Here is a 57671-nt window from a genome sequence, read left to right on the forward strand (position 1 = left end):
TGGTCGACAGTGAATATGTCGAGTACACAGATATACTTGGGTTTCCATCTAAAAAGAGTAAAGATGAAGTGATTTTGGCCATTGAGAAATCTATCGAAAATCTTGCTGAAGGTATTACACGTGAGATCTTCCAGCTAAACGCAAAAGCTCCCCAGGCTGTTATGCTAGTAGGAGGCGGCAGCTTAACCCCAACTTTACGCGAGAAAATGGCGGATAAACTCAATCTCCCGATAGAACGTGTAGCCGTTCGCGGGGTTAATGCGATTCAGTCTTTAATACCAACTCTCAAGGACGAGGGTCCTGAACTAGTAACTCCTGTAGGCATAGGAATTGCAGCTAAAGAGAATCCGGTAAGATATGTGACGGTCACGGTTAATGGAAAAATGATTCGTTTGTTTCAAGTAAAAATGCTGACGATTGGAGATGCACTAATTGCAGCAGGAGCCAACCTTTCAAAACTTTACGGAAAACCTGGAATGGGTTTAATGGTACGTATGAACCAAGAAGTGATGATGTTCAAAGGTGAAGTAGGATCATCTCCTGTAATCACTATGGATGGTACATCTGCTTCAATTACAGATGAAATTGTTGAAGGTGCTGTAATTCATTTTGAAGAAGGAAAAAATGGTGCTGATGCTGCTATCTCTGTTAAGGACGCTTTTCAAACTCACACGGTTAAAACCCTATATATAAATGGAGAACCTGAAGAATTTGAGACTCTTTATTATGTAAATCACCAACTCGTTAGTCCAGAGACTATATTAAAAGATAAAGATGACTGTAGAACCGTTTATCCTTCAAAGATTTCCGATATTCTTGATCTAAAAGGATGGATAAGAACATCGGATGAATCTATTTTTTCAATTTTAATTGATGGTAAGCCTGTTAACCTATCGTATTCTCCCAATCATTCATTTTGTTTGAATGGCAAAGCTATAACAGAGCATGATGATTGGAGTGACGAAGATCATCTAACATGTATAAGCTTAAGAGATCAGCAAATCACTTTAAAAAACGCGATTGAAGTTCTTGAAGTCAACTTAATTCAGTCATGTACGGTGACTTTTAATGGTGAAGAAATAACATTAACCCGTCCTCTTTTCACATTTTATCGAGATGGGGAAGAATTGCATGCCGATTCAATCCTAATGGCAAATGATGAGTTAATTATGAGAAAGAGGAATCATCAACCATTTATTTTTCAGGATGTATTTACACAGGTAGATTTAACGATTCAGCCACAACCTGGTGAAAGTCTTATTATCTTAAAAAATAATGAAAAAGCTGGCTTCCAAACAGAACTCCAAACGGGTGACCACTTGATTCTTAAATTTGAAGTGCTTGTTTAAAGGCTAGAGAAAAAGCGCAGCAGGATTCTGCTACGCTTTTGTTTTTTCGTTTGCTTGAGCAAGTTTTTTATTTGTAATGTTCCAGTGAGAATCATGCCATACCACTGTATCACCTTCAAAGATTAATACTTGTGGAGATTCATGCTTCACACCTGTTTGTTCAGCAATCAAATTGGAAAGCGGTCTTGAATCTTGTACGTTCAAGTAATATAACGTTTCGCTTCCGTGATCAGCAGCAAATTTTTGGTATTCCTTAAACGCTTCATGACTTACAGGACATGTTGTACTGTTTTTCATAATAATGATACGGTTTCTTTGCTCTTTAACTAAATTCCAGTCTTGTTCGTTGTGTAATTGAATAAGTGACATATCAACATCTACCTCCATATTAAAAAGAAAAGAAAAAGAAACAAGTTCTTTTTCTTATCTTTTCATATTTACAGTTTACTTATCAATATTTTTGCTCTACTAATTCTTGCTCGTTTGCAGGATCGTAATCTAATTGCGCTTCGTCCTGAATGTCGTCTGTAATTTCACCATACAATTCTGAAGCATTTTCTTCTTCTTTTAAACGCCACTTATCGATGTCTTTGCGAAGATTTGAAGTTAAATCCTTCACTTTTGTTGCAACTTGATTTGATTGCTCAGATACTGTACGAACAATATTTGAGGATTTTTCACGAGCCAAATGAGAGATCTCGTTACTTTTATCCTTTAGGTATACCGCCTGTTCGTTCAGGTCGCTACGCAATTCCTTACCCGCTTTAGGCGCTAATAAAAGCGCTGCTGCAGCTCCTAACATACCACCAACAAGAGCACCGATAATAAAATCTTTGCTGTCAATGTTTTGATTGTTGTTGTTGCTCATTTACACTCCTCCTCTAGAATATTGTCTTTGTGTTGTTTCAACATTGGATTTTTTGAGTTTGTATTTCTCCCATAAATTCAATGCTGCGTTACCCCATTGAACCGCTTGCGATATTTGTTTAGACTGTCGCTCTGTTTCAACCGTTATTTGGTCAGTTACTTTGCGGACAGATTGGTTCACCTTTTGAACAGATTGACCAAAATCTTGTACTGCAGAAAAAACATGGTTAAGAGAATCTGATTTCTTTTGAACATCCTCAGCTAACTGGTTTGTCTTATGTAACAAATCGGTTGTCTCGCGCGTTACGCCATCTAATTGTTTTTCTAGACTTTCTAGCGTTACCGCGACATGATCGAGGGTGGTTTGTAAAGATTTCAATGCCCTTGATAAAAAATAAACGAGTACGACAAATGCAACTGCGATTAGAGCTACACTGATAGAAATAATGATTTCCATTAAACGAGACACCTCCTGAAAGTATATTATTGCTTTTTCCCGAGTTTTTATCAAAGGAAACGTGTTTTTATTAAGTATTCTTTCTGATTCGTCAAAATCCTTTTCTAGAACATTACAAATTGTTTAAATTAAGTTAAAATAAAGAAGATATTAAATATATTTAGGGGGCTTTAACAACAATGAGAGATCCAAGAATCCAACAACTCGCAAAAAACTTGATTACATACTCAGTAAATCTGCAAAAGGGCGAAAAAGTTTTAATTGAAAACTTTGGGCTGCAAAAAGAATTAGTAAACGCACTTGTTCAAGAAGCATATGCAGCTGGTGGGTATCCATTCGTATTATTAAAAGATCATGCTGTTATGCGCGCACAATACACACAAGCTTCTGAAGAACAAATGGAGATGATCGCTAAGCATGAAGGTGATTTAATGAGCGAGATGGACGCTTACATCGGTCTTCGTTCAGGCGACAACATCAATGAAATGTCAGATGTACCATCTGAGAAAATGGCGCTTTATGAAAAAACAATTTTTGCGATGCACCGCAAGATTCGTATTAAAAAGACGAAATGGTGTGTACTTCGCTATCCAAACGCTTCTATGGCACAATCAGCTAGCATGAGTACAGAAGCATTTGAAGACTTCTATTTTGAAGTTTGCAACTTGGATTATGGAAAAATGGATGATGCGATGACTGCTTTAAAAGATTTGATGGATAAGACAGATAAAGTTCGCATTACTGGACCAGGTACTGATCTATCATTTTCAATCAAAGATATCCCATCTATCAAATGTTCTGGGCAAAACAATATTCCAGATGGTGAAGTATTTACGGCTCCAGTTAAAGATTCAGTTAACGGAACGATCTCTTATAACACACCATCTCCATACAACGGGTTTACTTTTGAAAATGTACAGCTTACCTTTGAAAACGGAAAGATTGTTAATGCTACCGCAAACGACTCAGAACGTATTAACAAGATTTTTGACACAGATGAAGGTTCTCGTTATGTTGGGGAATTTGCGATCGGAGTTAACCCATTCATCAAACATCCAATGAAGGATATTTTATTTGATGAGAAGATTGATGGCAGCTTCCACTTCACTCCTGGTCAAGCATACGAAGAAGCCTATAACGGAAATGAATCCAACATCCATTGGGATATGGTTATGATTCAGCGTCCTGATTACGGCGGCGGAGAAATCTACTTTGACGATGTATTGATTCGTAAAGATGGCGTCTTCGTTCTGCCTGAGCTGGAGCAATTAAACCCTGAGAACTTAAAGTAATCCTGAATTATTAACAACACCAGTTAAATACAAAGCTTATTAAAAGGCTTTCTTCTATAGGATTGTTGCTTATTAATGTTTTTTGATGTCTTCTTTGAACAGTTGATTGTAGTGGAAGGTGAGAGACTCCTGCAGGACAGGCGGGCAGGTGAGACACTTAAAAGTGAAACGATACGAATGTGGCTCACCGCCTGCCCTGCGGAAAGCGAAGCACCTGGAACGGAAAGCAACTACTTTCCAAAGCTGAAATGAAGCTATTAAAAAAAGACTTGCCGAAATCGGCAAGTCTCTTTTTTATGGAGTTGCAGTCAGCGTTTCTTCGTACGCTCTTTGGAATTTCTGGATGTCACCAGCTCCCATGAACAACAATACTCCATCATTATACTCTTTTAATACATCTACGTTTTCTTCTGAGATCAATTTAGCATTTGGAATCTTTTCTTTCAAGTTCTCAATTGAAAGGTTTCCTGCATTTTCTCTTGCAGAACCAAAGATATCGCATAGATAAACATGATCCGCTTCCCTTAAGCTTGCCGCAAATTCATCTAAGAATGTCTTTGTTCTAGTAAAGGTGTGCGGCTGGAAGATTGCAACTACTTCACGATTTTTATATTTATATTTTGTCGCTTCAATCGTTACTTTAATTTCTGTTGGATGATGCGCATAGTCATCGATCAAGATTTGATCGCCAACCGTTTTTTCAGAAAAACGTCTTTTAACGCCAGTAAAAGTCTTCAGCTGCTCTTTAATAATATCCATCGGAAGTGTTTCATAATGACATATCGCAATTACGGCTAATGCATTCAATACGTTATGTGTTCCAAACCCTGGAATCTGGAAAGTTCCGTAAAATGTGTTGCGTACAAATACGTCAAAAGTAGTACCTTCGTCACCACGATTAATATTTTTCGCTTGAAAATCATTATGGTCGCCAAAGCCGTAAAACACTACTGGAACCTGAGCATGTATTTCTTGAAGATTAGCATCATCACCACATGCAATAATAGCCTTCTTCACTTGCATGGCCATCGATTGAAAAGCACTGATCACATCTTTTAGATCAGTAAAATAATCAGGGTGGTCAAAATCAATGTTTGTAATGATTGCGTAATCTGGGTGATAAGAAAGGAAGTGTCTGCGATATTCACATGATTCAAACACAAAATATTCGCTACCCTTGCTTCCTTTTCCAGTCCCATCTCCTATTAAATACGAGGTAGGTTTTGCTGCGCCTACAACATGAGCTAGTAATCCTGTTGTAGAAGTTTTTCCGTGCGAACCTGTTACAGCAATAGAAGTGAAGTTAGATAGAAACTCACCTAAGAAATGGTGATATCTGTGAATAGGAATATTCTTTTCATTCGCAGCTTGAATCTCCTCATGCTGCTCACCAAATGCGTTGCCCGCAATAATGGTTTGACCTTCTTTAATGTTGTTTTTGTCAAACGGTAGAACCGGAATGTTTTTTTCTTCAAGTGCCGCCTGTGTAAAGATATATTGTTCAATATCTGATCCTTGTACATCATGACCAATGTCATGAAGAATTTGTGCCAGCGGGCTCATTCCTGTCCCTTTAATTCCAATAAAATGGTATTTTGTCATGTGTAGCCCTCCACAAAAAGAACACCTTCTAAAAGGCCTATTTGTATTATTATATGCCTGATGTATAGATTGGTTATTTATGCACATTCAGGCTTGATTCTTGAACACTTGAACCATTATAGCAAAGTTGTTGCCTCATCACCATGATAGAGAAATGATAAATCAATGCCTACCTATTTTTACCCAAATTCTCCTAAAAAATGATTTTCAGTAGACTATTCTACAAGCTCTAGCCTAGGGTTATGGCGATAGATTCTTCCTGCTTTGGCTTGATGCTGCTCATTCATCATTACATTGTCACCTGTAAATCCTATGTTGATCTTTAATAGATTGCTTCCGACTCCATAAATATCTACAGGAACTTTTTGCTCTTCAAACTGTTCAATTCGTTCTTTCTTAAATCCACCGCTTACTACTATTTTCACATGGTGGAACCCTTCTTCATCCAGTGCTTTGCGAAGTGCAAATATGAGTTCAGGATTAACACCCCTAGGGTCAAATGAACCTAGCACATCTGGATTTCTAAAGAAGTACTGATCTACCATTGTTCTCGAAGTATCAACCCTTACCCCTTTTAACGTTTCACCAAACTCTCTCGCAACTTTTAGAGCGTCTGTAATCACATCGTTGTTATAGTCAACGAGAGAGATAAGATCGTCTTCAGGGTATTTCGCGTGATACGCTTTTGTAGCTTCCACAATATCTCCGTTAAAAATTTGTATCAGTGCATGAGGCATCGTACCCATTCCTTTTTTGCCCCACCACTCGTTCATTGCATGTGTAGCTTGTGCTGTTGATCCTCCGATATAGGACGCATAACCATCTCCTGCTTGCTGTGCAAAATGATCATCTCGGTCTCCCATGAAGATGACCGGTTTCTGTACTCCAGATTTACTTGCTGCTTTAACGACATTATAAACATTCGTTGCAACTGACGTTCTTCTGGCTAGAATTCCATCGATCATTCCTTCTAAGAAACCAAAGTTTTGATATGGACCCTTAATCGTCAGAACTGTTTCAAATGGAGATATTTTATCACCGTCTTTTAGCGAGTAGATCTCTAAAGATTCCGGGTTTTTGGCAAACGTTTTGATAAGTGCAATCGCTTCGTCAGAACCGCATAAGACCGCATCGCTTTTTTGAAAAAACTGCATCGTAACAATATTTTCAGGTTTGAAAGATTCTACAATCTCACATGTTTTTAAAAAATAAACAGCAGAGAACCAGCCTTCTCTGATACGTTCATCAAATTTAAATGTTTTATTTGTAAGCCGCTTGATTTTACCTTGCAGCTTTAATTCTATTTCTTTCATCGATTTACTCCTCATGACTATTTACATCGTATAAAAAGAAGGGAACTATTCCCCACACTATAATAGCGAACAAGACGCAATAACTCAAGGAAATCATTTGTTTGGTTTGTTTCCGTGAGCTTTGTTGTCTTTGTAAGAGGTTGATTTCCGTTCCAGATGCTCGCTTTCCGCGGGGCAGGCGGTGAGCCACATTCTTAACGTTTCACTTTTAAGTGTCTCACCTGCCTAGTTGCAGTGGCTAGCCCCTCGAGGTCAAAAGCTAAATGGCTCAGAAGGCAAAGTGCGCCTTCCAAGTCCATTCACCTTTTGCTTTTCGAGGCTGAACGAGCCACTTCCACTTTTCGGACTGCCCGCCTGTCCCGCAGGAGTCTCCCACCTTCCACTCCAATCAACTTGTCAAAGAAGCGAATGAACAAAATGATTAGAAAACAATAATCTATTAGAAAAGAGCGTTTAGAAAAAGACAAGAACTACGGATACTAGACTGCTTAGCGCTATGTTCTCAATATGTAGAAAATGCCTCTCTCTTAAAAAATGAAAGAGCTGGTATCGGGCATTCCCAAGACCAGCTCTCCATATTATTCTACACCGCTATATAGTCGACTCTCTAGCTCTTCTTGTGTTAGAAGAACATGTCTTGGTTTACTTCCCATCGCTTCAGATACTAATCCAAAGCCTTCCATCATATCTACTAATCTCGCTGCTCGGTTGTAACCGATCCTAAATCTGCGCTGCAGACTGGAAGATGAAGCCGCCCCGACTTCAATTACGTAATAACAAGCTTCTTCAAAGAGCTCATCTTCTACTTCTGTTGTTTGCTGATGCTGAATCAGCTCTTCACGAGTAAAAAGATAATCCGTTTGATATTCTTCTTTTACGTAACGAGTCACTTCTTCGATCTCTTCGTCCGACACGAAAGTTCCTTGAATACGGACCGCTTTATTTGATCCGTTTTCCATAAATAGCATATCGCCTCGTCCTAGTAATCGCTCTGCACCACTCATATCGAGTATGGTACGTGAATCAATTGCAGATGATACGGCAAATGCTGTTCGTGTCGGTACGTTGGCTTTAATAAGACCAGTGATGACATCAACAGATGGACGCTGTGTAGCCAGCAATAAGTGAATGCCGCAGGCTCTAGCTTTTTGAGCTATTCGGCAGATTGCTTCTTCGACTTCTTGAGGCGAAACCATCATCAAATCTGCTAACTCATCGATCACCACTACAATGTATGGCATCTTGTTTTTATAGTGCTGTTCCTCTTCCATCTTCTGATTGTATCGTTTAATCTCACGGACACCGGTTTTTGCAAATTCTTCATAACGGCGTTCCATCTCTTCAACTGCCCATTTTAATGCAGCAGTGGCCTCTTTTGCATCCGTAATAACGGGTGTTACTAGATGCGGGATATGATTGTAAGGAGCAAGTTCAACCATTTTAGGATCAACAAGCAGCAACCTTACATCTTCGGGTTTTGATTTATACAATAAGCTTACAAGAATAGAATTAATACAAACACTCTTACCTGAACCCGTAGCTCCTGCAATTAATCCATGCGGCATTTTTTGCAGATCCGTTACAACAGGTGCCCCTGATATATCTAATCCTAGAGCAACTGTTAAAGAAGAAGCTGAGTCCTTAAATACATCATGTTCTATTATCTCACGCAGAAACACAGCTCTGCTATGCTGGTTTGGCACTTCTATACCGATTGCGTTCTTTCCTGGTATCGGCGCTTCAATTCTTATGTCTCGAGCAGCCAGACTAAGTTTTATATCATCTGTTAAATTCGTTATCTTATTTACTTTAACACCAGGAGCAGGCTGAACTTCAAATCTTGTAACTGCAGGACCTTTTGTCATGTGTACTACTTTTGCGTTCACATTAAAATTATCTAGTGTGGACTGCAGGGTTTGTTTTTGTTCGTTTAGCCATAGATCATCATCTTCCAGTGACACCTTTGCTTTATTTAAGAAAGAAAGTGGAACAAAAAGCTGATTTTCACGAATTCCATCTGTGACTGGCACACTTCTTTCCGTGGTTGCTATGTGTCTGTTTTGCTGTAGTGGATGAGCTTGACTTTTGTTCGCCTGACTTTTCCGATCCTTTTTAAGCATGAGCACATTGAACGGAACATATTGCCCGCCACTCTTTGGCGCCTCACGTTTCGGCTGAGACTCTACCTTCTGTTCTTCAATTTCTGGTATAGCTTTGTTTTCAGAAGGTATTACCTCTTCAGCAGATCTCGTTTCTTCCACTATAGAATGTTCCATGTAATTTTGATCATGCGAATTTTCAGGTTCATTCAGATTGTTGTATGGTTCCTTAAAATCAACTGATTCTGTAACTTCTGTAAGGCGTTCAGTTTCTGAAACATCATCATATTCTTCCTCAATTTCATACACAGCTTCGGGCTCTGTATGAATTTCTACTGAATCTAAGGTGTAGTGCTTATCTGCCTCATTTTCTAGTAAAAGCGGGGGTGTTTCTTTTTCAGCATGCCTATGATGTTCATTTTCCCCGGTAACATCATTCTCCACCTTAGCGTTCACATGTTGAACAATTTCTTGTGAATCAATCAAGCTTTCTTTTGTTGCTGCAGGAATTGTATTTAATAATTCTTCAGGAGCTAATTCTTTGGATGGTATGTCTCTTCCTATAAACAGAATGCCTTCTGGCTTTCTCTTCCCATATCCGTACACTGGAGAAGGAACATCAGTAGGTGTAAATCTTGATTTCACTTCAGGTTGTTTATCCTTCGTAACAGGAATATCTTGTGCAGCTTTTTTGTTTCGTCTTTCAAAACCGTATACAGGAGAAGGAACATGAGTTGCTTTAAACGGTTGTCGTTTTGGCTCTTGATTGATCCCGCTTGCCTGAACAGGAGACCTTCTTTGTTCATTTTTTTGCTGCCTCTGTTCACGAACTGGCCGTTCTTCTCGATACGATTTTTCTTCCCGAATCGATTCCTTGTAAACGTTCGTTTCTTTCGGCTGGTATGTATGTCGCTGGATGGATGGCTTTACTGTTTTTTCATCAGGAATGACAGGAAAACGGAACGGTGCATTCTCAGGATATTTATGCAACATTTTTGCAGGGTGCTGTGTATTCGATTGTGTCGGCCTTCTTGCATTATTTGCGAAAGGAGCAGGCTTTTTCTTAGGAGTGATATTCACTTCCTCAGTCCCCCGCTGTTTTTTTGCAGGCTGCTGCTGATCCTGCTCTTTCTCGTAAAAGGAGTCATCCTCATTTTCATCATCAAAAAACGTATTCATTAATTTTTTTATCCAACTCATTTTCTCACCTATTTCTGTTGGTTGTTTCTTTATTGTAGCGAAAATAGAAGAGAAACAATAGTATAAATATTTTCTATAGCACATACGTGTGAAAAAGATAAGAATAAAAACCACTAGAGGCTCTAGCGGCTTTTTATTGTCTATCAATCAGTTGTTTCATCTTCTACTGGTTTGTTCTTTGCTAGTATAAAGATTGGTTCCAACTCTTTGTTTTCATATAAAAAAGGTAATGCTGTAACCGGAACCCGCCCATTCATAAAGAATTGCATGGCCATCTGAGCTAAGATGTCATAACCTTGTTTGTTTCTGATATCCCCAATAATTAGTACATCCTGATGTGGTACAGCCACAGCCATTTCACCAATAATCTTTTTCTTCATATCTTCTAAGAAATTTGCATTTAAAATTCTGCTCGCATCATATCCATCATTATGATTTAAGAAGTAGAACGTATTGCCTGCAACCTGGTCCTCTTTATACTCTGTTGCCAAGCGTTTTACATTAAATCTAGCTGCATCAAGAACTTGAGACTCATCCACTTTTAACTCCGTCATCTTATCTTTCGTTAAAAGTTTATAGGTTTTGCCTAGGTCTAAAGCATAATATATTCTTGTTTCAGCTGTATGTTCTTGATAAAAAAGCAGTTCTCCTTCAGGTGTTTCTAAAGGAAAAGATGCCGAGCGTATTACAGGAAAAATAGTGGACAACGGGTTGTTGTCAGCCTGTTGATGTGCAGCTTTTAATCCTTCTTCAACGTAATAAACAAGCTTGTCAAGGAGCGCATCTTTTTCCTTTGACCAGCGTGCACTTAGTCCTCCAAGCGAAAGAGAAACCCCCTTCCCTGTTTTCTTGTCTGTTATTCGAAGTGTCTCATCTTCTCTATCGTACGCAAACTCACGATCAGTACCAGATAGTCTTTCTTCTAATGTCTTTTTCAGTTTGATTGAACTGCTCATTTTTTTCCTCCTTTCTGTATGCCTAAATCACTACTTAACGTGAAAAACCTCCGAACGGAGGTTTTTCAATTACTTGCTGCTATCTTCTTTATATTCTACTACTACTTCTGTTCCTAGTCCGCCACGAGCGTTCCAGTTTCCAGTAACCTTTAAATATTTTGGTTTTAAGAGTTTAGCAAGGTCTTCCATAATACGGTTCGTTGCATGCTCTTGGTAGATTCCAACATTACGGTAAGAAGTTAAATAATATTTTAAAGATTTCATTTCCACTAGATCTTCGTTTGGAATATAGCTGATGATAATATCAGCAAAATCCGGAAGGCCTGACCATGGGCATACAGATGTGAATTCTGTTGTCGGAATTGTTACTAGTGTATCTTTTCCTACGTATTCGTAAGGAATTGTTTCTAATATATCAACTAGGATTACATTTTCATCTTGAATATCAAAACGTATTCCTTCATATTTGCTGTGATTCACTTCAACTTTAGCCATTTTAAAAAACTTCCCTTCACACTAAAAAATCATTTTTTGTTATTATAACATACTCTTATAACCTATTTTGCAGGAATGTTAAGCTCTTCTAAAAAGGCAACGATCTGCTCTTTTGTCTTTCGCTCTTTATTCACATAGCGTCCAATTTCTTTGCCATCGTTAAAAGCAACGAAACTCGGAATGCCAAAGATATCTAGCTCTTGGCAAAGCTCGATCAACTCATCTCGATCTACATAAACAAATTGACAGCTTGAAAATTCTTCCTCGATCTCAGGAAGTATAGGCTTGATCACTACACAGTCAGGGCACCAGTCTGCAGAAAAGACAGCTACTGTTACACCACTTTTAATCGTATCTTGAAATTGCTCAATTGACTTTATGTTTTCCATCGTATATAACTCCCTATTGATTCAGCTTCATATCGCCGAATTTAATATAACCCTTTTTTCTTAACCACTCAGAAATCACAAGACTTATGATAATAGGTCCTGCAAAATGCAAAATAAATATAGCAAGAAACGTTTCAAAGGTAAAGCCCATTGTCCTGAGCGTCATAATTTGCCCCACAAGTCCGCTTGTACCCATTCCTGCTCCTGCCGGAATGTTCTCCATCTTAAAGTAAAGCGTCCCGATCGGCGCTAACACAATTCCAGCAATGGTCGGTGGAATTAATATGTATGGGTTTTTCACCACATTCGGAAATTGAAGTTTTGACGTACCAATTCCTTGTGTAAACCAGCCGCCAAATCCATTTTCTCTAAAAGAACTGGTAGCAAAACCGATCATTTGCGCTGCACACCCTATCGTTGCTGCTCCTGCAGCAAGACCTTCAAGACCCAGCATCATTGCTATAGCAGCTGAAGATATAGGGCCTGTTAATGCAAATCCTAGCAAAACAGCTACTAAAATCCCCATAACGAAAGGTCTTTGATCAGTAGACCACATGACAAGCTGACCAAATCCTTTCATAAACTGATCGATTCCTGGTCCGATGAAAGTAGCTACCGTATAACCTGTAAGTATGGTTACAGCGGGTGTTACGAGAATATCAAACTTAGTTTCTCCAGATACAAGCTTTCCAACCTCGACCGCAATCACAGCTGCAACGTAACATCCTGCAACACTTCCTAATTCAGCTCCAGCTGCCCCAGCAATACCGCTTGAGAACATGACAAGCGGAGGTGCTTTTAATCCAAATGCTACTGCAGTTCCAATGACAGGACCCATCAGCGTCATCGCTAGCTGCCCCATTTCAGTAAAGTAAGGAATGGAAAGCTCTTCGCCGATGGTTTTTAAAATCAAGCCTACAATAAGTGAGGACATCAGACCAAGTGCAAAATATTGAAACCCCGTGATGAAATATATTTTAGGAGATAGACTTACTCCCTTTTTTTGCAGAAAATCCCTCATGTTATTAACTCCTTCTACATTTCTGATAATGCATGTTCCTAAACCATTATATCTTGTTTCACCTATGTGTAAAGACACCTGTCAATACGAAGAGAATACTTCCTCTTTCTTTTACTTTTAAACGTAAACTTATTTGAAAAAAAGCCGATAAAATGGCAGGGAGGGATACATTTTGAACACGTCGATTCGTAAAAGAGTACAATTAATGCTTCTTATCAGTTTAGCCGGAATGATTCTATTACTTGCATTTATCGGATTATTTTTATGGCAGAACACCCAGATGGAGAAAGATAGAGAAAATCTACAGCTCTCATTACTGTCCAGCAATGATATCCGAAGTTCGTTTAATGAGGTACGCAAACAAGAACAAGAATACTTAAGGAAACCAAGCCAGGAATCCAAACAGAACGTATTGTCTTTACATAGCAACTTGCAAAAAGAAACAAGCAAAGTTGTTAAAGAGACCAACAATCCATCACTAAAAGGGATTGAAAAAGACCTATCCGCTTACAAGACATCGTTTGATTCTGCGACAGGTTTGACCATCCAGCTGAATTCATTAAAACAGATGATGACTGATACTTCTAACGAATTTTATGAAACAGTTAAAAGCATGAACGATCAAGCCTTACTAATTAATCTTTTGCAAATGCAAACGTATGAAAAAGAAGTTCACATCAAATATGACAGCACTTCTGTCAATAATTTTAAAGAAAGTGCCGTAGCCTTTGATCGAATGTTAGATGAAAAAAATCTCCCTGCGGAACAATTATCAGCTTTTAAATCAAAATTGTTAAAGTATACAACTTCTGCGGATTCGATTCAAACGATTACTAAAAGAATCGACGATGACGTGAAGACTTTTGAGCAGATTGCGGGTGTTGTGGATCAGTCAACCGCAGATGCAGAAAAAAGCTTGCAAAAAGAGAACGAACAACTAACCAAAAAACAAAAATCCGTTAAGTTTTGGCTTACGATCAGCTTAATCGGGTTAAGCATTTTGATCCTATCCATTTTAAGTGTTATTGGCGTATGGCTCATGCGTTCTATCCAGTCCTCTATCTCCTCTCTAAAAGAAGGGGCAGCTGTTATTGGTGATGGCGATCTATCTTATCGTGTGGAAACTCATGCTAAAGATGAGATGGGTGAATTAGCACAGACCTTTAATAAAATGGCAGAAAAAATGCAAAAATCAATGACTGAAGTAAAATATGCAGCTGAAAAATTAACAAGTTCTTCTCAAAACTTAGCAGCAGTATCCGAGGAAACAACTGCTCAAAGTGATGAAGTAACGGAAGCGATTTCTCAAGTTGCAACAGGTGCCCAAAGTCAGGCAGATCACTTGCAAGAATGTACATTATTATTATCAGGAGTCACGGAATCCATTAAAGAGACGGCAATCATCAGTGATGAGATCTCGGTCGATGCTCAAAAAGCTGAAAACGATGGAAAAGCCGGTACTAATATCGTTCAACAACTAAATACCCATTCTGAAAACTTTTTAGAATTAGCACAAAGCCTTATTTCAGAAATTCAAGATGCGAGCGAACAGTCCAAACAAATTAATTCTATTGTTGAAACGATCCAAGAAATAGCAGGAAGCACTGATCTTCTTGCCCTGAATGCAGCGATAGAATCTGCAAGAGCGGGTGAAGCAGGAAGAGGCTTTTCAGTAGTTGCAAGCGAAGTAAGAAAGCTTGCTGAGCGTTCTAAAAATGAAGCCCTTAGAATTCAGCGGCTCGTTAAATCGATGACAACTCAAATGGAATTGTTATCAAAAGAGACAGTCCGTTTTGAGCAGTATCGGATTGATCAAGTAGCTTCTGTTCAACAAACAGAAAAAGCGTTCAGCAGCATCATTCAAAATGTATCACAGATTAACGGAAGAATCTCTCAAGTTAAGAGTGCTATCAACAGAGTTGATTCAGCGAATGAAAACTTATCTGAAAAACTATTTGAAGTTAGTGCCATTTCTGAAGAATCAGTTGCAACAAGTGAGCAGGTAAGTGCGTCGAGTATTCATCAAAAAGAAGCGATACATCAAGTGAATTTGGCAGCAACTGAATTACAAGAAATTGCCCTTTCCCTTCAAGAAGAGGTTGATCAATTCTCACTAGGTGAAGTACCTGTTTCTGTTTCAGAAGAAAACATCGTGCATATGGATACCTATCAAGAAGTTGCATCTGCAACAGATGAAAGTGAAACAGGTTCATTTATCTCTTTTGGAGATGAGGGTGATGAGGATGAAGATCAGAATCATATTGTTGTAGAAGAGGAATCAAACAATTATGTTCAAGAAGCAGACACTCAAGAAGATGAACACAGCATAATGGATGAAGAATCAAAAAGATAATAAAATGCCAAAACCCGGTGTCATTTCACCGGGTTTTAATAATTCCCATTCAATTGCGTGTACTTTCTATGTTGATTATATGTTTTTGAAAAGTAATGACTCCAAGTACCATCTTGTTTAGCTACAAAGAAATAATAATCATGCTTTTCTGGATCTGCCGCTGCTTTTAGAGAATTAAGATCTGGACTTGCAATCGGACTTGGTGGAAGTCCCTCATTCAAATATGTGTTATAAGGACTTTTGATTTTTAAGTCTTTTCTTTTAAGTGCTGCTTTTGGTCGATCCAGTAAATATTGAACTGTGGAACAAGACTGCAGTTTTTTACCATCATTTATCCTATTGATAAAAACACCTGCAATGGTCCGCTTCTCTTTGTTCAGCAAGGCTTCTTTCTCAATAATAGACGCCAATGTGATCATTTCATAGGGTGTCTGATTCGTAGTGATGTTCAGTTGTGCTGTTTTTTCGATCATTCGGTCAGTCATCTGCCTGATCACAACATCTTCATCCATTTTCTTTTCAAAATAGTAGGTATCAGGATAAAGCAACCCTTCCATAGCATACTTCACCTTGGGATGTACTTTATCATTATTTAACTCTAGTTGTTCTCGCTGTTCTTTCGTAAGCGTGTTCCACGTTTTTGCTTTGTTAAGAAAAACTTCTCGATTCACAATACCTTTTTGACTAAGTCGATCTGCTAACTCCATAACTGTCAAACCTTCTGGGATAACCATTTCATCTGCCTCTGTTTCTTTACTTAACGTGGAGAGGTCTCTGAGAATCTCTTTATAATTATCCCCCTGCTTTAGGGTATGTTCTCCAGCTGCAATTTTTTCTTTTCTCCCAGTTATGGTGCTGTAGACGTGAAACAGAAATGGATTCTTAACAAACCCTTCATTCTTCAACCTTTCTGATAGGGAAGTAAAATCACTGCTTTCTTTCACTACAAACGGCTTTTCTGCTGATCCTTCAACAGGCCTAACTTCATAAACAATCCATCCAGCAAAAATAACAAAAAGAGTGATCAATACGATTAAAATGCTCTTCACAGATGTATTCAAAAGATAATCCGCCTTACTGCCTTTTTGTTTCTAATCTGCCCATATCCTTTATGTTCATTCAAAAAAGGCTGACAGAGAAGGTTTGGACCCTTTTCTGCCAGCTCTATCCATTTTCTTATTCAATATGCTGTTTAAAAAAGCAGGTGGCTCGCTCAGCCCCGACATGCAAAAGGTAGATGGGTTAGGAAGGCGTACTTTGCCTTTTGGGCCATTTAGCTTTTGACCTCGAGGGGCTAGCCACTGTAACTAGACTGGTGAGACACCCAACGGGCAAAGCACGGGGTGGCTCACCGCATCCCCCCTGGAAAGTGAGCACCTGAAAAGGTAGTTAACACACCCAAGAGCAACAATGCTTAAAAAATCTGCCTTTTAAAACAGACAGCTATTTATTAAGATTATAGACATATTGCCCTAATAGAATATTGGATATATGCAAAAACATCTCGCTTCGTGACAACATGCCATTCGTGAAAACACCAATCGCTCCATCCTTTTTTCTAATCTCAGGGTCGTTTGTTAGTTCCGCCATTAACATTCCAAGTTCTTTCCCTTGCTTCAAACCTTCAACAACCTTATTTGGAAGCAAGATTCTGGCTCCGGCTGCTGAGAAGACATTTCCTTCTAGATCTGCAACTGCTCCCCAGTTGCATAAATACATACCATCCTCCATTTCCATAACACCGCCTTCAAGTCCAAGGCCGATTTCAGCTCCTTGCTTCACACAATCTTTTGCGCGGTTAATGGCACCTTCCTTTGTTTCTTCATCTGAAAAAGGTTGAGCCGAAACTAAGGAATCTGAAGAATAAGAAACAAGTTCGGCATTTTTAAAATACGTTAAAAAAGGCCCGACTGCTTCAATTTTTGCAGGGTTTTCTGATCCGATTCCAATTTTCATATTACCTCTTCCTTAACTATTTTCTAGTATTGTTTTCAATGTGGATTCATCCGCCGATTTAACAAGCTTTACGAGCAGTTCTTTTGCTGCAGCATAATCGTCAATGTGTATGATAGAAGCATGCGTGTGAATGTAACGAGAACAGATACCAATCACAGCAGAAGGTACGCCATTACCAGAGACATGAACGCTACCAGCATCTGTTCCGCCTTGAGAAATGAAATATTGATACGGTATATTATGTGTTTCAGCCGTATCTAGGATGTACTCTCTCATTCCTCTATGTGTAACCATTGTTCTATCTAAAATTCGTAAAAGCGCTCCTTTACCTAACTGGCCAAACTCACTTTTATCCCCCATCATATCATTTGCAGGACTTGCATCCAGTGCGAAGAATAGATCTGGCTGAATCAGATTAGCTGCTGTTTTTGATCCTCTGAGCCCAACTTCTTCTTGAACTGTTGCTCCACTGTATAGTTCATTTGGTAAAGTCTCATCTTTCAGTTCTTTTAACAGTTCAATTGCTAGTCCTACCCCATAACGGTTGTCCCATGCTTTTGCCATGATTTTTTTCGGATTGGCCATCAGTGTAAACGGACAGATTGGTACGATTTGCTGGCCTGGTCTTACCCCCATGCTGTAGGCATCTTGATCATCATCTGCTCCAATATCTATGTACATGTTCTTGATGCCCATCGGTCTGTTGCGCTGATCTTCAGATAGCAGATGGGGAGGTGTAGATCCAATAATACCAGTTATCACATCTCCATTATCTGTGAAAATATTAACACGCTGTGCTAACAATACTTGGCTCCACCAACCGCCTAATTCCTGAAACTTTAGCATTCCATTTTTGGTAACCTTCGTTACCATGAAACCTACTTCGTCCATGTGTCCAGCGACCATGATCTTAGGGCCATTGCCTTTTTTAACTCCAAAAATACTTCCCAGTCCGTCTTGGATGATTTCATCTGATACTGGCTCTATCTCCTTACGTACAAATCTGCGAATGTCCCGTTCAAAACCAGGTGCGCCAGGCAGTTCTGTCAATGTTTTAAACAAATTCAGTGTTTCTTTATTCATATAAAAACAACCCCTTCTGATTGATACGCATACATGTTTATTGTACACCTAATCAGAAGGGGTTTTCTAGGTTCATGATCGTTCTAGACTTCGTAAGGAATTGGATCAGCTGAACCTGCTTCTTTAAAACCTTTTAATCGCAGAACACAACTGTCGCATTTTCCGCAGGCTGTCTCTTTACCATTATAGCAGGATGTTGTTAGCTCATATGGAACATCTAAAGACAAACCTTTTTCAATCGTTTCTTTTTTAGACAAGTGAATAAGTGGTGTTTCCACTGAAATGTTCTTACCTGTTACACCTGCTTTTGTTGCCAAGTTAATCGTTTCTTCCATACTCTTAATGAATTCAGGCCGACAATCTGGATACCCGCTGAAATCGACAGCAGAAACGCCAGTATAAACAGCAGTTGCTCCGATTACTTCGGCATATGCACTGGCAAGTGAAAGGAATATCATATTTCTCGCAGGAACATAAGTAACAGGAATACCCTCTTCTGCTTCAGTTGGAACCTCTACTTTTTCATCAGTAAGAGCACTTCCGCCAATATCTTTTAAAAACGTAAGATCAACTATTCTATGGTCTTCGACGTTATAAAACTTTCCAACTTCAATCGCTTGCTCAACTTCTCGATTATGACGCTGTCCATAATGAAAAGTGATCGGGTAGAGGTCGTACCCCTCTCCTTTTGCGATCCCCATACACGTTGTGCTATCAAGTCCCCCGCTTAAAACAATAACCGCTTTTTTACTCATCGCTAAACTCCTCTCTCCTCTGGATGCCAGATTACCTTATGAAGCTGCAGACTTAGCTTTGCATTAGGAAGTGGATTTTCTAATAATAGTTCAACAAGGCGTCTCGGAGGCATGCTTTCCCAAACAGGGCTTACACATATCTGTCCATTTCGGTAATGTTCTGAGACCACCTGTTTCGTGATTTCAAAATCTTCCTCTGATCCAACCACAAATTTGATTTCATCTTGGTTTTGGAGCTGTTTAAAATTTTCCACATTCATTTTATCCATCTCACCTGAAGCTGGGAGCTTAAAATCCATCACAAATCTCATCTTTTTTTGCAAATCAGGATGAGCGTTCCGCAGATTTTCAAACGGCTGTAAATCGATAGCACCGTTTGTTTCAATATGAATATCGACAATGTGATCCAAATCTGCCATCGCCATGAGCAACGCAGCCGATTTTTCACGGTGGATCAGTGGCTCACCGCCAGTAAAACAGATACGTTGTGAACGAAACGTCTTAATTGTACTCACAATTTCTTCTATAGACGCTTCAAACTCTGGTTTTGCAGGAGCATAGCTGTAAGTAGTATCACACCAAGTACAGCGTAAGTTACAATGAAACACACGAACAAAAACAGTAGGATATCCAGCCTGCAGGCCTTCTCCTTCAACAGTTTCAAAAATCTCAACCATTGGCACTTTCCAATGTTTCCATACGTCTTTTGAAGGAAGGTCAAATGTTTTCATTTTACACCATCCACTCTCTTTTCATAATGGCAAAGCTAGTAGGTGTTTCAAACAATTTCAGCTCTTCTAATCGGTGTCCTTGTTCAGATAATCCTCGTTTTTGGAGCTCAATATCAATTTGTTCCCATATCCAAACAACCATGTTTTCTGCAGTTGTATTCATTGGAGGAAGAACTTCATTTAAATATCTGTGATCGAGCTTGCTGTCAATCGCTGTTTTGAAAATTTCTTTAATCTCTCCAAAATCTACCGCGATTCCTATTTCATTTACAAAACCGCTCATTGTGATCACCAGTTTGTACGTATGTCCATGAAGGTTTTTACATTTGCCTTCATAACAATGCAGATGATGAGCTGCATCAAACGTAAATTCTTTGCACACAGCAACACGTTTATTATGGTACTTCAACTGCTCTCGTTTAATATCACGATTCAGTACTTGAACATCTGTTGGAATTTTATAGTTCATTCCTGTTCATCCTTTCGAGTGGAGCACGAAAACAAAAAAACTCTGCTGACGCAGAGAGTGTAAAAAATCATTCTTCACGCTCCCTAGTTTTGTTTTAAGAGGGGTGGGAATTTCGAACCCTCCATCTTTATCATGAGTATCTTATCAAAAAAGCCCAAGAAAAAGAAGGCTTTTCTTTGTTATACTAAAAGTGGAAAATGAAAATGATCTTACATAAGGTGGGAATCGTATGAATTGGAGAAACCTGATTCTAGCAGGACTGACAGGTGCTGCAATAGGATATGTAGTTACTAAAAAGCAAACTGAATCCATCACACCAGAAAAAGCTTTGAAGCTTTTGAAAGAAAAAGCAAGTGAGCACTACAGCATTACAGGTGCTTGGATCATCGTAAAGCCAGAAAATGCTAAAGTTCATGGTCTTTCGTACTCTGTATATAAAGGCGGCTTTTCTCACTCCATTGCTGGAAGTGAAGCCGCACATTATGAGTTTCAAATTGATGCTGGAACAGGTACTCTTTTAAATCTTGTTCAAAAGTAAAGTGATAAAAAGCCCTTAGGATTTATTCCTAAGGGCTTTTTCATTTTAACGATATAATTTTGTTTGGTCGTAAAGATTGTTATCAATCTTGAATTTTGTAGTAAGGTATTGGCGCTTTTCCCAAACTGTTAAGATAAACAATGGAACAATAATTAACACGAAAAGTAAAGCTGTAACAACAATCCAATCCATATGTGTTCCAAGATCTGATTCATGTGATTTTTTATAGTCTTTTATTTTTGGGTTTGCTTTGGCAACCGCTGCTTCTGCTAAAAGTTCGTTCTTGTCAGCGTCGTAAAAAACAACTTCTGTGTGATCAAAATAGAAAATGTTATCTCTAACTGTATCGTAATTAGCAAGTGCTACAGTTACTTCAGAAGCTTCTAATTCTGAGTCTTGGTTCGGATATGTCTGAATGTCAGTTAATGTTAAGGAACCTTTTTTGAGATCCTTATGCTTACTTTCAATGCCTTTTTCAATCGTCTTTTTCATTTCATCTGTGGCTTTTTCGGCAGACACGAATGTCCCCATTGATAAAAACAGTGCTAGAACGGTAAAAATAGCTACTAACTGTTTTTTCATATTTTTAATCCCCTCTCATTTTACCTCTTAAGATATAAATAAAAACTGATAAATTCATGCCTCTCATATTTTAACATATCCCGCTGCTTCCTACATTCACTTGAAAATGGAAAATATGTGACGGTTTTTTCACATTTTTGGAGAGCGAGGAATTCTCTCCGTGATCGCACCATTCTCATCCCACTTTACAGCACGATAAATACAATCATGGTAGAAAAAATACCACGTGTTGGGTTGTATCCATTTTTGCTTTTGAAAGATTGACGTCATCGGATAATCATCATAAGCAAGTACCCAAAGCGGGTTATGGTGCGCATGCGTCGGCATAATATCACCAATATGGTAAACTTTCTCACCGTCTTCTAAAGTGAGTTCAACTAGTGAATGACCATCACTATGCCCTCCAGTATGAACCATCCTTACACCATTTAAGATTTCGATTTCTTCTTTAAACGTTTTTACTTGGTGTTGAATTGGCTCCCAATTTTCGTTCCAATATGTATTTTGAGATCGGATGTTTGGATTTTTTAATTCGTTCCATTCTGTTTCTGATGTATATATAATAGCGTTTTCAAAAACCGGTATCAGCTTGCCATCTTCCCAACGAGAAAGTCCGCAGGCATGATCGAAATGCATGTGTGTCATAAGTACAATATTTATATCAGCGGTCGTTAATCCTTCTTTTGCAAGGCTTTTTTCAATTTGAGATTCTTCTGTAACTCCATAGTTCCTTCTTTGTTTATCTGTTAATTTCCCGGCACCTATTCCTGATTCAATCAAAATGTTTTTCCCATCAAATCCTTGAACGAGAATAGGTTCTGTTCTTAACTCAATTTGGTTTTTTTCGTTAACCGGATATTTCTTTTCCCACAATGGTTTAGGAACAACTCCAAACATAGCACCGCCATCCATATGTGTTACTCCACCATCTAACCATGTAAGCGTTTTAGTTCCGACCTTCCACTGATCCATTTTTCTCTCTCCTTTCTCTTTGTTACTCCTTACAAGTGTATCATAAGAACGATTGAACTGAAGAAAAGAAAAAACTCAAGCAGAGGCTTGAGTTTTTAAGAACGAAATTGCGCTTCCATTCTGTATATACGATATCCTTTTTCAGAGAACTTTTCTTCATACTCTGTCATAACGTTGTCTTCCATATTGCTTTTATGAAGATCCAGACTAACGTCATTAAAAAACATGCCGTACGTCGACATACTGTGAAGCGAGTACTCAAATAAACCTTGGTTATCCGTCTTGAAATGAATTTCTCCTGGTTTTTTTAGTATCGTTTCGTATCTTTTAAGAAAACTTTCATGAGTCAGTCTTCTTTTAGCATGCTTTTTCTTTGGCCAAGGATCTGAGAAGTTTAAGTAAACACGATCGATTTCTCCTGGCTCGAAGTAATCAAGTAAATGTGCAGCATCTGCTCGAATCAGTTTAACATTCGGCTTTTCGTCCTCCAGAATACGATCGAGAGCAGTGATAATGATGCTATCATAGAGTTCCATCCCTAAATAGTTGATCGATGGATTCTGATTCCCCATTCCGTTTATAAATTGCCCTTTACCTGTTCCTACTTCAATATGAATAGGGTTATCATTACCGAAGAAATAATGCCATTTCCCCTTCATTAGTTCAGGTTCAACGGAAACAAACTCTGGGTTGTCAACCAATTTATCTTTAGCCCAAGCCTTAAATCTTTGACGCATATTTTTTCCCCACTTTACTACTTTATAATCTTTATTATTATCCCATAAATCATCTTGTTTTTAAGGATATTTTTTTCTCAAATCCATAAGCTATGCAATGAAAGGATGTGCAGCAAATGCCATTAAATCACAATGATCAATTGCATATCATTAGAGACCTTCTTCAAGACCATTACACCGATTGTGCTGGTTCACCATCAGAATGTGCACAGCTAGAACGCCTTGCTGCACATTTAATGCAAAATGGTGAAGTTCATGAAGAAGTTAGGAACATATTGACCAATATCAACGAGTACAGCCATACTGGCTTTACTCATCAGCATTTGGATGAGCATATAACAAGCCATCTCCCACACTTAGAGACATGGATTAATACGATTCAGACGCATCACCCATATTAAGACACTATTCCCTAGGAAATAGTGTCAGATTAACTTCTATATTGTCAGCATTTAAATTGAACCTGCAAGTTTTTTTATATTTTCTGCAAATTGGGCAGTCTCTTTTGACTGTCCTTTTTCTTTATACCAGAAAAATGAGCTTATTGTTTGTGCCAAAACATACCAATGCATTCTTCTCTCTAAATGATCATCGAGTGTCTCGCCATAGATTCCAAGCCATTCTTCCCAGTTTTTATAAGGAATATAGCTGTAAAGCAGCATTCCTAAGTCCAGTGCAGGATCAGCTATCATCGCTCCATCCCAATCTATTAGGAACAGTTCGTTAGAATCACTTAAAAGCCAATTGTTATGGTTTACGTCGCAATGGCATACGACTAAATCGTCAACCTCAACTTCAGATGCAGTTTCCATCAGATAGGCAAACGAATCGTTGATGATTTCAAGATAGTCTTTTTCTTTACGCATTTGTAATTGAATATCATTTAAAAGATCAACAGGTGTTAATCTTTTCTTTTCAAGTCGATTCATCATACCGAGGAGCTCCTGCGAACGATGAATTTTAGATAAAAGTTCAGCTACATTTTCGCTTTTCATATCGGCTGCTTTCAATTCCCGACCGTTCAGCCATTGTTGAGCTGTGATTACATCTCCATTACCCAGTCTTTTCGTCCATAAGAGTTTAGGGACAATTCCCTCAGCTGAAAGAACAGCTAAAAACGGAGAGGAATTACGCTTTAAAAACAGTTTTTGGTTCCCATATTCAGCTATATATGCTTCTCCTGTTGCTCCACCAGCAGGGGAAACCTGCCAATCTTCTCCCAAAATCTGTTCCAAATTGTTCACCTTCTTGTCTAGTTAAAGATTCCGTTTTTTATTGATGTTCAATCAACAAAGTATATCATTTCCGTGTCAAAATAAATTACTGCGAAGTCATTATTTTAACACAAAAAAGCAAGAAAAGCACTTGATTCTTCATACTTTACAAACCTATAAACGATATAGCAGCGAAAAAGACAATGGGTGTAAGGTGTAACAATTAGAGCTTACTAATTTTTCACTGCATCTTTCATTTTCAACCATTACACTCCAGCTTTCTTGTTCAAGAGGGATATTTATAGGCTGTAAGGTTTGATTAAATAGTAATAAGGCTTTATTCCAATTCGACCTCTCCTCCATTTTATCGGTAAAAGGACGTTGTAATTTAAATCCGACCCCGCCATCTGGAATTCTCCATTCAACAAGCTCACTTCTATTATCACTAAAAATAGCCTGCTCTTTTCTTATTTTTATCAGTTGTCTAAAGTAAGAAACAGCATGATGATGCGACTCACATCTGTTCCAATTAATCGCATTGATCTTATCAGGAAGATTGTAGCTGTTTTCTGCTCCATGCTTCGTTCTAAAAAACTCTTGTCCTGCATGAATAAAAGGTACACCGCGTGCAAAGATCGTGAAAGCTAGAGCAAGCTGCTGGCGTTTTCTTCTCATGCTTTCACTTTCGTGCGGATGACGGATGGCCAGCAGGTCGTATAATGTATGATTATCATGACATTCTGTGTAATTAATGCTTTGATCAGCATTTAGGAATTTATCGTGATTTCCAGCGTACCCTCTCATCACATGAACCATTTGGTGTTTAATACGATCCTCTTGATTCCCATTTATAAAGCCACTATGGCCTTCTACAAAGATACTTCCTTTAACATGATCACGAAATGAATCATTAAAGAAAGAGTAGTCTGGCATCTTTTTCGCTGATGATAGGGAAGCTTTTTTCTCAGGTTCTAAATAAGTATTTAAATCCCAGCCTTCACCTAATAAAAACACTCCCGGATTCAATGATTTCAACTTTTCAGCAGCCAGATTCATTGTCTCTACATCATGTATACCCATTAGATCAAAGCGGAACCCCTCCACTTTATATTCGTTCATCCAATATGTGAGAGCATCAAGTATAAACTTTCTCATCATTTTTCTTTCTGAAGCTGTATCATTTCCAACACCTGTTCCGTTTACAGGTTTTCCACCATCATCATAACGAAAATAATAGCCAGGAACGAGCTTTTCAAACGATGACTCTTCCAATTTGTATACATGGTTAAAAACAACATCTAAAATTACAGAAAAACCGTTGTTCTGAAGACTTTGGATCAGCATCTTAAGTTCTTTAATTCTGCATACAGGGTCGTGTGGATTCGTGGCGTATGATCCTTCAGGTGCCAAAAAGTGGACAGGATCATACCCCCAGTTATATTCTTTATCCGCCTTCCTTTCATCAACACTTCCAAAGTCAGCGACAGGCATTAACTGTACATGACTTATTCCTAAACGCTTAAGGTAATTTAACCCTGTAGGATAGCCTTTTGAGGTTGTCGTTTGTAACTCTGTTAATCCTAAATACTTGCCTTTATTTTTGATACCGCTGTCAGAATGAATCGTAAAATCACGTACATGTACTTCGTAGATCATACTGTTCGTTTTCGAGCGCAGGTTTATCTTTCTTTCGGACCGATTCCAATCTGCTGGATCTGTTTCAGGAAGGTGAATCACTACCGATTTCTCACCATTTATCGTAACTGAACGGGAATACGGATCAGTCGTTTCCACCCATTCATGATTTACTCTTGCCAAATAAGTATACTCTGTTAAATGATGGTTGCCTTCTAATGTAATCTGCCACAATCCATTTTCAGTCCGATCCATCTTTCGCTCAGAATAAGAGTTTGAATGTGCAGGTTTGTACTTGAGTCTGATCTCATATGCAACGGGTGACCACACTTTGAATGTAGTGAACTCGGGTGTGAAGTTTGCACCAAGGACGCTATCATCATAAAAAAGGGTATCAAATTTCTCTGTTCTTACAATACTTCCTACCATTAAGGGGATTCTTTGCTCGTTATATACAATCCAATATTCCTTTTTCAGATCGAATGGTTTTGAGGTTTTGCACTTATAGATCATTTGTTCATGATAATGCTCTTGCTTATCAATAGTTAATGGCTGAACAGTCCCTTTGTCATCTATCAATGTAAGTGAAGGGATGATCGAAAAGGGCTTATTCGCTACAATGGTTATCATTGAAAAATCATCTATATAAGCCGCCAACGAAATGCTATCAATACTCATAAGTCACACCCCTTTGAATCGCTATTACATCATATTGAACTTAATTTGATTTTGTTATTCCTTTACATGAAAAAAGAGAGAGGGAAATTCCCCTCTCAATCAGCGGTTAAATATTTGTTTTTTAGTATTCTGACCGTGATGACAAGTGCAGCGTAAATAATCACCGGAACAATAATTCCGATCAGCAACTGGTCGTTCGTAATTTTTAATAGCCAATCTTCAACACTTGATTTCTTTTGAATCAAGGCAACCCAGAGTACTGCAAAAAGTGCGATATTAAAAAAATCTGTCCATTTCATCTTTATTCCCCACTCATTATTTTATATGTTTGAAATGTTTTTTGCTTTCCAGCCTTGTTTCTAATTTCTTTTGTGACAGTTGATTGGAGGGCAGGTGAGACACTTAAGAGTGAAACGTACGAATGTGGCTCACCGCCTGCCCCGCGGAAAGCGAGCACCAGGAACGGAAATCAACTCTTTTAAGGATTTAAAAGTCACTAAAAGAGACTTATATTTTCACAGCAACAGATGCGGGTTGTATAACCACTTCAACAGGTGTTGTTCCCTTGTATTCACCATCCGCATGAATCGCCACTGGCTGCTTCGTGAATACGGTGATTTCTTTTCCTCTCATTTGAGAAACACCTTGCACTTTCACATGCCCGCCCCAAAATACCGAAATAAAAAGCAGTAAAAGCTTTAAGAGTGATAGACTATGTACGACACAAACATCTAAAACACCGTCGTTGTATTTAGCTTCAGGGCAAATTTTCATGCCCCCTCCATAATAGGGCATGTTTCCAACAGCTACAAGCCAGACGTTGTGAAAAACATACTCTCTTCCGTCTATTTTCAACTCTATTGTACCGGGTTTATAAAACCTTAAAACTTTAAATAATGTGACTACGTATGCAAGCGTCCCTAATTTTAACTTATGTAAATACTTTTTGTATATTGCCTCATTTGTGTACTTTGCAACTTCTCCGTCTAGCCCAATACCAATAGCACTAATGAATGCATGACTTTTCTTGCTTCTTCCCGTTAATTGCATGGTCCCTGAATCGGTTTTAATCAGCCTGTTACGTTTTAGATAAGAGATTTGTGATTTAACACCTCTTATCTGTTTCGTAAGTACACGAACAATGTCATTCCCTGAGCCACCAGAAATGAAACCTAGTGGAATACTTTCATGATCTTTAATCCCATTGAACACTTCATGAATCGTACCATCACCGCCTACAGCAATAACAGCCTTGATTAAATCTTTGTTTATGTATGTGATCTTTTTTGCAATTTCAATTGCATGGCCACTATATTCTGTATAAAACGTTCTATAAGGAATACCTTCATGATCCATCGCTTTTTTTAACGAGTTAAACGTTCTTACAGCTTTTGCATTATTGGAGTTAATAATAAAAAAGTACTTTTTCATTCAGAGAGTCCTCGATTTATGGTTTTTAAAGAGTTTCGACAAAATTCTTTAAATACCTTCAAAATGAAACTCAGACTCATTGGACAACGGATCTTTTCTATAAAGAGAGTTTGTTACCCCTAAACTTAATAAGTCAGATACAAATTTTAATTGTTGACTTTTAATTGGCGCAGGATTTTGTTGAAGTTGCGCGTACCATTCTTTAAAGTTTCGCTTGTCTATATATGCAATCTTTCTCCAGTCATTTGAGAAGTCAATAAAAGCATGAGGAGCAACAATACAAGGTTTTAGGGATATCTGATTCTGATAAGGCTCCCAATATTCTCTGACCATTGAAATCATTCGTTCAAGACGAATGATTGGACTCAAAACCGTTTCTTTTTGATCAGAATCAACATTCTTCCAAAAGCGTTTGTTATTCTGTGCTTCCTGCCAAATGCCTTCCCCTGTCATCCATACAATCAGCCACACATCTGCTGGCCCCACTAAAATAACATCTAATTCAACACCAGCATTTTTTACTTGCAGCACTGGTTCATAAAACAAGAAGTAGTTATCAGGAACTTCTTGAATCATAAAACGCAGCGTTCGATTCTGAATATATTTCTTATCCCAATTTGATACTTCTTTTACCGTAGATGTAGCCCAGTTCATTTGATGAGTAAATAATCTATTTCGAAATTCTTTATGTATTGCATGTTGATTCAGATTTACTTTGTTCTGCTTAAAATCTTTCCAGCGATTTTCTTTAATTCTTGTAAATAATGACTGATAATGGTACAGGTTATTTTCGTAGCGTGAAACATAATCTTGTAATTTTACAAGCTGTGCCATTCCTTTTCCCCTCTCCTTTTATTATCTTAATGAAAAGGATTGTACAATTTTATATTTTGGCAGTTTCTCTATATGTGTTTCGTATATCAAGATTTGATCTGCCTTAAACTCTATATCATCAGCATATTGTTTCCACCATTCAGCCATATTCAGGGAACGGTCTATAGAGTCAATGTGTTTTCGTGCAAGTGTAATATGAGGAGCATATGGTCTTTTCTCTAAAGTAAAGCCTGCTTTCTCACATATATAAGCCACTTGTTTTTGCAGACGATATAAACTGTGTTGCTCTTCTACACCTGCCCAAAAAATTTTAGGGTTTTGTTTACTTCCGAAAAAACCAAAATGGTCGATGTTTAAAGAGAATTCATCATGTTTTGGGACCTCTTCTGTTAATAACTCATGTAGTTTATCCAGCTGCTGAGTTGATGCAGATCCTAAAAAGGCAAGGGTTATATGAAGATCCTCTAAATGTACCCATGTTTTAAAAGGATGATCCTTCTTGATAAGTTTACAGAATTCCGCAAGCCTTGCTTTCACTTCTGCAGGAAGCTTCACAGCTATAAAATGATGTCTTTGCATTACCAATCACACCGCCTTGTTTTATTTTAACAAATTTATTAATGTGTCTATCTGCTTTTTTACCACATCACTTATTTGTTATACTTGTAAAAGCAACGAAAAGGAGTGCAAATGATGAGAGTCGTTTCAAACATTGCTGATTTAATCGGAGATACCCCTATTGTGAAGTTAAACCGTCTTCCTCATAAAGATGGAGCGGATGTATATGTAAAATTAGAATATTACAACCCTAGCCGAAGCCTTAAAGACCGAGCTGCTTATAACATGATTATTGAAGCAGAAAAAAAGGGCTATCTTAAAGAAGGATCAACAATTATCGAACCTACTTCAGGCAACACTGGAATCGGCCTAGCCATGAATGCAGCAGCTAGAGGCTATAAATCCATCATCGTTATGCCTGATACGATGACAGAAGAAAGAATTAACCTGTTAAAAGCGTATGGTGCAGAAGTTGTTCTCACACCAGGTGAGGAAAAAATGCCAGGCGCAATAAAAAAAGCACGGAAACTTGCTGATGAGATTCCAAACAGCTACATGCCGATGCAATTTGAGAACCCTTCAAACCCAGATGCCCACCGAGGCAGTACTGCCGTAGAGATTAAAGAAGCAATTGAAGAGCTGAATCAGCACTTTACTGCTTTTATCGCACCAGCCGGAACTGGCGGTACGATTACAGGAACTGGTGAAACGCTAAAGTCATTCTTTCCCGAATTGACAGTTCATGTTGTAGAACCAAAAGGATCACCTGTTTTATCAGGTGGAAAGCCTGGAAAGCATAAACTTGTTGGTACTAGCCCTGGATTTATCCCGCCGATCTTAAATCAAAGTGTCTATGACGAAATTGTACAGGTCAATGACGAAGATGCTTATACCATCACGAGACGCCTTGCTTCAGAAGAAGGAATCTTAGTTGGGCCATCATCAGGAGCTGCCGTTTATGCAGCGTTAAAAATTGCCGAAAAGCGAAAAAAAAGCGATGTGGTCATTTGCATTACATGTGACTCAGGAGAACGTTATCTATCCAGCGATTTATTTCAATTTGAATAAAAAACAAGGCATCCCAAATCATGTGAGAGCAAGGGATGCCTTGTTTTTTTAAATGGACCTTTGGAGAAGAATACGTCCTTGAACCTCCATTCTGGAGAGAATAAGTACCATAAAAAGTCCTGCAAAAGACAGTGCTCCAAAGAATAAATACGTGTAGAAAATATTGTATTTATCAAAAATAACACCGCCTACAAATGTACAAAACCACGAGCCTAAGCCATTGCCAACAGCTGAGTAGATTGAAACGGCTGTAGCTCTCACTTCTTTAGGGGTATAGGACCGCAAATATTCCATTGCGGCAGGAATGAACAACCCTACTGAAAATCCTTGTAAAATCGTAGTGATCAGTATTACCTGATATGTTGGTTCAAAAAAATAGAACGTCCAGCGAAAAGCAGAAACAGCCGCTGCAAAGATCATGATGTGCATCATACCCCACTTGTTAATCGTCCGTCCAGCAAACTTCATAAACGGCGCTTCGCTTCCGGCCGCTATCAAGAAGGCTAATCCAACTCCTGCAAGTGTTCCGCCTGTTTCCTGAATATAAAACCCGAAATAAAAGTTGTTTGCAAAGATTGGACCAAACACTAAAAAAGTGGCGCAAAGAAAGATTAGATAAGAAGGCATTTTAACCAGTTGGTCAATTCCCTTTCTAAGGTCTGTCTTAAGCGACTGACTCTCTTTCGGCATTTTTACAACAAATAAAACACATACAGCAAGAACGGTTGAAAACATATAGAAAATAACGTGAATGCCGTAAACTTCTGCGAGTCTGCCCGCCAGATAAACAGCTACTGCAAATCCAACTGCCCCGAACAGTCTATAGTTTCCATATTGTTTATTTTCTTTTTGGACGTAATTTAAAAGGATACTGTCTGAAACAGGCACTAGTGCGCTTTGCATAAAGGAAAACACGACGAGTAGAGCAATAAGCCATACGTATGATTCCAAAAGAAAGATGCTATAACCAAATGCAGCAGTAAAAAGCAGGGATAAAACAAGCACTGAACGAGGTCGTCTGGAATAATCCGTTATAACACCCCATAAAGGTTGAGCAAAGATCATAACAACTGGACTGATCGACATTAAAGTACCAATCTCAGTCCCGCTCAGTCCTACTTCTTCTTTAAAGTAAACACCTAATAATGGGAACAAGCTCCCAAGACTAAAAAAACTCAGTAAATAAAAACCTTTTAGACTAATAGAGGTTTGATTAAACGTTTTAAACATGATGTACCCTCACTTACAACTATTTTGCCAATTCATAAATGGCTTGTGCATAGATCGCTGAAGCAAGAAGCAAATCTTCTACAAACATATGCTCATCCTTCTGATGCGCAACATCTTCCCTTCCGGGGAACAATGCTCCGAATGCTACACCCGTTTCTAATGAACGCGCGTAAGTACCTCCGCCAATGGCCATCAACTCACCTTTTTTGCCCGTTTGTTCTTCATACACTTTTTGCAGTGTTTTAATTAATGGATGGTTCTCTTCAACATAGTTAGGCGGATTGTTTTCAATCATTCTCATCGACCAATCACCTGAAATTGCTCTTTCTTTTAATATTCTCTCAATAACTTCACTATCGTGTGTAACAGGATAGCGTACATTCATCCCTATTTTTCCGCCTTCTGCTTCTTTAAAAACAATGACCCCTACGTTTACCGTTAATTTTCCGCTGGCTTCATCTTCCGCAGCAATTCCCAGTTTATTTCCGGTATGCTCCCCCGTCACATCTTCAAGCAAGTTAAGAAAAGTCTTAGCTTGTCCTGTAAAGGAGCAGCTGTTTAAAAATTCTCCAAGTAATAGACCTGCATTCATTCCTATTTCTGGTGTACTCCCATGCGCTGATTTACCTTTAACCTTTAGGATGAGTGCATCATTCTCAATTAAAGCCTGACACTCTATTCCCTTTGCCTTTCCAAAGGTTTCGAACGCTTGTTGCAGGTCATCCGATCCATTACCCTGGATTTTAGCTTCCGCTCGATCAGGTACCATATTTAAGCGCTCACCAGATTTGAAGGATATTAACTTCAACCCTTCATTTTCTGTGGTGTCACTTCCTTTAATACTAAATTCTACATCAAATATTCCCTTTTCAGCAGAGATGATTGGAAAATCAGCATCAGGAGCAAATCCGATTGATGGCATTTCTTCTTTCTTAAAATAATGTCTTACGCATTGCCAGTTACTTTCTTCATCACAACCAATGATCATTCTGACTCTCTTAGATAAAGGAAGCTGTAGTTCCTGAATGATCTTCATTCCATAGAACGCAGCCATTGTCGGACCTTTGTCATCGATCGCACCTCTTGCAAAGATTTTGCCATCCTTAACTTCTGCACCAAAAGGATCTACAGACCACCCTTCACCAGCAGGGACAACATCAACATGACAAAGAACACCTACGATATCATCTCCGCTTCCGATTTCAATATGTCCAGCAAACCCGTCCACATTCTTAATGGTCATACCGCTTTCTTTCCCAAGGTTTAGCAAATAAGTTAATGCCCTTTCGATTTCGGGTCCAAAAGGCGCACCTTCTTTCGCATTTTCCTCATCAAGAAGACTTGGAATGCGCAAAAGACCTTTTGTGTCCTCCATTAATTCTTCTTTTCTTACCTCAACTTCTTTTTTCCAATTGACCTGATTCATAGTAAAGCACCTCTCTATACGACTTATTTCAACGATTCGTAAACGTTTTTGCTGCATATGATATATAAGCGTGCATCATCCCGAATTCGTTCATCTAATTTTTGGTTGATCGCCAAGTCATTTCCGTCTGCGATTAATGTAGCTCCTTGTCTTAGTAAACCTTCAAAAGCATCTTTGTACGTTTTCCATTCTGCCTTTTTTCGAACTTCAAACAAATTCTCCCCTTCTTTATGCGAGAGAAGCTGAGTATAGATGTCTGTAATTCCTTTCGAAAAAGCTGAACGCACTGCCATACGTGATACCGTTTCATGACTTAAAACAAACTCATCTACTTTAGCGTGCCTAAAGTTCTTAATGTGTTCTTCTTTTTTAATTTCAACTGTGCTATGTATATCCGGCGTTAATCTTTCCACTGAAGTTACGATTAAGAGTGTTTTACCATCAGCTAATGCCGAGTCTTGAATAGAGTCATCCGAAAAGACCAGTACAGATTTTGCTTCTTTAAGATTCGCCTGATTTAAAGTAGATTCCATCGAAGGATCACCTTGAACATAATGAAGATTATGATGTGTCATCGGCGTTACAGCGAGTTGATCAATAAGTACGATTTCAAGTTCAGGATGAGTCTCAATAATCTCACTAACAGCATATTTCGCTTTTTCAGACCACCCAATGATTACAAAATGATTTTTCCCTCTAAAAGTCAACCGGCCTTCCTCCCTGCGTTTTCGATGAGCTCCCAGTGCTTCAACAAGTTTTCCGATTGCTAGACCTGCAATCCCAATGCCGACCAAAAAAATAAATATGGCATAAATTCTGCCTGCAACTGAGACTGGATAAAAATCACCATACCCTACCGTTGTTACAGTTGTCATTACATACCAAAGCGCATCAAACCACCGTGGAAATGTTTTGGGTTCTAATCTATGCATTACAATTGAAGAAAAAATGACGATAAAAAAAGTAAAGGAGAAAATTCCAAGTTTGTTTATTACGAACAGGCGATTCATTACCCTCTGCAAAATATACACCTTATCGCTCCTAACATAACACGACTTTTTAACCCTTATATTGTACCTTATTCCCTTTGAAAATGGTGAGATAGTTTCAAGTAATTGGGATATATTAGATGTTGACAAGTACGGACTTTCGTGTATAATGGTGCGTAAATGGGAGGTGTGGGTTGCTTAACTGACAAATCCTCATTTTTCGGGGGATCATATGTTCGTAATGAGGTTTTGCTGCATAGCCGCACAGACATCTTTTGAACGTTTTAAAACATGTAATGGCTTACGCAGCGGAGGAACCAATAGGGCTTCTTCGCTTTTTTGTATATAGAATATTAAAAGAAGATTAAAATGATTGTAATACGTTATTCATATTTCATTAACTTTAAACTGGTATCATATAGTGTGTTAACAACTATCTAAATAACAAGGAGTGGTTTTTTGAGTCCTTCAACTGACAGAATGTTGAATCGTGTGAAAGCCCTGTATTTGTTTATTCGCAAGAAAGGTACTGTAACAACACGAGAACTAGTTGAAGAATTTGGAACTACACAGCGCACCATCCAGAGAGATTTGAATGTTCTCTCTTACAACAATTTAGTAACAAGTCCTGCCCGAGGTATGTGGGAAACAACGGGAAAGAAAGTTAAGGTTTCTTAAATAACAAATAAAGTTATAAAAAAAATACGGATAAGCATAAATAATAACCCCGCTATAAATGAATAGCGGGGATTTTTTTGGCTTAATGTTCATGTAAGTCGTTTATACCTTTAAAAGATGCCATTTATAGTGACGTTTTGTTCTTATCAGCAAACTTTGTTGCTATTGGAAAGATTGATCTCCGTTCCAGGCTACTCGCTTTCCTTGGTGCATGCGGTGAGCCACATTCTTACGTTTCACTCTTAAGTGTCTCACCTGCCCGCTTTCAAGGAAGTATCCTTGCTCCTGCGTCTACAAGTTAAGGCTAACGTAGCGAGCTTCCTCGTCGCATGTCTTGCGAGAAGCTTCTCAAGAAGTATCCTTGCTCCTGCGTCTACAAGTTAAGGCTAACGTAGCGAGCTTCCTCGTCGCATGCCTCGCGAGAAGCTTCTCAAGTGGTATCCTTGCTCCTGCGTCTACAAGTTAAGGCTAACGTAGCGAGCTTCCTCGTCGCTTGCCTCGCGAGAAGCTTCTCAAGTGGTATCCTTGCTCCTGCGTCTACAAGTTAAGGCTAACGTAGCGAGCTTCCTCGTCGCATGCCTCGCGAGAAGCTTCTCAAGTGGTAGGCACGCACCTTGCACTCCAATCATTAATCTTAGAAGACAACATTTGAAAGCAACCATCTACTAAAAAAGAGCGTTCTTAAATAACCAACACTGATTTTATATCGTCCGCATAAGAATTAAATTTCCTCAGCGCTGTTTTTCAAGAGCAGATCAGGTGTTCTTTCGATTTTCCACTCTTGGTTTGCCCAATCTGGTTTCCCAGACACAGGCATAAATTTATCGTCGTTGCCAAATAAGTTTTTCCAGAACCCTTCTGAGAGAGAAAATCCAATGACTTGCTGACGATCTGCATCAATAATTAGGTCTTTGATCTTTCCAATCTTTTCACCATCTTGATCAATCACAGACCAATCTTTTATCGTCCTAAAGGAATAACATTCTTTGGGTTCGTCTCTTTGCTGTTCGATCCCAGCGAATACTAGCTTGTCTTCATTAAAATCCTTTACCTGATGCCATGGAATGAAGAACGTATCTTTTGTGTAGCTCTCATTGGTTTCAGAATGAGCACTCCCTGTAAATGGTGTGTTCTGAGTACCAATCCCTGACGTCGCGGCAACCACTGTCTCCATATGCTTATCAGCCGGCACTTCTTCTCGTTGATTGCTGTAGTTTTCCATTGTATACGTAAAATAACATAGACGATGTTCATACATGTTAAATAGAATATCGTTAATTGTATGCTCAGTTTGTTCTGTTACATCTACATCTGCTGTTACATTTTGAGCTTTTACACCCACTAATTTTTCCGCAGATAATTTCATTGAGCGACATCTCCTTTTTATTGGAAGATACCCCTTATAAATTATTCAAAAACATCCTCTTTTAAAGACAGTAAGCTAAGTTCCTCTTCTGTTAATTCGCGGTACATTCCTAAATCCAGTGATTCATCTAGTTTTAATTGACCCATCTGAATTCTTTGCAGGTATACTACTTTTCTTCCGATTGCTTCAAACATTCGTTTTACTTGATGAAACTTTCCTTCTGTAATCGTAAGTTCGATCTCTGATTCATCTGTGTTATTCTGAAGCACCTTTAAATAAGCGGGCTTTGTTTTATATCCATCCTCCAAAATAACGCCTTCTTTGAAGGTGGCAAACGCATCATCAGGGATAGATCCATTTATTTTTGCAAAATATGTTTTGGGTACATGTTTTTTAGGAGAAAGCAAAGTATGAGCCAACTGTCCATCATTGGTCAAAATTAATAATCCTTCAGTATCTATGTCAAGCCTTCCGACAGGAAATGGTTCAAAATTTTGGTCTTCCATGTAAAGCAGGTCTACAACTGTTTCATGCCTGGTATCTTCAGTAGCAGAAATGACACCTTGAGGTTTGTTCATCATTAAGTAGATGAATTCTTTATATATAACCTCTTCTTCGTGAACCAATACGTGGTCTTTCTCCGGATCAGCTTGTGTTTTAGGGTCTTTTATTACGGAACCGTTCAACTTCACTGCACCTGATTTTAATAAGTGCTTTACTTCTTTTCTGCTTCCATAGCCTGTATTTGACAACCATTTATCAATTCTCATAAATAACAACCTCCAGTAATGATCTATTTTTCCTATATTATTGTAAAAAATTGATTGATTTTTGAAAAAACGGGGTAATTTAGTACTATAGGAGGAATTGGAATGAAAAGGAAAATAGGTCTTTTAGCAACTGCACGAAAAAAAGCTTCAAACCCTTCGGCAGCAATAGATTTATACATAAGTCCTCTATTTGTAAAATCTGTTCAATACGCACAGCAGCATTATGATGATTTTTACTTCTTTAGTGCAAAAGAAGGTCTTTTAACGAGAGACAAATACATTGAACCGTATAATGTTTCCATCAAAAATTTTTCTGCATCTGAAAAACGGGAGTGGGCTCAAAAAGTTATTCAAGATCTTGAACACTATCATAAGCCCTCACAATGTAAAATCTTTATTCATGGTGGTTGGGTATACCGTGAATTCTTGCAGCCAGAACTAGAGAAAGCAGGATTTCAATTTGAAGTTCCACTCGAAGGCTACAGCATTGGAAATCAACTAAAATGGTACGATGAACAAAATCCCGTTAAAAAATAACATCACATCACCGCAATAAAAAGAAGGCTCTCTATCAGCCTTCTTTTTATTTTCCTATTTTCTGCGTTTCAAAAAAGGGATACGGTCTCCTAAAATTATATTTAACAATCCTGAACGGTAGCTTAGGAAAACATAGACCGCTCCTCCTGTAAGAATACCTGCTGTCAGTTTAATGATCGTATCTAGTCTTGTTTCTGAATCACCTAAAAGATTAGATACTCCCATAACAGCTACGGCCATTGCTGCGCAAAATAAAGAAATAAGTACTGTTCTGCGATAAACCCATTTAAATGAAAAGCCGCTGTATTTTTTTACGATATACAGGTTAAACAAGATAGAAAGAGTATAACCAATATCTGTTGCAATTACTGAACCTGTTCCCCCAAACAGCAATAACAATGGCTTGTTCAGAAGAAGTTTTGCAAGAAAACCCGCTGACAAACTGATAAATGCGTATCGCTGCTGGTTCAGACCTTGCAGAATGGCTGCTGTTACCGTGAACATCGCAAACCATAACGCTGTTGGCGCGTACCATTGAAGATAATAACCGCCTGTATCCATGGAAGACATCCCAAAGAGTGCTCCGTATGCCGGATAAGCAAGAACCGTTAATCCAATCGCTGCTGGTGCGGTTAGAAACAACACCATTTGGAAGGTTTGTGTAATCTGCTTATGAAGCACTTCTTCGTTATTTTGTGTGAATGATTTCGTTATAACTGGAATCAGCGTCAGTGCTAAAGCTGTTGCTAGGGAAACCGGAATCATAACAAGTTTATGTGCAATCTGTGTAATGATCGCAAATACTGCTTCCGCTTTATCTTGCGTATAATCCATACTTTTCAGTGTCTTTACGATTGTGAACTGGTCCACCATCTGATAAAGGGGAATCGCAAGGCCAACTGCTACAAATGGAATCGCGTATTTAATCGTTTCTTTATAAATATCTGCTAATGAAATATCTGCAACTGACTTACTTTGGTCATACATCTTTTTTAGATGCGGCTTTCGCTTTACCCAGTACCAGATCAGAACAATCAGACCTGCAACTGCACCAAGGGTTGCAGCAAAGGTAGAGAGTGCTACAGCTGTTGTTATATCACCATCTAATAAATGGATTACAACATAACTACCTACAAGAATAAACACGATCCGTACGATCTGCTCGACAACTTGTGAAACAGCTGTAGGTCCCATCGACTGAAAACCTTGAAAATATCCGCGGATCAAGCTCATCGATGGTACGATAATTAAAGCTGTACTCACCATGCGGATAACTAACGTAATGTCATCTATGCTATTTCCTTGTCCGCCTTTTTCACTAATGATTTGTTGAGCTAGAACAGGCGCTAACATATAAAGAATAATAAATGCCAGAGTTCCTGTTAGGGTCATAACGAGCAAACCGGATTTCAGAAGTTTTCTGCCTGTTGCGTAATCTCCAAGAGCATTGTATTTAGATACGAATTTAGAAACAGCAAGCGGAACTCCCATTGTGGAAATGCTAAGTAATATGGTATATGGAATATAAGCATAGCCATATAGAGCCATACCTTGTTCATCTACTAGATTTGTAAATGGAATAACAAAGATCAATCCGATGAATTTAGAAAAAAATGTTGCAGCGGATAAGATCAATGTTCCACGAAGTAATCGAGACAACTATTTTCAGCTCCTACTAATCATCTAAATAAAATTTGCCCGACTGCTGATGTTTCCGTCAGGCTTAACCTAGTCTTTAATTCTTATTGACGTAAAACGCCAAAAACATTATTGATATTGTATCACATAAAAAGAAGATGTTACCTCATTTAACTTTTTGCAAAAAAGTAAGGATTATGAAAAGCATAGTCTTTTTCAATAAGCTATGCTATTGTATGAAATGATTTTTAGACTTGAACGTTTAAGAAAGTTGGGATTGTATGATTTATGACTGTATCGTGATTGGCGGTGGCCCTTCAGGTCTTATGGCCAGTGTTGGAGCTGCTTCGAACGGAGCTTCTGTTCTTCTTATTGATAAGGGAGAAAAACTGGGGCGGAAACTTGCAATTTCAGGTGGCGGACGCTGCAATGTCACGAACCGCCTGCCTGTTGAAGAGATCATTAAACACATACCTGGAAACGGCCGTTTTTTATATAGTGCATTTTCGGTTTTTAATAATGAAGATATTATCAATTTTTTTGAGGGACTCGGCATCCAGCTGAAAGAAGAGGACCACGGCAGAATGTTTCCTGTCTCAAACAAAGCGACAGATGTAGTTGCTGCTCTTTTACAAAGAATTAAACAACTTGGTGTTCAGATTCGGACAAACACACCTGTAAAAACCGTACATTATGGAGATGAGCTACATGAGATCATCCTGCAGAATGGTGAGACACTTCAAACAAAGTCTATCGTTATCGCGGTTGGTGGAAAATCTGTTCCGCATACAGGCTCTACTGGAGACGGATACGCGTGGGCAAAGAAAGCAGGGCATACGATCACTGAACTGTACCCGACCGAGGTTCCAATCACTTCAAATGAACTGTTTATCAAACAAAAAACACTGCAGGGAATCTCTTTGCGAAATGTTGCCCTTTCTGTTTGGAACCCAAAAGGAAAACTGATTAAAGCTCATCAAATGGACATGATTTTTACCCATTTTGGCGTTTCAGGACCAGCTGCATTACGTTGCAGCCAATACGTAGTAAAGGCGCTAAAGAAATTTGATGTTCCTTCTATTGAGATGAGAATTGATTCTTTTCCCGATGAAAATGAAGAATCACTTCTAACGATCTTGCAGCAAAAGGTTGATGCAGAACCTAAAAAGGCATTTAAAAATGTACTTAAAGGCCTCTTGCCTGAAAAGTTTCTCCACTTTTTAATTGAGAGAGCTGAGATTGATGGTGACTCAACAGCCGACCAAGTTCCTAAACAAGCACTGCGGCAGTTAACTGTTCAAATGAAAAGTTTTTCATTTACAGTCAATGGAACATTATCGATCGAAAAAGCTTTCGTAACAGGCGGTGGTGTTTCTGTAAAAGAAATCGCTCCTCAGACGATGGCATCAAAGAAACAAGAAGGGCTATTCTTCTGCGGAGAAATTCTAGATCTCCACGGCTACACGGGCGGCTACAATATCACAGTTGCATTTGTGACCGGAAACATCGCAGGAACAAACGCAGCTTATCATGCATTGAGCTAGTGTCTTACTTGAAAACAGAGGACGTGATCCATTTTTGGGTCACGTCCATTTACGTAATGTGTTTTAATGTACAATCGAGGAGTTCGCGTAAATAGCTGCTTCAGTGTTGTAATGCTTACTTATGCTGTGAAAGAGTGGAATCGTACGAAAGTGGACAGTAAATCAGCGAAAGTGGACAGTAAAACTCAATAAGTGGACAGTATTTTCGTAAAAGTGGATAGTATTTTCGTAAAAGTCGACAGTAAGCACGTTACAGACGTCAGTAAATGAAAGCAGTATTTTTGTTGATGACGGTTATCTGTCCAATTGGTGAGAGAATCTGTCCGATTAGAAGATTAATCTGTCGGATTGGTCACATATTCTGTCCAATCTACAATATAATCTGTCCGATTCAGCCGATAATCTGTCCAATTCAGATTCACCACCTCCCGCCACGCAAATTCCCGGAGTGTCTGTACACCACCCAAACGACTGCGCACACAAACAACTTTATCCTATTTTTTATAAATAATCATCGCAGAAAAGGAAAACATTGTCTCATCCTCAGAATGAACGTTATCACAGACCGCTATCTGATACTTTATATCTACTATCTTTTCTGGAGGAATCACACTCAAGAATTCGTTCACACTCTCCTCTAAGTCATCTTCATGATCTTCGTCAAAAATCTTCACTTGAATCATAAAAAGCATCCTCCTTTAGCCTAGAGATTTTGTTCTCCTTTCGGCTTTAGAGGATGCTTTTCCTTTGTTGGGATTTGACTAGTTTTGTCTTACAGATTTTCGAGCGCTGTCTGAATAGGAGTTTCGCCTTCAATCAGTTCAAAGACTTGGTGGCTGACCCTTTCATTTCCAAGACATAAAGCAATCGTTCTTGCCACGTCAGCACGCGGAATAGAACCCTGCTCATTTAATTTTTTCTTGGCTTGAATCAAGCCCATGCCCTCTTCGTCTGTTAGTGCGCCGGGACGAAGAATCGTATAATTTAATGAGCTCTCCAAAAGCACGTTATCCGCTTTTCTTTTCGCTTCTAAATAATGCTGCAAGCCTTCTGGACCTTTTTCTGGAGTATCTGCACCAATTGAACTTACCATAATAAATTGGTTCAGATGGTGTTTTTCAGCTAGATCAATGGACTTTACAGCACCTTCATAGTCCACTGCGTCTGTTTTTTCCGGACCTGTATGGCCTCCGGATCCAGCTGTGAAAATGACCGTATCAATGTCTTTAAACACATGTTCGAAGTCCTGTTCTAAGTCTCCTAAGACAGCCTCAATATTTGGATGCTGAAAATGCTCTTGCTGATCTTCTTTTCTAACCATCGCTTTCACGGAGTGACCTTGTTCCGCGAGTATATTGCAAGTTAACTTACCAATATTACCGTTTGCTCCGATTACAAGTATATTCAATACCTACCCACTCCTTCTTTTTCTCTACTTATGTAGTGTTTCACGAATTAGGAAATGTAAAACATGTTGTGGTGTGTGCAAGTGTAAATTGTATGCTTACCTATGCCTCCTGAAAGGTACATTTATTTTTCATATAAGTGTATTTGTTTCAAGTTAATATTCTCCGTTTACAAAACATGAATCTAGTATTTAAAAAAAACAAAAAAACCGCTGGAAATCGCGGCTTTTTAATTTATAACCATATTATTTTGTAAATGAATTTCTAAGTCATCGGCAAGGAGCGGTTTGTACAAGTGATAACCTTGGCCATACAAACACCCTAGCTCTAAAAGGAATTCAATCTGCTTGCAGCTCTCAATGCCTTCAGCAATGACGCAAAAATCGAGGTTATGCCCCATATCAATAATCGTTTTCACAATGGCTCCCGCTTTTAAATCTGTCAATATATCATCAACAAACAGCTTATCTATTTTTAATGTATCAACAGGCAATTGTCTTAAGTAGGTTAATGATGAATACCCTGTTCCAAAGTCATCAACAGATATACGAATTCCTTTCTCTCTTAAACGGATCAAAATAGGAAGAGCTTCATTCATGTTTTGCATGGTCGTGCTTTCTGTAATCTCTAATTCTAGCGAGGACGCCGGGAAACCTGTTTCAGAGAGAATGCTCTCTACTCTCTCAATAAAAGTTTCTTCGAGCAGTTGTCTGACTGAGATGTTAACTGAAATTAAGAGATCCTGAAAACCATTCCGATGCCATTTTACGCCTTGCAGGCAGGCGTTCTTTAATACCCAATCTCCAATCGTGATAATCATTCCCGTTTCTTCAGTAATCGGAATAAATTCTGCTGGTGAAATGATGCCTTCATCTTCTTTTTTCCAGCGCAGCAATACTTCTACTCCCGCTATCTTCTTTGTATCAATTTGTACTAAAGGCTGATACACAAGAAAGAATTCGTCATTTGCTAAGGCTTTTCTTAAGCCATGTTCAAGATTTAACCTTCTTTCCATCTTTCCGTCACGTTGTTCCGTAAAAAACTGATATGTATTACGGCCAACCTCTTTTGCTTGGTAAAGAGCAGAATCCGCTCGCTTTAAAAGCGTTTCACTATCAGATCCATTGCCTGGGTATGTGCTGATCCCGATGCTCGGTGTAATAAACACCTCTTGTCCACTCAACATAAAAGGTTTTGTAAAAGCCTGAATGATATCTTCTGCTATCGATTTAATTTCAGACTCATCATTAAATTGGATAAGAATCAGAAATTCATCACCGCTTCTTCTAAACACTTTCCCTTTAGAATCCACAGTGATTTTTAAAAGTTCTGCCACTTTTTGCAGCAATAGATCGCCAAAGCTGTGTCCAAGTGTATCATTCAAAACATTAAAACGATCAAGATCTAAATACAACAAAGCAAGGTTGTTTTTTTTCAGTTCGGCCTCTTTCATTTGATCTTCAATGGTTTGCATAAACATATTGCGATTTGGAAGACCTGTTAATTCATCATAATAGGCCATGTGTTGAATGGTGATCTCTGCACGTTTTCGCTCGGTTATATCAATGAGGATAGAGTTAAAGTCGACTAGTTCATTTTTTTCATTTAAAAACGGTATACCTCTGTCATGAATCCATCGGATCTCGCCATTTGGCCTCAGAATTCGATACTCACTTGTCGCAATCATCCCGCTTTGAATATCTTGAGCTCGCTTTTTAATAATCCCATCATCATCTGGGTGTATCACTTTTTTCCACAATTCTGCGTCGTCATAGAAAGCTTGCATCGGGTAACCATACAATTTCTCAATACCTGATGTAATGAGCAGCTTATCAGTTTCGAGATTATGCGACCAAATGGCCACATCAATACTGTCAAATATATTTTGAAGTTTAATTCGATTTGCCTCTAACTCTATAAGAGTTTCTTTATGTTTTAAGATTTCTTGCTCTAGGTCAATTGCATAAGAATCTTTAACTCTAAGCATTTTATAGACTAACACTCCGAAAAGTGCCACTATGCTAAGGTCAAAACCGTACATGAGATAGTTTCGACTGTATATTAAGCCTATAGTGCTTACAACATGCAGAGTAAATAAAACTGCAATGATATTAATCCACTTTTTGGTTTTTGAATGTTTTAATGGCATGGGAGCCTCCACGGCTAATAAGTATACCTATTCTATCGGCTGCTTCCTGAAATTTTTCACAAATACATAGTAAATTAGATTGTCAAAAGGTTTTGTTCTTTCAAAAACTACTTCTTTAATTCTTAAATTGGAGAATCTAGCTTGAAATTCATTAACGTGAAATTAATTTTCCGCAAAGACGCTTTGTCTTCTTATAAAATACAATTTGGAATATTGTCCGTTGGAAAAAGATAGTCTGAAAATCTTTAGCGCTTTTAACTGGCAGTTCTACATAATTAATCGGGAGTAACACCGTTTAAAAAGAAAAAACTCCCTGCCCATCAAACATGAGCAGAGAGTTTTACTTAGTTTTTATTATATTCCAGCATGCCGCCAGTCATATTCTTTACTTTGTAGCCTTGGTCTTGCAGGAAGTAAGCCACATTTTCACTGCGTCGTCCTGAACGGCAGATGATGATGTGTTCTTTATTTTTGTCAATCTCATTTAAACGATCAGGTATATCACCCATTTTGATATGAGCCGCTTCTGGAATTTTTCCTTCAGCTACTTCCTCATCCTCACGAACATCAATCAGGGAAATCTTTTTTCCATCCTTTAATAATTGTTTTACTTCGGATGGTGAAACCTCTTGTAATTCATTTTCCATGAAAAGTGTCCTCCTTTAATTGGCAACGATATTCACAAGTTTACCAGGTACTGTAATTACTTTGCGAATCGTCTTACCTTCAATGCTTTGTTGTACAGATTCTTCTCCAAGTGCAGCTTGCTCCATATCTGAACCGCTGATGTTGGCAGCAATCGTCATCTTTGCTTTTAATTTTCCATTTACTTGAACAACGATTTCAACTTCATTTTCTACAAGTTGTGCTTCATCCCAAACCGGCCAAGAAGCATATGCAATACTGCCTTCTCCACCTAGCATTTCCCATAGCTCTTCACAAATATGCGGAGCGATCGGAGAAAGCATTTTAACGAATCCTTCAATCAAGTCTTTAGGAAGCTCATCTTGCTTGTTTGCCTCGTTCACGAAAACCATTAATTGTGAGATCGCTGTGTTAAAACGAAGCCCTTCAAAATCCTCTGTTACCTTCTTAACTGTTAGATGATATAAACGGTTGAAAGATTCACTCGCTTGTGAATTTCTAATTGCAGGATTTAAGTGCTGTCCATCTTCTGAAACAAGCAATCTCCAAACACGATCAAGGAAACGACGGGAACCATCCAAGCCCGTAGTGCTCCAAGCGATCGATGCATCTAGAGGTCCCATGAACATTTCATACAGTCGAAGTGTATCTGCACCATGACTTTGTACGATTTCATCAGGATTTACAACATTTCCTTTTGACTTACTCATTTTTTCGTTATTCTCTCCAAGAATCATCCCTTGGTTGAAAAGTTTTTGGAAAGGCTCTTTTGTTGGAACGATTCCAAGATCGTACATCACTTTGTGCCAGAAGCGTGCGTATAGAAGGTGTAAAACAGCATGTTCTGCTCCACCGATATAGATATCAACTGGAAGCCAGTGCTTTAATTTTTCAGGTGATGCTAATTGCTCTTCGTTTTTCGGATCGATGTAACGAAGGTAGTACCAGCAGCTTCCTGCCCACTGAGGCATTGTATTTGTCTCACGGCGGCCTTTCTTGCCTGTTTCAGGATCAACCACGTTCACCCAGTCTTCTACGTTAGCCAAAGGTGATTCTCCAGTGCCTGATGGTTTAATTTCTTTTACAACAGGAAGAAGAAGCGGCAATTGATCCTCGGGAACCGTTGACATCGTGCCATCTTCCCAATGGATAACTGGAATTGGCTCGCCCCAATAACGCTGACGTGAGAATAACCAGTCACGTAGGCGATACGTAATTTTCTTTTCGCCTTTTCCGTTTTCTGAAAGCCATTCGTTCATTTTTGCAATAGCATCTATTTTTTGCATACCATTCAAAAAGTCAGAGTTTACATGTTCTCCGTCCCCTGTGTACGCTTCTTTAGATACGTCTCCGCCTGCAACTACTTCAGCGATTGGAAGTTCATACTTTACAGCGAATTCATGGTCACGCTCATCATGTGCAGGTACTGCCATAATTGCACCAGTACCATAGCTTGCTAGAACATAATCTGCAATCCAGATCGGAAGCTTTGCACCAGTAACTGGATGAATCGCATAAGCTCCTGTAAAGACACCTGATTTTTCTTTGGCTAGTTCTGTTCGCTCAAGATCAGACTTTGTTTCAACTTGTTTTTGGTATGCTGTTACTGCCTCTAATTGATCAGCTGTAACAATTTCTTCTACTAGTTTACTTTCAGGAGCAAGTACTAAATACGTTGCACCAAAAAGGGTATCTGGACGAGTTGTAAATACTGTAATTTTAGAAGAATGACCATCCACATCAAAATGAACTTCTGCTCCTTCTGAACGGCCAATCCAGTTACGCTGCATATCTTTCAAGCTTTCTGGCCAATCTAGTTCATTCAGATCTTCTAATAATCTGTCAGCATACGCTGTAATTTTCAGCATCCATTGTTTCATAGGTTTACGGACGACAGGATGTCCGCCACGTTCACTCTTACCGTCGATTACTTCTTCATTGGCAAGAACCGTTCCAAGTGCCTCACACCAGTTCACAGGCACTTCATCCACATAAGCAAGGCCCTTATTATAAAGCTGGATAAAGATCCATTGCGTCCACTTGTAATAAGAAGGATCTGTCGTGTTTACTTCACGGTCCCAGTCGTATGAGAAGCCTAGCTCTTTAATCTGTCTGCGGAAAGTATTGATATTCTTTTCTGTAAACTCCGCAGGGTCGTTCCCTGTATCAAGAGCGTATTGTTCTGCAGGAAGACCAAAAGCATCCCATCCCATCGGATGAAGTACATTATATCCTTGCATACGCTTCATTCTAGATAGGATATCAGTTGCCGTGTATCCTTCCGGGTGACCTACGTGCAGGCCTGCTCCAGATGGGTAAGGAAACATATCTAACGCGTAAAATTTCTTTTTGTCATATTCTTCTTTCGTCTGGAACGTTTTGTTCTCATCCCAGAACTGCTGCCACTTTTTCTCGATTGTTTTGTGGTTATAGTACATAACCGATCCTCCCTTAGAAAACTGAACTTTAAAAACAAAAAACCTTCCGCCCCTAATAAAACATTAGGGACGAAAGGTTAGTTAACAATTTTAAACCTGCCGCGGTACCACCCTGATTAATGCAAAGATCGCATTCACTCGGAAACAGACCTTAACGCGGCGAACGGCAAGCACTACTTCATTCACACTTGCAACTAAAGGGCGAGTTCAAAAAAGTCCGGGCTGACTTGCACCAACCGTCAACTCTCTATCGTTCCATTCTTTTTCTACTACTCCCTAATCATCGTTATTAAAATTTTAGATGTTAATTTGTATTTTATGAATACTTTCCTAAATTGTCAAGGTTGTTAAGCATATAATAACCTTTTTTTTCCACTTCCAAACAACATAATTCACATATTTATCCCTCATCTTGACAAACCTTCTGCTGCTGTTTACATTAATGTTAACTATTACAAATTAATGGTTTACATTTAAAAAGGGGTGCAAAACGATGCATGCTACAAATGAAAGATTAAAAATGTCACTTTATGCTGCACTTATGGCAGGAATTACAGCGATTCTTGCTCAACTAACGATTCCGTTGCCGCTTGTCCCCATTACTGGACAGACTTTGGCCATTGGATTATGTGCAACGATTTTAGGAAAAAGGTACGGTACAATGGCTGTTGCCCTTTACATCGCAATGGGGGCTGTAGGGCTTCCGGTTTTCTCAGAAGCTAAAGGCGGTTTCTCTGTCCTTGTTGGTCCTACTGGCGGTTATATTATCGGCTTTATTATTTCTGCTTACATTATGGGTCTTATACTAGAAAAAACGAGATTCACCCTTACTCCTGCAGTCATTGCAAACATAATCGGAATGGTAATCACACTCGTGGTTGGTGCTGTTCAATTAAAATTCGCAGCAGGTCTTACTTGGGACCAAGCATTATCTGGCGGTGTTTATCCATTCATTATCGTGGGAGTAATTAAAGCAGTTCTAGCATCCGTGTTAGGGATTACGATTCGAAGACGACTATTAGCTGCAAAACTGCTTTCACAGCACGATGTGAAAGCAGCATAAATTAACAGTATAGTATAACCTAAAAAGACAGCATGACGAATCCGTCACCTGTCTTTTTCTTATACGTAATCATCTATAAACTTAGACGTTAAGATACTTGCCGAGGAACATCTGGTTGTTTCATTGCATATCTGTTTTTGCTGTAAATAATCGTGAGTATGAAGGACAAAACCAATAATCCCATGATTGTTTGGAACAGTACTGAAATATTGAAGATATCTGCAATCATTCCGCCAAAAAGCGGTCCAAGCATTCTACCGCCCGTTGCTGTGGAATTCACAATTCCTTGATAGAATCCAGCTCTTCCTTGCGGAGCAAGTTCTGATGCAATTGAAGGAACTCCCGGCCAGACAAGCATCTCTCCAACCGTAAGAACGATCATTGCAATCATAAAACCGCTAAAATCTTTTGCGTTTCCTACGATCACAAAAGATATAACAAATATAGAGTAGCCTACTAAGATCTGTGCCGTTGTAGAATGCAGCCATCTTTTTAGAAAAAGATTTACGAGCGGCTGCCCTAAAACGATGAATAAGCCGTTTACCGTCCATAATAAACTGTACATTTTAAGAGTAACCCCAAGCGTTTGCGTATAAGCAGCAATGGTAGACTGCCATTGAACATACCCAATCCATGCTAACAAATACCCTCCGCAAAGAATCAACAGGGCGATAAACGCTTCTTTATTATGAATTCTCTTTCGCTGAGAAAAAACAGTTTGTACAGACGTATTTTCTTTTTCATCAATTCCTTTAAAACCAATCAAAACAATGAGAAAAAAGATAAATGATAACGCGGAACAACTGATGAACGATAGTGTGAAAGAATAAGAAGCAGCGAATCCCCCAAGGGCGGCTCCAAGAGCTACCCCGACATTTTGTGCGATATAAATGCGGTTAAACGCCTTTCTTCCTCCTTCTCTCCACATGGTGCCTGCAAGTGCATACATGGAAGGAAATACAATTCCCATTCCAAATCCCATAAAGACAAGAAGAACGCTGTACGTCCAAAAGTCATGAAACCAGATTAATAAAAAGGAAGTCGTAAATGAAATAGAAACACCGAGCATGATGGTTCGATATCCGCCTAACTTGTCGAATAAAATTCCTCCAGTTAAATTACCAATAATGCCTGCACCAGAATTAAGTAGAAGCACAATCCCAGCAACGGTTAACGATTTTCCTAAGTGTTCATGTATAAAAATGGTATTGATCGGCCACAAAAAGCTTGAGCCGGTAACATTTAGTGCCATACCAATAATAAGAAGCCATACTTTCGCTGGCATATAAACTCCCCCGCATACTGCAATGATGTCATAAATCCCTTCTGTATTTTAGTCCTTTTCCCTATACTTTACAATGAGTAAGAACTAGTAAGAACTGACAACTCATTTTGCCGTTCGTCACTTGAACATGCTACAATGTCATATGGTGCTCATCACCGTATGAAGGAGTGAAAAGGATGACACACCTTATAGAAAAACCGCCCTATTTTGGGGATAAACGATATTACACATGGAATCAGCATTTAAAATCACATTTTGGTGATAAAATTATAAAAGTTCCATTAGACGGTGGATTCGATTGCCCTAATCGTGATGGAAATGCCGCTTTTGGCGGCTGTACATTCTGCTCTCAAAGCGGTTCAGGAGATTTTGCCGGTAACCGCCGTGACGATATCATTACCCAGTTTCACACGGTTAAGGAAAGAATGCACACCAAGTGGAAAAAAGGAAAGTACATTGGCTATTTTCAAGCCTTTACAAACACTTATGCTCCCGTTGAACAGTTAAAAGAACTTTACGAAACTGTTCTTGAGCAAGAAGGTGTTGTTGGACTTTCCATTGCGACTAGACCAGATTGCCTGCCGGATGATGTAGTCGAATATCTAGCTGACTTAAATAAACGTACGTATCTTTGGGTTGAATTAGGACTTCAGACTGTACATGAAAGAACAGCCATGCTCATTAACAGGGCACATGACTATCCGACATATGTTGAAGGTGTTGAGAAGCTTCGTAAACATGACATTAATGTTTGCTCACATATCATTAACGGATTACCGCTAGAGACTCCAGAAATGATGATGGAAACAGCCCGTGAAGTAGCTAAACTCGATGTTCAAGGAATTAAGATCCATCTTCTTCATCTTCTAAAAAAGACACCTATGGTTAAGCAGTACGAACAAGGCATGTTAGAATTTCTTGATTTTGAAACGTACGTAAACTTGGTCTGTGATCAGCTGGAGATTCTACCTCCTGACATGATGATTCATCGATTAACAGGTGATGGCCCCTCTGACCTTTTAGTAGGTCCAATGTGGAGCCTGAACAAATGGAAAGTATTAAACGCGATTGAAAGTGAACTAAAAGAACGAAACAGCTTTCAAGGTAAATTTTATAAACCGTCAGAGGTGAACTCGTAATGAGATTAGAGGGTGTACTGCCATTTGCCAGAACGCTACTTCGTTCGTTCTGCAAACCAGGAGACTTCGTTATTGATGCAACATGCGGAAATGGAAATGATACTTTATATTTATCAAATCTCGTTGGTGAGAACGGCCATGTTTTTGCTTTTGATATTCAAGAACAAGCCATACAAAATTCAAAAAAGCGCATGATTAATCATCACGCGGATCAAAACGTAACCTTCTATCACGCTTCACATGATGAGTTGATGGAGCAGCTTCCTAGTGATCTCAAGTCTAAGGTATCAGCTGCTATCTTTAACCTTGGCTACCTTCCGGGAAGTGACAAATCCATTACCACAACAGGTTCATCTACCATCAGTGCTATTGAACAGCTTCTGCAATTATTAAAACCTGAAGGCGTCATCATACTCGTGATCTACCATGGACATGAAGAGGGCAAAAGAGAAAAAGAAGAAGTCATGAAGTATGTAAAACAGCTGGATCAGAAACAGGCACATGTTTTGCAGTACGAATTTATTAATCAAAAAAACGATCCGCCATTTGTAGTTGCGATCGAAAAAAGAGGCTGAATTCAACTAACCACGTTGATTCAGCCTTTTTTAAGATCTTCTCTAGTTAAAATGGTTCAATTTCTCCGAACAGAAATTGTTCTTTGCACATACCTATTAGGGTATTCAGCTCATCGAATCCAAAAGTTTAGCCAAGCAATCCAGAAATTTAGGCTGTTTATCCACGAGTTTTGCCACTCAATCCAAAAATTTTTGGGTTTTATCGACGAGTTTACATTTCTCGACAAATTACGCACTCTTTGTTACCCTCATATACCCATGTGATAACGCACGCACGTTATCACCATCGACTTTAAAAAGCTCAAGATAGAGAAGGCTTCAATTTTTGATACACTTTTCGGTTCACATAAAAAAAATAGCTCGTAACTCCGCCTACTTTCACAAGCTTTGATGCCATTTTTTTTATGCCGGGGCACTCTGATACTTTTTTGTCAGCAAGGTAGATCCCTAAGAGTCCTCTTTGGATTAATCGGTGAAATTTTGAATTTGGCAGTTTAGAACAGCTGTTCTCCGCTTTTTTAGCAAAATAAACCATGCGCTCAAGCATGTGCTGATCATTTTTATAATACGTACAAAAGTTTAAATCGCCTTCTAGCTTGTCCTCATTTTGATCAATAAAGTAATCCAAAAGTATATGAAGCCCTTGAAGCCACGGGAAATATCCTTTTTTTATTTTTTCAGCAGACTCTTTTGTGAAGTTTCCTTGAAAAGCATAGCTGACTAAACAGAAAATACCTAGCGTTGAACCCGCACACGCAGAGAACTCGTACCATGTAATATTAGGCAGAACAGATTGATATTCACCAAACCAACTGATCAGACGAGGCTCTCTTTCCTGTACGACCACATGCTTATGTACTTGCAGGTCACAATAAATCTGGGCAAGACCGATCAATTCGCTTGCAATATTCGGATAAGCCTTCATGTCTGAAAGGACATTTTGGCAAGTCGCTACAAGCTCATTTAAATATCCGCCATCATCTTGCTCTTCTCTGTATCGATAATAGTTTGTTGGAATTGCACCAGGACTAAGCGCGTGAAACATACTTTCATGCAGTGCTCTAAAATCCTGCTCATCAAGAGAAGTGCTTCGATCACACAGATTATCCAAGTAGTCACTGATCGTTTGGTATGCTACCACAAATTCAATGGCTTTTATGCGATGTTTTCCAGCAAGAAGTGTAAGGATTGATCCACCTTCGCAATGAAACATTTTATCTGAGATACTGCTCACTGCCTGCTTTCTTAATTCTGGATTAGGTATGCGCTCAGCTTTTTCTTGCCATTCCTTCAGAAGCTGACCTACAGCCGGAAAAATATGAGTATAAACGGAATACATCAATCCCCAAGGATGAACCGGAATTTTGTTCATAAGATGGCTCCTTTTATTTTATCTTTCTTTACCTTTTTCCTTTATTAGCCTCACTATGCAACAATAAAAATCTTTTTACATAATCAAACACTTTATCTCTTTCTGGCTCGTTCAACACTTCATGATAAAGAGACGGAAATTCCTTATACCATTTTTCTTCAATATGAATACCATTAAACCACTGTCTTACCGTTTCTTTGTCCACGATTAAATCGTCACCTGCTTGCAATAACAGCAATGGCACATTCGGAAAACGCTTGTATTGATCAAAAGCATATTTTATGGAAGCGATTAATTCTCGATACCATCTGACAGAAACTTTTTTGACAATCAATTTATCTGCCTTATCCCGTTTTCGAATTTCTTCGTTTCGTGTAGCACTTCCTTCGGGCAGATTGGTCGCTAATCTTATCCCTGGTGCTAGCTTATTAAGAATCAATGAAACGGCTTCTTTACCTCTTGAGGGGTACTGAACAAGACCCAAACAAGGAGAGGATAAAATAACAGCTTTGGCATTAAGCTCTTTTTCCATCAGCGTTCGAATCACTGCCAATCCGCCCATGCTGTGGCCTAAAATATATACAGGTAGACCCAGTTGTTCAGCTTCAAAAAACCAGCTTTCAATCGTATGGATATATTCGTTGAACGTATCAATATGGCCTCTTCTCCTCGTTGTTGTTCCTTGACCAGGAAGATCGCCAGATACACAATGATAACCTGTTTCATTTAATTGTTTAATTACCCAATCATATCTTCCATGATGTTCATTTGCTCCATGCACGACAACAATCGTCCCTATTGCATCCTTATCCGTTTTCCAAGTCCACAAAGTTATCCATCCTCTTTTCTATTCATAAGCATTCATGGTTTGCTAAACTATAAGTAGATTAAAGACATTGTTTTGACTTTCTTTGCGATTCTAGATAATGCGATCCCTTTTAAAAATAAGACAGGAGTGAATAACATGATTTATCCGTACGGTAACAAGGAACCTAAAATATCAGAAACAGCCTTTATTGCAGATTATGTGACGATCACTGGGGATGTTCAAATTGGCGAATTCTCTTCCATTTGGTTTAATACATCTATTCGAGGAGATGTATCCCCAACTATCATTGGAAACTATGTAAATGTTCAAGATAACTCGGTCTTGCATCAAAGTCCAAACCGAACGCTTCATTTAAAAGATGGGGTAACCATTGGACATAGTGTTATCCTGCATAGTTGTGTGATCGAAGAAAATGCTTTGATCGGCATGGGTTCTCTCGTTTTAGACGGTGCTCATATTGGAAAAGGAGCCTTTATCGGTGCAGGCAGCCTTGTGCCCCCAGGGAAAAAAATTCCGCCTAACACCTTGGCTTTCGGGAGACCCGCTAAAGTTGTTAGAGAATTAACTGAAGAAGATATTGCTGATATGGATCGAATCCGCCGTGAATATTACGAGAAAGGTCAATATTACAAGTCGTTGCAGCCTAAACGTTAAATTCAATTAAATTTCCGTCCGGATCACTCACAAAAACTTGATGCCAATCCGTTTTATTATTCGGTTTATTTACATAAGGAATATTATGTACATCCAGGATTTTCAACAGTTTGTCCATATCCGTTACCCTTACAGCAAAGTGACCATCTCTGCTGTCGATCTCTGTAGTACCTCGTCTAGCCTTTCCTTTTGGATGTACGATCAAATGAAGCTGCGTGTTCCCGATATCATACCAGACGCCCGGAAAATCAAATGAAGGGCGTTTTTTGTTTTGTTTGAAACCTAGAATTCCTTCGTAAAAATAAAGAGATTCTTTTAAATTCGTTACTAGCAACGATACATGGTGTATGCCTGAATACATGTAATTTCCACCTCATCTACCTTCATGTTTTGTCCATAAGTTTAACACAGAATCACACCATTTGAGATAAATTCGTACTGTCCCTCCGATTGCATGAATACTTATAATAAAAAGTTACTTCATGAAAGGAAGGTATCACATGGACAGAAGTTCAAATCAAAAATCATATGTGCCATACCACAGCCCATTTGACCCATGCCCTCCAATCGGTAAGAAGTATTACTCTACTCCTCCTAATTTATATATGGGGTTTCAGCCTTACAACCTGCCTCAATATTCTCCTAAGGAGGCTTTGCAAAAGGGTACACTTTGGCCTGCCTTTTACGATTATTACGAAAATCCTTATGAAAGAAGGAGGTAGTATCTGTGCAGCCAACTTTACCTCAAGAGTTCTATCAATGGATGGAAGAACTTCAAGCTGTTGATTTTGTTCTTGTAGAACTTACGCTTTATCTAGATACACATCCTCAAGATCAATCTGCGATCCAGCAATTTAATCAATTTGCTAAACAAAGAAAACAAATAAAACGAGCAATCGAGTCAAAATACGGTCCGCTCCAACAATACGGAAATAGCTATTCAGGTATGCCGTGGAACTGGAGCGATGGACCGTGGCCCTGGCAGTTATAGAAGAATAGGAGGTACGCTTGAATGTGGGTATATGAAAAGAAATTGCAATATCCAGTAAAAGTAACTTCATGTAATCCGACTCTTGCCAAATACTTAATTGAACAATATGGAGGTGCAGACGGTGAGCTTGCAGCTGCACTCCGCTATTTAAATCAGCGTTATACAATACCTGATAAAGTAATCGGGCTGTTAACAGATATAGGTACTGAAGAGTTTGCACATTTAGAAATGATTGCCACGATGATTTATAAATTAACAAAAGATGCTACCCCTGAACAATTAAAAGCAGCTGGGATTGCAGATCACTATGTTAATCACGATAGTGCACTTTTTTATCATAATGCAGCAGGTGTACCTTTTACCGCAAGCTACATAGCTGCCAAAGGGGATCCAATAGCTGACTTATATGAAGACATTGCAGCCGAAGAAAAAGCACGCGCAACCTATCAATGGATTATTAATATGTCTGATGACCCTGACCTTAATGACTCACTTCGCTTTTTGAGAGAAAGAGAGATTATTCACTCTCAGCGATTCCGTGAGGCCGTTGAAATATTAAAAGAAGAGCGCGACAGAAAAATATTTTTCTAACCCATCCTCGGCTGTAGGATGGTTTTTTTTATAATAAATTCATACTGTCTTCATGTTCTCCTAACAATTGCCTTATATGATTAAAATAACGAACAAAACAAAAAGGCAAGGGGGAATTCTTTATGACAAAAGTAATTGATTGGCTTTATGAAAAAGAGTGTTCATTTTTCCGCCTCATAAATGGAAGGATGCATCGCAATTCAATGGACCATTTCTTTCACTTGTGGACACACCTTGGTGGTGCAACAGCAACCATATCTACAAGTATTTTGCTTCTGTTATTTCTCCCTATGCATTTAAAATCTTGGGGAATCGTTTGTATGCTTTCATTAATAATTAGTCACATTCCTGTTGCCATCTCTAAAAAAATGTATCCTCGAAAGCGCCCATATATAAGTCTTCCGGATACAAACATCGGCAGCAACCCGTTAAAGGATCATTCATTTCCGTCTGGCCACACAACAGCGATCTTCTCAATCGTTACACCATTAATTATACTAAATCCGTTTCTCGGTATTTTCTTATTAATCGCTGCCCTATTAGTCGCCATATCTCGCATGTACTTAGGTCTTCACTATCCTTCAGATGTGCTTGCAGGTATGATTTTAGGCATCAGTTCCAGCTTCTTTTCTTTGTTTTTAGTAAATAGCTTTATCTTACCTTACTTTTTATAAAAGGAGATGAAGAAAATGAGGCTCGCTCTGTTTTCAGATACGTTTTATCCGCAAATTAATGGTGTTGCACGCACTTTAAAAAGATTAACTAACTATATGGAAAAAAATAATATTGAATATAAAGTAATCATGCCCTCAATAGAGGAGCTTCCCAAAATGCAATGTGATCATTATTATGCAATGAGAAGCCTGCCACTCTTTCTATACCCAGAGTGCAGGCTTGCCATTCCTCAATTGCGCGGGTTACATGATGAACTGAATAAATTTAATCCAGACCTCCTGCATGTTGCAACTCCTTTTACGATCGGTCTATTTGGAATGCGTTACGGCAAGAAAGAAAACATTCCTATGGTCGCCTCCTATCACACACATTTTGACCGTTACCTTGCATACTATCATCTTGAATTTCTATCACCTTTACTGTGGCGTTACCTTCAATGGTTTCACAAACCATTTGATAAAACCTTCGTTCCAAGTGAAGAAACAAGACAAACACTGTACGCAAAACGTTTTACAGATGTTGAAATATGGTCAAGAGGAGTTGACTGTGATATGTTCACACCTCATAATTACAACTCTTTTATTCGAGAAAAATATAACATAACAGAAAAGTATATCTTTTTATACGTTGGAAGACTTGCACCCGAAAAAGATTTGGAGATCCTTTATGAAATGATCAATCAAATGCCACCTCCATTAAGAGAAAATATACACTGGCTTATTGTTGGGGATGGCCCTAGCAGACCCATTGTTGATCAATGGGAAAAAGAACACCTAAATGTAACGTGTGCAGGCTATCTTTCTGGTGAAGAGCTTGCAAGTGTATATAGAGATGCTGATCTATTTGTATTCCCTTCAACAACCGAAACATTTGGCAATGTGGTTTTAGAAGCAGCTGCCTCTGGTTTGCCTGCGATCGTATCTAATCGTGGCGGTGTAACAGAAATTGTTCAGGATGGGGTTACCGGAAGAATTTGTGAAGCAGGAAACGCAGCATCTTTCATACAGAGTGCCGTATCTATGGTGGATGATCCTCTGCTTTTACAAT

58 protein-coding genes and 1 other annotated feature (2 of these 59 running past the window's edge) are annotated in these 57671 nt (G+C 38.8%); of the genes, 18 read left to right on the top strand and 40 right to left on the bottom strand.

Translation table 11 applies throughout. The features are described from left to right. On the top strand, positions 1–1349 hold the 3' portion of the coding sequence (locus AWM68_RS15620) for a cell division protein FtsA (RefSeq protein WP_197468189.1). 805 nt of this gene lie to the left of the window's left edge; the window shows 1349 of its 2154 coding nt (coding positions 806–2154); the start codon falls outside the window, past its left edge; it ends in the stop codon at positions 1347–1349. A 30-nt stretch (positions 1350–1379) separates the two neighbouring features. On the opposite strand, the gene ytxJ is transcribed toward AWM68_RS15620, so the two are convergent. The 3 genes from ytxJ to AWM68_RS15635 all read right to left on the bottom strand — a co-directional run bounded on the left by ytxJ (position 1380) and on the right by AWM68_RS15635 (position 2673). Beyond that, on the bottom strand, positions 1380–1718 hold the full coding sequence (gene ytxJ / locus AWM68_RS15625; RefSeq protein WP_066243819.1) for a bacillithiol system redox-active protein YtxJ: 339 nt from the start codon (positions 1716–1718) through the stop codon (positions 1380–1382). 82 nt (positions 1719–1800) lie between these two features. Further along, positions 1801–2217, bottom strand: coding sequence for a YtxH domain-containing protein (locus AWM68_RS15630; protein WP_066243821.1), 417 nt, complete (start codon positions 2215–2217; stop codon positions 1801–1803). Continuing rightward, positions 2218–2673 carry a DUF948 domain-containing protein gene (locus AWM68_RS15635; protein WP_066243823.1) on the bottom strand — a complete coding sequence of 152 codons (456 nt, stop codon included), beginning with the start codon at positions 2671–2673 and terminating at the stop codon, positions 2218–2220. Between the two features lie 179 nt (positions 2674–2852). On the opposite strand from AWM68_RS15635, the gene AWM68_RS15640 reads away from it, so the two are divergent. Further along, positions 2853–3965 (top strand): aminopeptidase, encoded by a 1113-nt coding sequence (locus AWM68_RS15640; RefSeq protein WP_066243826.1) that lies wholly within the window; start codon positions 2853–2855, stop codon positions 3963–3965. A 294-nt stretch (positions 3966–4259) separates the two neighbouring features. On the opposite strand, the gene murC is transcribed toward AWM68_RS15640, so the two are convergent. The 7 genes from murC to AWM68_RS15675 all read right to left on the bottom strand — a co-directional run bounded on the left by murC (position 4260) and on the right by AWM68_RS15675 (position 13040). Next, a complete protein-coding gene (murC, locus tag AWM68_RS15645) occupies positions 4260–5567 on the bottom strand; it encodes a UDP-N-acetylmuramate--L-alanine ligase (protein WP_066243829.1) in 1308 nt (435 codons plus the stop codon). 215 nt (positions 5568–5782) lie between these two features. After that, a complete protein-coding gene (locus AWM68_RS15650) occupies positions 5783–6880 on the bottom strand; it encodes a nicotinate phosphoribosyltransferase (protein ID WP_066243833.1) in 1098 nt (365 codons plus the stop codon). 578 nt (positions 6881–7458) lie between these two features. After that, positions 7459–10179 carry a DNA translocase FtsK gene (locus AWM68_RS15655; protein WP_066243836.1) on the bottom strand — a complete coding sequence of 907 codons (2721 nt, stop codon included), beginning with the start codon at positions 10177–10179 and terminating at the stop codon, positions 7459–7461. Between the two features lie 143 nt (positions 10180–10322). Further along, positions 10323–11135 (bottom strand): DUF1444 family protein, encoded by an 813-nt coding sequence (locus tag AWM68_RS15660; RefSeq protein ID WP_066243839.1) that lies wholly within the window; start codon positions 11133–11135, stop codon positions 10323–10325. Positions 11136–11204: 69 nt separating this feature from the next. After that, positions 11205–11630, bottom strand: a complete 426-nt coding sequence (gene queF / locus AWM68_RS15665) for a preQ(1) synthase (protein WP_066243842.1) — start codon at positions 11628–11630, stop codon at positions 11205–11207. A 62-nt stretch (positions 11631–11692) separates the two neighbouring features. Continuing rightward, positions 11693–12019 (bottom strand): thioredoxin family protein, encoded by a 327-nt coding sequence (locus tag AWM68_RS15670; protein WP_066243846.1) that lies wholly within the window; start codon positions 12017–12019, stop codon positions 11693–11695. Positions 12020–12032: 13 nt separating this feature from the next. Further along, a complete protein-coding gene (locus tag AWM68_RS15675) occupies positions 12033–13040 on the bottom strand; it encodes a PTS transporter subunit IIC (RefSeq protein ID WP_066243850.1) in 1008 nt (335 codons plus the stop codon). Between the two features lie 172 nt (positions 13041–13212). Between AWM68_RS15675 and AWM68_RS15680 the strand changes: the two genes are divergently transcribed. Continuing rightward, positions 13213–15393 carry a methyl-accepting chemotaxis protein gene (locus tag AWM68_RS15680; RefSeq protein ID WP_066243853.1) on the top strand — a complete coding sequence of 727 codons (2181 nt, stop codon included), beginning with the start codon at positions 13213–13215 and terminating at the stop codon, positions 15391–15393. Positions 15394–15428: 35 nt separating this feature from the next. Here AWM68_RS15680 and mltG read toward each other — a convergent pair whose 3' ends face one another. The 6 genes from mltG to queD form a co-directional block, all read right to left on the bottom strand. Next, a complete protein-coding gene (mltG, locus tag AWM68_RS15685) occupies positions 15429–16454 on the bottom strand; it encodes an endolytic transglycosylase MltG (protein ID WP_066243857.1) in 1026 nt (341 codons plus the stop codon). A 382-nt stretch (positions 16455–16836) separates the two neighbouring features. Then, entirely contained in the window at positions 16837–17349 is a 513-nt protein-coding gene (locus AWM68_RS15690; protein WP_066243860.1) for a DUF84 family protein, read from the bottom strand. 12 nt (positions 17350–17361) lie between these two features. After that, the gene (locus tag AWM68_RS15695; protein WP_066243864.1) at positions 17362–18432 is read right to left on the bottom strand and encodes a M42 family metallopeptidase; all 1071 of its coding nucleotides are present in this window, start codon (positions 18430–18432) and stop codon (positions 17362–17364) included. A gap of 83 nt (positions 18433–18515) precedes the next feature. Beyond that, positions 18516–19187 carry a 7-cyano-7-deazaguanine synthase QueC gene (gene queC / locus AWM68_RS15700; RefSeq protein WP_066243865.1) on the bottom strand — a complete coding sequence of 224 codons (672 nt, stop codon included), beginning with the start codon at positions 19185–19187 and terminating at the stop codon, positions 18516–18518. A gap of 2 nt (positions 19188–19189) precedes the next feature. Further along, on the bottom strand, positions 19190–19918 hold the full coding sequence (locus tag AWM68_RS15705) for a 7-carboxy-7-deazaguanine synthase QueE (RefSeq protein ID WP_066243868.1): 729 nt from the start codon (positions 19916–19918) through the stop codon (positions 19190–19192). Position 19919: 1 nt separating this feature from the next. Continuing rightward, positions 19920–20387, bottom strand: a complete 468-nt coding sequence (queD, locus tag AWM68_RS15710) for a 6-carboxytetrahydropterin synthase QueD (RefSeq protein WP_066243871.1) — start codon at positions 20385–20387, stop codon at positions 19920–19922. A 229-nt stretch (positions 20388–20616) separates the two neighbouring features. On the opposite strand from queD, the gene AWM68_RS15715 reads away from it, so the two are divergent. Continuing rightward, positions 20617–20925, top strand: a complete 309-nt coding sequence (locus tag AWM68_RS15715) for a PepSY domain-containing protein (RefSeq protein ID WP_066243873.1) — start codon at positions 20617–20619, stop codon at positions 20923–20925. 45 nt (positions 20926–20970) lie between these two features. Here the strand turns inward: AWM68_RS15715 and AWM68_RS15720 are convergent, their stop codons facing one another. From AWM68_RS15720 to trmB, 3 genes are all read right to left on the bottom strand, one after another. Next, positions 20971–21507, bottom strand: coding sequence for a hypothetical protein (locus AWM68_RS15720; protein ID WP_066243875.1), 537 nt, complete (start codon positions 21505–21507; stop codon positions 20971–20973). Positions 21508–21636: 129 nt separating this feature from the next. Then, positions 21637–22479, bottom strand: a complete 843-nt coding sequence (locus AWM68_RS15725; RefSeq protein WP_066243882.1) for a YtnP family quorum-quenching lactonase — start codon at positions 22477–22479, stop codon at positions 21637–21639. Between the two features lie 95 nt (positions 22480–22574). Further along, a complete protein-coding gene (gene trmB / locus AWM68_RS15730; RefSeq protein ID WP_066243887.1) occupies positions 22575–23216 on the bottom strand; it encodes a tRNA (guanosine(46)-N7)-methyltransferase TrmB in 642 nt (213 codons plus the stop codon). A 116-nt stretch (positions 23217–23332) separates the two neighbouring features. Between trmB and AWM68_RS15735 the strand changes: the two genes are divergently transcribed. Further along, positions 23333–23617: a YtzH-like family protein gene (locus AWM68_RS15735; RefSeq protein ID WP_066243890.1), complete on the top strand. Its 285-nt coding sequence runs from the start codon at positions 23333–23335 to the stop codon at positions 23615–23617. A 51-nt stretch (positions 23618–23668) separates the two neighbouring features. On the opposite strand, the gene AWM68_RS15740 is transcribed toward AWM68_RS15735, so the two are convergent. The 6 genes from AWM68_RS15740 to thpR all read right to left on the bottom strand — a co-directional run bounded on the left by AWM68_RS15740 (position 23669) and on the right by thpR (position 29587). Beyond that, entirely contained in the window at positions 23669–24451 is a 783-nt protein-coding gene (locus tag AWM68_RS15740; RefSeq protein WP_066243894.1) for a phosphotransferase family protein, read from the bottom strand. A 153-nt stretch (positions 24452–24604) separates the two neighbouring features. After that, positions 24605–26743, bottom strand: coding sequence for a type I pullulanase (gene pulA, locus AWM68_RS15745; RefSeq protein ID WP_066243896.1), 2139 nt, complete (start codon positions 26741–26743; stop codon positions 24605–24607). Between the two features lie 95 nt (positions 26744–26838). Further along, positions 26839–27042, bottom strand: a complete 204-nt coding sequence (locus AWM68_RS15750; RefSeq protein ID WP_066243899.1) for a hypothetical protein — start codon at positions 27040–27042, stop codon at positions 26839–26841. Positions 27043–27250: 208 nt separating this feature from the next. Next, a complete protein-coding gene (locus AWM68_RS15755) occupies positions 27251–28174 on the bottom strand; it encodes a diacylglycerol/lipid kinase family protein (RefSeq protein ID WP_066243902.1) in 924 nt (307 codons plus the stop codon). 48 nt (positions 28175–28222) lie between these two features. Next, entirely contained in the window at positions 28223–29008 is a 786-nt protein-coding gene (locus AWM68_RS15760; protein WP_066243904.1) for a hypothetical protein, read from the bottom strand. Between the two features lie 21 nt (positions 29009–29029). Next, positions 29030–29587, bottom strand: coding sequence for an RNA 2',3'-cyclic phosphodiesterase (gene thpR / locus AWM68_RS15765; RefSeq protein ID WP_066243907.1), 558 nt, complete (start codon positions 29585–29587; stop codon positions 29030–29032). A 111-nt stretch (positions 29588–29698) separates the two neighbouring features. Here thpR and cysK point away from each other — a divergent pair, with 111 nt between their 5' ends. Further along, positions 29699–30634, top strand: a complete 936-nt coding sequence (gene cysK / locus AWM68_RS15770) for a cysteine synthase A (protein WP_419865593.1) — start codon at positions 29699–29701, stop codon at positions 30632–30634. Positions 30635–30682: 48 nt separating this feature from the next. Here cysK and AWM68_RS15775 read toward each other — a convergent pair whose 3' ends face one another. Genes AWM68_RS15775 through AWM68_RS15785 form a run of 3 tightly spaced genes read right to left on the bottom strand, consistent with a single transcriptional unit; the run spans position 30683 to position 34321 of the window. Beyond that, the gene (locus AWM68_RS15775; RefSeq protein ID WP_066243911.1) at positions 30683–31864 is read right to left on the bottom strand and encodes an MFS transporter; all 1182 of its coding nucleotides are present in this window, start codon (positions 31862–31864) and stop codon (positions 30683–30685) included. A 19-nt stretch (positions 31865–31883) separates the two neighbouring features. Then, positions 31884–33290: a dipeptidase PepV gene (pepV, locus tag AWM68_RS15780; RefSeq protein WP_066243914.1), complete on the bottom strand. Its 1407-nt coding sequence runs from the start codon at positions 33288–33290 to the stop codon at positions 31884–31886. Positions 33291–33313: 23 nt separating this feature from the next. Continuing rightward, positions 33314–34321 (bottom strand): potassium channel family protein, encoded by a 1008-nt coding sequence (locus AWM68_RS15785; protein WP_066243916.1) that lies wholly within the window; start codon positions 34319–34321, stop codon positions 33314–33316. A gap of 417 nt (positions 34322–34738) precedes the next feature. On the opposite strand from AWM68_RS15785, the gene AWM68_RS15790 reads away from it, so the two are divergent. Next, positions 34739–34957, top strand: coding sequence for a DeoR family transcriptional regulator (locus tag AWM68_RS15790; RefSeq protein ID WP_066243921.1), 219 nt, complete (start codon positions 34739–34741; stop codon positions 34955–34957). A 721-nt stretch (positions 34958–35678) separates the two neighbouring features. Here AWM68_RS15790 and AWM68_RS15795 read toward each other — a convergent pair. Together AWM68_RS15795 and AWM68_RS15800 are read right to left on the bottom strand one after the other, a co-directional pair. Next, positions 35679–36323: a PRC-barrel domain-containing protein gene (locus AWM68_RS15795; protein ID WP_066243924.1), complete on the bottom strand. Its 645-nt coding sequence runs from the start codon at positions 36321–36323 to the stop codon at positions 35679–35681. Between the two features lie 41 nt (positions 36324–36364). After that, positions 36365–37093, bottom strand: coding sequence for a pseudouridine synthase (locus AWM68_RS15800; RefSeq protein ID WP_066243927.1), 729 nt, complete (start codon positions 37091–37093; stop codon positions 36365–36367). 102 nt (positions 37094–37195) lie between these two features. Here AWM68_RS15800 and AWM68_RS15805 point away from each other — a divergent pair, with 102 nt between their 5' ends. Continuing rightward, entirely contained in the window at positions 37196–37630 is a 435-nt protein-coding gene (locus AWM68_RS15805) for a DUF6884 domain-containing protein (protein WP_066243933.1), read from the top strand. Between the two features lie 54 nt (positions 37631–37684). Here AWM68_RS15805 and AWM68_RS15810 read toward each other — a convergent pair whose 3' ends face one another. Next, positions 37685–39289 (bottom strand): putative polysaccharide biosynthesis protein, encoded by a 1605-nt coding sequence (locus AWM68_RS15810; protein ID WP_066243936.1) that lies wholly within the window; start codon positions 39287–39289, stop codon positions 37685–37687. Positions 39290–39549: 260 nt separating this feature from the next. Between AWM68_RS15810 and AWM68_RS15815 the strand changes: the two genes are divergently transcribed. Further along, entirely contained in the window at positions 39550–40812 is a 1263-nt protein-coding gene (locus tag AWM68_RS15815; RefSeq protein ID WP_066243939.1) for an NAD(P)/FAD-dependent oxidoreductase, read from the top strand. A gap of 494 nt (positions 40813–41306) precedes the next feature. Here the strand turns inward: AWM68_RS15815 and AWM68_RS15820 are convergent, their stop codons facing one another. From AWM68_RS15820 to leuS, 5 genes are all read right to left on the bottom strand, one after another. Next, positions 41307–41495 carry a sporulation protein Cse60 gene (locus tag AWM68_RS15820; protein ID WP_066243942.1) on the bottom strand — a complete coding sequence of 63 codons (189 nt, stop codon included), beginning with the start codon at positions 41493–41495 and terminating at the stop codon, positions 41307–41309. An 89-nt stretch (positions 41496–41584) separates the two neighbouring features. After that, a complete protein-coding gene (locus AWM68_RS15825) occupies positions 41585–42220 on the bottom strand; it encodes an SDR family oxidoreductase (RefSeq protein WP_066243945.1) in 636 nt (211 codons plus the stop codon). Positions 42221–42447: 227 nt separating this feature from the next. Next, positions 42448–44367, bottom strand: coding sequence for a putative bifunctional diguanylate cyclase/phosphodiesterase (locus tag AWM68_RS15830; RefSeq protein WP_066243948.1), 1920 nt, complete (start codon positions 44365–44367; stop codon positions 42448–42450). 344 nt (positions 44368–44711) lie between these two features. Beyond that, positions 44712–45014 (bottom strand): rhodanese-like domain-containing protein, encoded by a 303-nt coding sequence (locus tag AWM68_RS15835; RefSeq protein ID WP_066243951.1) that lies wholly within the window; start codon positions 45012–45014, stop codon positions 44712–44714. Between the two features lie 15 nt (positions 45015–45029). Continuing rightward, positions 45030–47450, bottom strand: coding sequence for a leucine--tRNA ligase (leuS, locus tag AWM68_RS15840; protein WP_066243952.1), 2421 nt, complete (start codon positions 47448–47450; stop codon positions 45030–45032). 62 nt (positions 47451–47512) lie between these two features. Next, positions 47513–47743 (bottom strand) — a binding site (T-box leader). A gap of 200 nt (positions 47744–47943) precedes the next feature. On the opposite strand from leuS, the gene AWM68_RS15845 reads away from it, so the two are divergent. After that, on the top strand, positions 47944–48513 hold the full coding sequence (locus AWM68_RS15845; RefSeq protein WP_066243955.1) for a biotin transporter BioY: 570 nt from the start codon (positions 47944–47946) through the stop codon (positions 48511–48513). Between the two features lie 88 nt (positions 48514–48601). Here the strand turns inward: AWM68_RS15845 and AWM68_RS15850 are convergent, their stop codons facing one another. Continuing rightward, positions 48602–49798 (bottom strand): MDR family MFS transporter, encoded by a 1197-nt coding sequence (locus AWM68_RS15850; RefSeq protein WP_066243959.1) that lies wholly within the window; start codon positions 49796–49798, stop codon positions 48602–48604. Between the two features lie 176 nt (positions 49799–49974). Here AWM68_RS15850 and AWM68_RS15855 point away from each other — a divergent pair, with 176 nt between their 5' ends. Beyond that, positions 49975–50937 carry a TIGR01212 family radical SAM protein gene (locus AWM68_RS15855; RefSeq protein ID WP_066243962.1) on the top strand — a complete coding sequence of 321 codons (963 nt, stop codon included), beginning with the start codon at positions 49975–49977 and terminating at the stop codon, positions 50935–50937. Then, positions 50937–51512 (top strand): class I SAM-dependent methyltransferase, encoded by a 576-nt coding sequence (locus tag AWM68_RS15860; RefSeq protein ID WP_066243965.1) that lies wholly within the window; start codon positions 50937–50939, stop codon positions 51510–51512. The genes AWM68_RS15855 and AWM68_RS15860 overlap by 1 nt, the downstream gene beginning before the upstream one ends. A 301-nt stretch (positions 51513–51813) precedes the next feature. Here the strand turns inward: AWM68_RS15860 and AWM68_RS15865 are convergent, their stop codons facing one another. Both AWM68_RS15865 and AWM68_RS15870 read right to left on the bottom strand, forming a co-directional pair. Continuing rightward, positions 51814–52884: a tetraprenyl-beta-curcumene synthase family protein gene (locus AWM68_RS15865; protein WP_066243968.1), complete on the bottom strand. Its 1071-nt coding sequence runs from the start codon at positions 52882–52884 to the stop codon at positions 51814–51816. 28 nt (positions 52885–52912) lie between these two features. Then, positions 52913–53713 carry an alpha/beta hydrolase gene (locus AWM68_RS15870; protein ID WP_066243971.1) on the bottom strand — a complete coding sequence of 267 codons (801 nt, stop codon included), beginning with the start codon at positions 53711–53713 and terminating at the stop codon, positions 52913–52915. Positions 53714–53848: 135 nt separating this feature from the next. On the opposite strand from AWM68_RS15870, the gene AWM68_RS15875 reads away from it, so the two are divergent. After that, entirely contained in the window at positions 53849–54367 is a 519-nt protein-coding gene (locus AWM68_RS15875) for a gamma carbonic anhydrase family protein (protein ID WP_066243973.1), read from the top strand. On the opposite strand, the gene AWM68_RS15880 is transcribed toward AWM68_RS15875, so the two are convergent. After that, positions 54357–54728 carry a VOC family protein gene (locus AWM68_RS15880; RefSeq protein WP_066243976.1) on the bottom strand — a complete coding sequence of 124 codons (372 nt, stop codon included), beginning with the start codon at positions 54726–54728 and terminating at the stop codon, positions 54357–54359. The genes AWM68_RS15875 and AWM68_RS15880 overlap by 11 nt on opposite strands. Before the next feature lie 139 nt (positions 54729–54867). On the opposite strand from AWM68_RS15880, the gene AWM68_RS21080 reads away from it, so the two are divergent. The 5 genes from AWM68_RS21080 to AWM68_RS15900 all read left to right on the top strand — a co-directional run. Next, a complete protein-coding gene (locus tag AWM68_RS21080) occupies positions 54868–55089 on the top strand; it encodes a spore coat associated protein CotJA (RefSeq protein WP_082820736.1) in 222 nt (73 codons plus the stop codon). A gap of 41 nt (positions 55090–55130) precedes the next feature. Next, the gene (locus AWM68_RS15885; RefSeq protein ID WP_066244135.1) at positions 55131–55358 is read left to right on the top strand and encodes a spore coat protein CotJB; all 228 of its coding nucleotides are present in this window, start codon (positions 55131–55133) and stop codon (positions 55356–55358) included. Positions 55359–55379: 21 nt separating this feature from the next. Further along, the gene (gene cotJC / locus AWM68_RS15890) at positions 55380–55949 is read left to right on the top strand and encodes a spore coat protein CotJC (protein WP_066243979.1); all 570 of its coding nucleotides are present in this window, start codon (positions 55380–55382) and stop codon (positions 55947–55949) included. A gap of 122 nt (positions 55950–56071) precedes the next feature. After that, the gene (locus AWM68_RS15895) at positions 56072–56623 is read left to right on the top strand and encodes a phosphatase PAP2 family protein (RefSeq protein ID WP_066243980.1); all 552 of its coding nucleotides are present in this window, start codon (positions 56072–56074) and stop codon (positions 56621–56623) included. Positions 56624–56638: 15 nt separating this feature from the next. Further along, positions 56639–57671, top strand: partial view of a glycosyltransferase family 4 protein gene (locus AWM68_RS15900; protein ID WP_066243987.1) — the 5' portion only. Its footprint extends 125 nt past the window's final position; 1033 of the gene's 1158 nt are visible here — the first part of the coding sequence; it begins with the start codon at positions 56639–56641; its stop codon lies beyond the right edge, outside the window.

This window comes from Fictibacillus phosphorivorans, from assembly GCF_001619875.1.
GTDB lineage: Bacteria > Bacillota > Bacilli > Bacillales > Fictibacillaceae > Fictibacillus > Fictibacillus phosphorivorans_B.

Bases quoted from the DNA above. Each gene is read 5' to 3' on its own strand.
- ytxJ (WP_066243819.1), bottom strand. From the start codon at position 1,718: ATGTCACTTATTCAATTACACAACGAACAAGACTGGAATTTAGTTAAA.
- AWM68_RS15670 (WP_066243846.1), bottom strand. From the start codon at position 12,019: ATGGAAAACATAAAGTCAATTGAGCAATTTCAAGATACGATTAAAAGT.
- queC (WP_066243865.1), bottom strand. From the start codon at position 19,187: ATGAGTAAAAAAGCGGTTATTGTTTTAAGCGGGGGACTTGATAGCACA.
- leuS (WP_066243952.1), bottom strand. From the start codon at position 47,450: ATGTACTATAACCACAAAACAATCGAGAAAAAGTGGCAGCAGTTCTGG.
- AWM68_RS15865 (WP_066243968.1), bottom strand. From the start codon at position 52,884: ATGAACAAAATTCCGGTTCATCCTTGGGGATTGATGTATTCCGTTTAT.
- AWM68_RS15705 (WP_066243868.1), bottom strand. From the start codon at position 19,918: ATGAAAACATTTGACCTTCCTTCAAAAGACGTATGGAAACATTGGAAA.
- AWM68_RS15850 (WP_066243959.1), bottom strand. From the start codon at position 49,798: ATGCCAGCGAAAGTATGGCTTCTTATTATTGGTATGGCACTAAATGTT.
- AWM68_RS15655 (WP_066243836.1), bottom strand. From the start codon at position 10,179: ATGAGTTGGATAAAAAAATTAATGAATACGTTTTTTGATGATGAAAAT.
- AWM68_RS15820 (WP_066243942.1), bottom strand. From the start codon at position 41,495: ATGATTCAAGTGAAGATTTTTGACGAAGATCATGAAGATGACTTAGAG.
- AWM68_RS15815 (WP_066243939.1), top strand. From the start codon at position 39,550: ATGATTTATGACTGTATCGTGATTGGCGGTGGCCCTTCAGGTCTTATG.
- AWM68_RS15690 (WP_066243860.1), bottom strand. From the start codon at position 17,349: ATGAAAATTGGAATCGGATCAGAAAACCCTGCAAAAATTGAAGCAGTC.
- AWM68_RS15695 (WP_066243864.1), bottom strand. From the start codon at position 18,432: ATGAATAAAGAAACACTGAATTTGTTTAAAACATTGACAGAACTGCCT.
- AWM68_RS15795 (WP_066243924.1), bottom strand. From the start codon at position 36,323: ATGAAATTATCTGCGGAAAAATTAGTGGGTGTAAAAGCTCAAAATGTA.
- AWM68_RS15875 (WP_066243973.1), top strand. From the start codon at position 53,849: ATGATTTATCCGTACGGTAACAAGGAACCTAAAATATCAGAAACAGCC.
- AWM68_RS15755 (WP_066243902.1), bottom strand. From the start codon at position 28,174: ATGAAAAAGTACTTTTTTATTATTAACTCCAATAATGCAAAAGCTGTA.
- AWM68_RS15650 (WP_066243833.1), bottom strand. From the start codon at position 6,880: ATGAAAGAAATAGAATTAAAGCTGCAAGGTAAAATCAAGCGGCTTACA.
- AWM68_RS15735 (WP_066243890.1), top strand. From the start codon at position 23,333: ATGCCATTAAATCACAATGATCAATTGCATATCATTAGAGACCTTCTT.
- trmB (WP_066243887.1), bottom strand. From the start codon at position 23,216: ATGCGTCAAAGATTTAAGGCTTGGGCTAAAGATAAATTGGTTGACAAC.
- AWM68_RS15750 (WP_066243899.1), bottom strand. From the start codon at position 27,042: ATGAAATGGACAGATTTTTTTAATATCGCACTTTTTGCAGTACTCTGG.
- queF (WP_066243842.1), bottom strand. From the start codon at position 11,630: ATGGCTAAAGTTGAAGTGAATCACAGCAAATATGAAGGAATACGTTTT.
- AWM68_RS15800 (WP_066243927.1), bottom strand. From the start codon at position 37,093: ATGAGAATTGATAAATGGTTGTCAAATACAGGCTATGGAAGCAGAAAA.
- pepV (WP_066243914.1), bottom strand. From the start codon at position 33,290: ATGAATCAGGTCAATTGGAAAAAAGAAGTTGAGGTAAGAAAAGAAGAA.
- cysK (WP_419865593.1), top strand. From the start codon at position 29,699: ATGATGAGAGTCGTTTCAAACATTGCTGATTTAATCGGAGATACCCCT.
- AWM68_RS15895 (WP_066243980.1), top strand. From the start codon at position 56,072: ATGACAAAAGTAATTGATTGGCTTTATGAAAAAGAGTGTTCATTTTTC.
- AWM68_RS15720 (WP_066243875.1), bottom strand. From the start codon at position 21,507: ATGAAAAAACAGTTAGTAGCTATTTTTACCGTTCTAGCACTGTTTTTA.
- AWM68_RS15715 (WP_066243873.1), top strand. From the start codon at position 20,617: ATGAATTGGAGAAACCTGATTCTAGCAGGACTGACAGGTGCTGCAATA.
- murC (WP_066243829.1), bottom strand. From the start codon at position 5,567: ATGACAAAATACCATTTTATTGGAATTAAAGGGACAGGAATGAGCCCG.
- pulA (WP_066243896.1), bottom strand. From the start codon at position 26,743: ATGAGTATTGATAGCATTTCGTTGGCGGCTTATATAGATGATTTTTCA.
- AWM68_RS15630 (WP_066243821.1), bottom strand. From the start codon at position 2,217: ATGAGCAACAACAACAATCAAAACATTGACAGCAAAGATTTTATTATC.
- AWM68_RS15775 (WP_066243911.1), bottom strand. From the start codon at position 31,864: ATGTTTAAAACGTTTAATCAAACCTCTATTAGTCTAAAAGGTTTTTAT.
- thpR (WP_066243907.1), bottom strand. From the start codon at position 29,587: ATGCAAAGACATCATTTTATAGCTGTGAAGCTTCCTGCAGAAGTGAAA.
- AWM68_RS15860 (WP_066243965.1), top strand. From the start codon at position 50,937: ATGAGATTAGAGGGTGTACTGCCATTTGCCAGAACGCTACTTCGTTCG.
- AWM68_RS15885 (WP_066244135.1), top strand. From the start codon at position 55,131: ATGGAAGAACTTCAAGCTGTTGATTTTGTTCTTGTAGAACTTACGCTT.
- AWM68_RS15880 (WP_066243976.1), bottom strand. From the start codon at position 54,728: ATGTATTCAGGCATACACCATGTATCGTTGCTAGTAACGAATTTAAAA.
- AWM68_RS15660 (WP_066243839.1), bottom strand. From the start codon at position 11,135: ATGAGCAGTTCAATCAAACTGAAAAAGACATTAGAAGAAAGACTATCT.
- cotJC (WP_066243979.1), top strand. From the start codon at position 55,380: ATGTGGGTATATGAAAAGAAATTGCAATATCCAGTAAAAGTAACTTCA.
- AWM68_RS15640 (WP_066243826.1), top strand. From the start codon at position 2,853: ATGAGAGATCCAAGAATCCAACAACTCGCAAAAAACTTGATTACATAC.
- AWM68_RS15760 (WP_066243904.1), bottom strand. From the start codon at position 29,008: ATGGCACAGCTTGTAAAATTACAAGATTATGTTTCACGCTACGAAAAT.
- AWM68_RS15675 (WP_066243850.1), bottom strand. From the start codon at position 13,040: ATGAGGGATTTTCTGCAAAAAAAGGGAGTAAGTCTATCTCCTAAAATA.
- queD (WP_066243871.1), bottom strand. From the start codon at position 20,387: ATGAACTATAAAATTCCAACAGATGTTCAAGTACTGAATCGTGATATT.
- AWM68_RS15855 (WP_066243962.1), top strand. From the start codon at position 49,975: ATGACACACCTTATAGAAAAACCGCCCTATTTTGGGGATAAACGATAT.
- AWM68_RS15725 (WP_066243882.1), bottom strand. From the start codon at position 22,479: ATGGATCAGTGGAAGGTCGGAACTAAAACGCTTACATGGTTAGATGGT.
- AWM68_RS21080 (WP_082820736.1), top strand. From the start codon at position 54,868: ATGGACAGAAGTTCAAATCAAAAATCATATGTGCCATACCACAGCCCA.
- AWM68_RS15805 (WP_066243933.1), top strand. From the start codon at position 37,196: ATGAAAAGGAAAATAGGTCTTTTAGCAACTGCACGAAAAAAAGCTTCA.
- AWM68_RS15845 (WP_066243955.1), top strand. From the start codon at position 47,944: ATGCATGCTACAAATGAAAGATTAAAAATGTCACTTTATGCTGCACTT.
- AWM68_RS15635 (WP_066243823.1), bottom strand. From the start codon at position 2,673: ATGGAAATCATTATTTCTATCAGTGTAGCTCTAATCGCAGTTGCATTT.
- AWM68_RS15830 (WP_066243948.1), bottom strand. From the start codon at position 44,367: ATGCCATTAAAACATTCAAAAACCAAAAAGTGGATTAATATCATTGCA.
- AWM68_RS15835 (WP_066243951.1), bottom strand. From the start codon at position 45,014: ATGGAAAATGAATTACAAGAGGTTTCACCATCCGAAGTAAAACAATTA.